The following is a 57,671-nucleotide window of genomic DNA, read 5'->3' as shown; positions in this document are numbered from 1 at the left end:
CGCGCTCCTTTCGGGCAGCGCGTCGGTGCTTGCCGTCGGCGGCATGGAGTCGATGACCAACGCCCCATATCTGTTGCCGAAGGCGCGTGGCGGCTTCCGCTTGGGGCATGGCGAGGTCAAGGATCACATGTTCATCGACGGTCTTGAGGACGCCTATTCCGGCCGGCTGATGGGCACCTATGCCGAAGACACGGCCGAACACTACCAGTTCTCGCGCACCGATCAGGACGCGTTTGCGCTTCGCTCGCTGGAGCGCGCCAATCGGGCAGCCGAGGATGGTTCCTTTGCCGAGGAAACGGTGGCAGTCAGCGGCGCCGGCAAGCGGCAGACCGCTAATCTTGATCGCGACGAGCAGCCGACCAAATCGGATCCGGCAAAGATCCCGAAGCTGAAAGCCGCTTTCCGGGATGGCGGCAGCGTGACGGCCGCCAATTCGTCGTCGATCTCCGACGGGGCTGCGGCGCTGATCTTGATGCGTGCAAGCGAGGCGGAAAAACGGGGGCTCACGCCCCTTGCCGTCGTCGCTGGCCATGCCGCGCATGCGCAGGAACCGGCCTGGTTTACCACCGCACCGATCGGCGCGATCGACAAACTGATGGCCAAGCTTGCCTGGGAGAAGGGCAGCGTCGGCCTTTACGAAATCAACGAGGCCTTCGCCGTGGTCGCGATGGCCGCAATCCGCGATCTCGGGCTTTCCGACGAGATCGTCAACATCAACGGCGGCGCCTGTGCGCTCGGCCACCCGATCGGCGCCTCTGGCGCCCGCATCATCGTGACGCTCCTGCACGCCATGCGCGCCAAGAACGTCAAGCGCGGTATCGCATCGCTCTGCATCGGTGGCGGCGAGGCGACAGCGGTCGGGCTGGAGCTGTTGCAATAAAGTTTGAGCGCTGCCGGTCGAACCGGCAGCGCTCATCGTCTCGCGGGTGGGCTACTGCTCGGCCCGCCATTTAATGCGCGTCGCGATCTTTCAGATTCGCTTGGCGCGCTTTAAGGTCTTGTTTTCACGCATGTCGTTATCGCAAAACCGCGGCACACTTTTGCGCGCCATGCTTTAGCCCATGCGCTCGGAGGCGTAAGAGCCGGGGCTCGCCGGGAAGACGACGACGCGATTGCCGTTGATGAAACAACGGTGGTGGATATGGGCGTGAACGGCGCGCGCCAGCACCTGGCTTTCCACGTCGCGGCCGATCGACACGTAATCCTCGGCGCTCTGGGCATGGGTGATGCGGGCGATGTCCTGCTCGATGATCGGACCCTCGTCGAGATCCTCGGTGACGTAATGCGCCGTGGCGCCGATCAGCTTAACGCCGCGCTCATAGGCCTGCTTGTAAGGGTTGGCGCCCTTGAACGATGGCAGGAAGGAGTGGTGGATGTTGATGATCCGGCCCGACATCTTCTTGCAGAGCTGGTCGGACAGAACCTGCATGTAGCGGGCGAGCACGACGAGATCGGCATCCGTCTGCTCGACGATCTCCAGCATGCGGGCTTCCGCCTGCGGCTTGTTGTCCTTGGTCACCTTGATGTGGTGGAAGGGGATGTCGTGGTTGACGACCACCTTCTGGTAATCGAAGTGGTTGGAGATGACAGCGACGATATCGATCGGCAGCGCCCCGATCTTCCAGCGATAGAGCAGGTCGTTGAGGCAATGGCCGAAACGCGACACCATCAGCACCACCTTCATGCGCTCTTCGCTGTCGCGGATCTCGCAGGTCATGTCGAAGCGCTTGACGACAGGCGCGAAGCCTTCCCTCAATTCTTCGATCTTTGCGCCTTCCTGGCTGATGAAGGTCAGCCGCATGAAGAACAGGCCGGTCTGCAGATCGTCGAACTGCGAACTGTCGGTGATGTAACAGCCTTTTTCAGCGAGATAACCGGTGATGGCAGCAACGATGCCGCGGGTGGACTTGCAGGTGACGGTCAGCACATAGCTTTTCATCGGTATCTGTCTCTCGCTCCAGAGGTTTTTCCGGCCCCCCTTATACGGCCAGTCACCGCGAAAACTAGCGCGACCTTTGACCGCCTGTCGATCCATTCGCGACATCGGCTGGACGGAACCGGCCAGACGGCGACGGAGCGGCTTGGCAACGGGGGCTCAGACGGCTAACGCGGGGTGCAGTCAGGATGGGCGCGGGCAAAGGCGTCGATCTCGGCGCAGCGCTGATCGATGGCGACGAGTTTCGGGCATGCGGAAAGATCGACGTCCCAGCGGCGGGCGTTGTAGACCTGCGGCACCAGGCAGAAATCCGCCATCCCGGGCGTATCGCCGTGGCAGAAGTTGCCCGTGGCTGGGTGGTCAAGCAGGCGCTCGAAGGCAACCAGCCCCTCGCCGATGAATTTGCGCATCCAGTCGCGGCGCGCCGTCTCGCCATCCGCGGCATTGGCCATGACGTAGGTCACGACGCCGAGGTTGCAGACGGGATGAATGTCCATGGCGATGGCATAGGACAACGCACGCACGCGCTGCCGTCCGGCAGCGTCATCGGGAAGGAAGCCAGTCTTTTCCCGTGTTTCCGCCAGATACTCGATGATGGCGAGCGATTGCGTGAAACGCTCGCCATCGATGTCGAGCACGGGCAGCAACCCTTGTGGATTGCGGTCGAGGTGTTCCGCCTGGCGATGGGCCTTAGCCAGCAGGTCCACCGGCACCGAACGATAGGGCTCTGCGAGGCAGTTGAGCGCAATGCGAACCCGGTAGCTCGCCGAGGACCGCCAATAGTCAAAAAGTACGGTCTCGTTCACGCCCTGCCCCTCGTCCCGCTCAATGCCTGGCCTTCAAGCCTTTTCGTAAGGCCCGACCGACTGTTCGATCGCCCCGAAGATCGAGTGGCCGGCCTTGTCCTTCATTTCGATGCGCACGGTATCGCCGAAGCGCAGGAAATGCGTCTTCGGCGCGCCGCCGACGATCGTCTCGATCATCCGCAGCTCGGCAATGCAAGAGTAGCCGGAGCCGCCTTCGGAGACCGACTTTCCGGGGCCGCCATCAAGCTTGTTGGAGACCGTACCCGAACCGATGATCGTGCCTGCAGCAAGCGGCCTGGTCTTGGCCGCGTGCGCAATCAGCTGGCCGAAATCGAAGGTCATGTCGACACCGGCATCGGCCCGACCGAACGGCTTGCCGTTGAGATCGACATGAAGCGGCAGATGCAGCTTGCCGCCGTCCCAGGCATCGCCCAGTTCGTCCGGGGTTACTGCGACCGGCGAGAAGGCCGACGATGGCTTCGACTGGTAGAAGCCGAAACCCTTGGCGAGTTCGGCCGGGATGAGGCCACGCAGCGACACGTCATTGACGAGCATCACCAGGCGGATGGCGGCGCGCGCCTCCTCGATCGAAGCGCCCATCGCCACGTCGTCGACGACGACGGCGATCTCGCCTTCCATGTCGACGCCCCAGCTTTCATCCGCCATCAGGATCGGATCGCGCGGCGCGATGAAGCTGTCGGAGCCGCCCTGGTAGATCAGCGGATCGGTCCAGAAACTCGCCGGCATCTCGGCATTGCGGGCCTTTCGCACCAGCTCGACGTGATTGACGTAGGCAGAACCGTCGGCCCACTGATAGGCACGCGGCAGCGGCGAAAGCGCATCGTGTTCGTGGAAGCGGATCGTCGGCTGCGCGCCGGTCTCGATGCCTTCGGCAACGCGTTCGAGCCGTGGGCCTGTGTGTTCCCAGTCGTCGAGTGCAGCCTGCAGCGTGCGGGCGATATGCCCGACCTCGGAGCAGCGGGTGAGATCGCGGGAGACGACCGCGAGTTTTCCATCACGCGAGCCATCCTTGAGTGTCGCCAGTTTCATGCAATCCTCCCTCTACGCAGACGATTCGTCCGCAAGTTCCACAACAAGGCCGTCAGACGCGATCGTCAAGGCACCAGCCCAGCTTTTGCGCGTGGCCGCGGTCCAATCCGCCTCGCCGATCGAAGGGTCATCGGCCGGAATGAGATGGTGCAGCACCAGCCGTCCGACGCCAGCGGCCGCAGCGATTTGACCGGCCTCCTCGGCAAAGCTGTGGCTTGCCAGCAGATGTTCCTTCAGCCGCGCGCCGTTGCCGGTGCGCGCCACCAGTCGGTCGACCCCTTCGGCCAGCATTGCCTCATGCACGAGGATGTCGGCACCAGCAGCAAAATCGGCGAGCGGTGGGAAGTAGGCGGTGTCGGCCGAAAACACCACGCTCGCGCCCGCATGGTCGAACCGCAGCGCGAAACAATCGGTGACCGGCGGATGATCGACGCGCAGCGCCGACACGGTCAGGCCGCCTTCGGTCCATACGGCGCCCTCGCCAAACTCGATGATGTCGACAAGGTCGCGCAGATCGGGTCGGCCCTCGTCGACGATGCGGATATCGATGTCGAATTTCATCGCCTGCAGGAAACCGTGCCAATAGTCGCGCGTTCCCGGCGGGCCGAAAATGCGCACGGTGGTCGCAAGACCGGCGGTCCAGGCGGTGTGGATCAGCGGCCCGAGCTCAAGCACGTGATCGGAATGCAGATGGGTGATGAAAACAACATCCAGCACCTTGAGATTGACGCCGGCATCGGTGAGGCCGCGGGTAACACCGAGGCCGCAGTCGACGACGATGGTGCGGCCACCGATCTCAAGCAATGACGAGGTCGGCGAAGGGCCGCCCGGACGGATCGCCGGACCACCCTTGCTGCCGATGAGGACCAGTCGTGTCCTCAAGACCAATCGCCTTCCGGCGTGCCGTTGAAGCGCTTTTTAAGGTCGGTCCAGCAATCGATATAGTTGTCCTGCAACGTCTCCAGTTCGGCGGCGAAGCGGGTCAGCTGCTGCGGGAAGCGGGTCTCGAACATGAAGGCCATCGTATGGTCGAGCTTGACCGGTTTCAACTCGCTATTTGTCGCTTTCTCGTAGCCGGTGGCATCCGGCCCATGGGCCAGCATCATGTTGTGCAGGCTCATGCCACCGGGCACGAAGCCTTCTTCCTTGGCATCGTAGCGGCCATAGATCAGGCCCATGAACTCGCTCATGATGTTGCGGTGGTACCAGGGCGGACGGAAGGAATGTTCGGCCACCAGCCAGCGCGGCGGGAAAATGACGAAGTCGATGTTTGCCGTTCCCTCTTCGCCCGAGGGCGCCGTCAGCACCGTGAAGATCGACGGATCGGGGTGGTCGAACAGGATCGCGCCGACAGGCGAGAACGTCCTCAGATCGTATTTGTAGGGCGCATAATTACCGTGCCAGGCGATGACGTCGAGCGGCGAATGGCCGATCTCTGTCACGTGGAAAGCGCCGCACCACTTCACATGCACGCGGCAGGGCATTTCCTTTTCTTCGTAGGCCGCGACCGGCGTCTTGAAGTCGCGTGGATTGGCAAGGCAATTTGCGCCGATCGGCCCACGGTCTGGCAATGTGAACTTGGCGCCGTAGTTCTCGCAGAGATAGCCGCGCCAGACCTTTTCCTCGCCAAGGCGGGTCACCTTGAACATCGTACCGCGCGGCACAAGGCAGATTTCCGAGGGTTCGACATCCATCTTGCCGAGCTCGGTGAACACCTGGATGGCGCCGCATTCCGGCACGATCAGAAGCTCGCCGTCAGCATTGAAGAAATAGTCGTCGACCATGTCGGCGTTTAAGGCGTAGGCGTGCGCGGCCATGCCGCCCTGCGTCAGCGCGTCGCCCGCCGTCGTCATGGTCCGGATGCCTTCAAGGAAGTTGAGCTTCTCCGAAGGCTCCGGCAACGGCCCCCAGCGCAATTGCCCGAGCGCCAGCGAATGATCGGCCACATGCGGCGCGGTCTTCCAGTGCGGATAGTCGATCTTCTGGAACCGCCCGGTGTGGCGCACGCTCGGGCGAATGCGGTAGAGCCAGGAGCGCTCGTTGGTGCCGCGTGGCGCGGTAAAGGGCGAGCCGGAGAGCTGCTCGGCATAGAGACCGTAGGCGCATTTCTGCGGGCTGTTCTGGCCCTGCGGCAGGGCGCCGGGCAAGCTTTCTGTCTCGAAGTCGTTGCCGAAACCCGGCATGTAATCGAGCGTTTGACCCGCCGCCGACCCGGCGCCCGCCTGCTTCTGTGCCTTGTCCAACATCACCTGAACCTCCTCCTCTGGCGCCTGCCCCGCCGACGATCACGGTTGATCTCGGAAGACCACGGCACGTTCAATGCGTGTGCGCGCCAGTCCCAATCCTGATGGACGGCGGCGCGCTACCGACCTATTAGTTGCAATCGTAACTATCGATTTTGTAACTATCAAGGATGCCACAGATGGCGGCCGATGGCTTCGAGCTCAATGCGTTCCTGCCTTACAGACTGAACCGCGCGGCCGAGTTCGTTGCCGTGCGCTTCGCCGCCGAATACAAGGCACGCTACCAGCTGACGCGGCCCGAGTGGCGAACGCTGGCAGCGCTTGGAAGCTCCGCCCGCGCCATGACGGCAACGGATGTCGGCACCCACTCGGCCATGCACAAGACCAAGGTCAGCCGCGCCGTCTCTGGCCTGGAGGAGCGGCGCTGGCTGAAGCGCAGCGCGAACCAGGACGACCGCCGGCTGGAACATCTGGAACTGACCAAGGCCGGCCGGACCGCCTACCGCGAATTGACAGACCTCGCGAGCGCCTATCAGGCGCAACTCAATGACCTGATCGGGGCCAGTGGCCTGAAGGCGCTAAGCACTGGCCTTGAAGCGATCGAGCGGGCGATTGACGCGGCAGAGAAGCGCTCTTCCCGCAGCTGAACCTTACGCCAACCTCAGCCGGTATCAGCCTTTCATGCGTTCCGGAATCGGTACGCCCTGAAAGCTTTTGAGGGTATCGAGCACGATCGACGTCTTGACGTGCTGAACGCTGTCATGCGGCAAGAGCACATCGTTGACGAAGCGCGAAAGGCCGGCAAGATCGGGTGTCACTACCCGCAGGTGATAGTCCATCTCCCCGGTCAGCGCGTAAGCTTCCAGAACCTCCGGCAGGCTGGAGATCAGCTTGCCGAAACGCTTGGCGTTGTCGCGGTTGTGGGTGGCGAGCGTCACCGAAATCACCACCATCAGGTCGAGCCCGAGCTTCTGCCGGTCGATCTGCGCCTGATAGCCGGTAATGAACCCCTCGGCTTCCAGGCGGGTGCGGCGCCGCGAGCATTGCGAGGGCGAAAGGGCGATGCGCTCCGACAGCTCGTTGTTGGTGAGATGCCCGTCGCGCTGCAGTTCGCTGAGGATCTTGAGATCGAACCCGTCAAGCTGCTCCATTCATGCATCCTTATACAGCATTTCGCACGTTTCGTGCGGCATCCTGCCCAAAACACGCAAGAATACAAGCATCATGCATCGGATTTGCGTCATACTCCAGCAAAGTTTGGAGGCCAGAGCGATCTGGAGAACTTAAATAGAGGAGACTTCCGATGGGCCCGTTCCCACATGATGCTCCGCCCGCAACGATCACGGCGGAAAACCCGGCCGGCACGGATGGCTTCGAATTTGTCGAATTCGCCCACCCGGAGCCGGAGAAGCTCGCAGAGCTCTTTACCCGCATGGGCTACAGCCCTGTCGCGAGGCATAGAACCAAGAACATCACCGTCTGGCGACAGGGCGACATCAACTACATCCTGAATGCCGAGCCGGGTTCGCATGCCATGCGCTTCGTCGACGAGCACGGCCCCTGCGCCCCGTCGATGGCCTGGCGCGTCGTCGATGCCAGGCATGCCTTCGACCACGCGATTTCCAAGGGTGCCGTCCCCTACGAAGGCACCGACAAGTGTCTCGATGTGCCGGCGATCGTCGGCATCGGCGGATCTCTGCTCTATTTCGTCGAGACCTACGGCGCCAAGGGTTCGGCCTATGAGGCGGAATTCGATTGGACCGGCGAGCGCAATCCGAAGCCGGAGGGCGTCGGCTTCTATTATCTCGACCATCTGACGCACAACGTCTATCGCGGCAACATGGACAAGTGGTGGGCCTTCTACCGCGAGCTGTTCAACTTCACCCAGATCCATTTCTTCGACATTGACGGCCGCATCACCGGCCTCGTCAGCCGCGCGATCACCTCGCCCTGCGGCAAGATCCGCATTCCCTTGAACGAGTCCAAGGACGATACCAGCCAGATCGAGGAATATCTGCGCAAGTACAAGGGCGAAGGCATCCAGCACATTGCCGTTGGTACGGATGGCATCTACGACGCCACCGACAAGCTGGCGGCCAATGACCTGAAGTTCATGCCAGGTCCGCCGGAAACCTATTACGACATGTCACACGCGCGTGTGCATGGCCACGACGAACCAATCGAGCGGATGAAGAAGCACGGTATCCTGATCGACGGAGAAGGCGTGGTGAACGGTGGCATGACCAAGATCCTGCTGCAGATCTTCTCCAAGACGGTCATCGGACCGATCTTCTTCGAGTTCATCCAGCGCAAGGGTGACGAAGGGTTCGGCGAGGGCAATTTCCGCGCCCTGTTCGAATCGATCGAGGCAGACCAAATCCGTCGCGGCGAACTTGGGCCGCAGGCCGCCGAGTAGCCCGGACAGCGCCTGCGTTGTCTTGCAGTGGCGCTTTTCTCAATCCGATAAAAGCCTCTCGCCCGCTGGCGAGGGGCTTTTTGGTATAGGCCTCGTCACGGCCCTCAGTTCGTGGCGTCGTTGACCACACGCCAGTTCGGTCGACCGAGCTCATGCGGCCATTCATGCACGTCCCGGTCATTGAAATAGACGACCTCGGCCAGGTTTGGGAAATCCGGGTCGGGTTGTGTGGCCGTGTCGATCCAGGACTGTATGTAGGGTTTGCCGCCCTGCCAACCGAGCTCGGCGACCCAGATCGGCTTGTTGTATTTGGCGACAAGATCGTAGCCGGGTTTCAGCGCCTGCTTGAAGGTCTGCGGACCGCCATGCTCGATCGCGTCGTACGGTTCGAGACCGAACACCGAAAGTCCGACGAGATCGACATAGTCGTCACCCGGATAATATTCGCCGAGGTTCGGCAAACCCTTGGGCGACCACATCAGCTGCGCGTTGGGGACGCGCTTGCGCACGATATCCATCGCGTGTCGGTAGGCCTTGACGTAGTCCTGCGGCACCCATCCGGCCCAGGAGAACCGTCCGGAGGTGTCTTCCATCTCCTGCCCCCAACGCACGATGACAGGGCTCTTCAACTCTGCCAGCATGGCGGCGATCGCTTCCATGTTGGCGTCGTAGTCGCCCGCGAGCGTGCGGTCGCGCAGCTGAGTGGGCGTCAGCTTCCAGTCGAGAGACCAGGACCAGGGCTCGATGGTGACCAGGAGCTTGCGCTTGCGCTGAAGCGCGTAGGCGTCAGCCATGCGCAGCGATTCCAGATCCACGTCTTCCCATGGCAGGAACAGATGCTCCGTCGAAACATCGGCCTGGTCGCCGAAATCGCCGTGCGGATCGTAGGCGCCGAACCGCGTTCCGCCAGGGTGAATGACGGGGCGCTTGTCGGCCATTGTCTGCGTCTGACCTGCACTGCCATTGGCGGCAAGATCGGCCTTCTCCTGTGCCAACGCGGATACGAGACCTGCGCCGGACCCCAGATGAAGGGCGAGCGCTGTGCAGAGGGCGAATGCCAATTTGCGTTTCATGTCATCCTCCTGTGGGGTTGCGACCGCTCTTCTTGACCAGGAATTGGTCCTTCAGGCGCAACGCCTTTTCCGTGATTGCGTCGGAAGCGACGAGCTTCCTGTATTCGTCGCCGGGCTTCGGCTTGGCATGCTTGAAGACGTACCACTCGCCATTCGGTACGCGTCGCTGGTAGATCGTGTCGCCGATCTTGCTGTGCCCGAAGCAGGTGCGCGCAGGACCGGACCCGTCGGCTGCCGTCCACCTTGCCTGCATGCACATCATGCCGAGGTCACTGACATACCAGCTGCCTTCCGCAAACGAGCGCTTGCCCTTGTCGTCGACGAAGGCGACGAGCTTCCTGTCATGCGCGTTAAAGCGAGCGCCGCCCGTCGGCCATTGCCAGGTCTTGTTCCGGTAGATGGAATAGACCTCGTAGGCGCTGAGCGGGATCGGCTTGATCTCCATCTTCGCCCTGGCCGGTTGCGCGCCCGTATAGGCCGCGAAGGCTGCGAGAGGCAGCAGAAGCGGCAGAAGCAATACATTCATGGACCGTTTCATCACTTTTTCTCCTCGCTTGAGGGGCATTTGCGGTGAAGGGCCTGAGGCAAGCTGCATTTACAGCGATGCCTGAAGCCGCCCAACCTTGGCTGTAACCCTCGTCTCCGTCACCTCCGGCACGCCGGAGCCTTTCCCCAGCCCGTCTGTTGCGGCTGGCGAAAACCCTTTCCATTTCAAACGAAACCGCACGACCCTGAGGTCAGAGCCGCCCTGCCCGGCACCGGCGACCGAAAACTTCGCTTCGGTCAGCCCGACAAAGCCAAGCCCCTGAGAAAGCGCTTCTGTGGCCTCTGCGCCATGGCGCACAGCCGACTGCCCCGACAGAACCGAGATAACCACGAGGCAGCCGCCGGTCAGCGCCGTCATCGCCGTGCGCGGAACGAGGGCAAGGCGGTTTTCCCGCGCATGCTGGATATGGATGGTGGCGGCGAGCCCGGCATAGATGAGGGCATTGATGCCGGTAAAGATGTAGAAGCCACGCGCCGTCCCCGCGTCCGAGACCAGCCACAGCGCAAGGGCGGAGCCGAGCGACAACAGGAGGTAGGGCATCATCACGCGCAACGGCAAAGGTGCCGCGGGCCCCGTGCCCTTGGGCGTGATACGGAAATCGACGAACGAGCCACTGATGTGATCACGCACGGCCGCCACGCAGCCAAGCAGCGACCACGGCCAACGGGCAAAGAGAAACAGCATGCCTTCCCAGCTGAGCACCCGCGCATCGTAGGGCCGGAACGTGCCGGTCGAGCGCCAGAAATAGGCGAGCCCGACCAGAACCAGCGACAATGGCGCAAAATGCCGCACGAAGTCGGGATAGGTGGCGGCGACGAAGCTGCGGCCCATGACCAATGCGATGATCGGCATGACGAACATCAGCGCCATGAACAGGGAAAACAGCGGATACCAGAGCTGCGAAAAGACGAACTGGAACTTCAGCCGCATCGGCAATCGTGGCACGTAGACCGGCGAATACTTGAACAGGATCGTCACCAGGCTGCGCGACCACTGGAACTCCTGGATGACGAGATCGGCAAAGGTTGCCGGTCCATCCCCATGGGCGATCGCCTGCAGCGCATGCACACCCTTCCAGCCGCCGGCATTCATCAATAGGGTGGTCGAATGGTCCTCCGCAAGCTCGGGCCCCAGGCCGCCGACCTCTCTCAACGCCGCGGTGCGCACCGCATAGTGCGAGCCGATGCAAAGCGGCGCCCAGCCGTTGTTGTAGCCCGCCTGCAGCGAGCCGTGCAGGCTCGCTTCGGCGTGCAGACGGCCTCGCGCCGACCAGCTGCGCTTCGCATTGGCGTCGCAGATGCTCGGCGCCGAGACATAACCGACCTTCGGATCGCTGAACGGCCGCAGAACCTCGACGAGATAGGTCGGTTCGGGCACGTGATCGGCATCGAACTGGGCGACGAAATCGTAGCGGTCGTAGCCGTAGTGATCGTAGAAGTAGGCGAGGTTTCCTTCCTTGCAGCGGGTGCGCCGCGGCCAGGTGGCGCGATGATAGTCAGCCACGCCCTTGCGCGTCGAAAGGAACACGCCCTGCCGCGCGCACCAGTCGATCGTCTCGGGCGACGGATCTTCGTCTGCCAGCCACACGTCGTAGTCGCAGCCGATCTGGTCGAGCATTGCCAGCAGCGTCTTTCGAACGACGGCGAAAGGCTCCGACGGCGCCTTGGTCACCACCATGGCGATACGGCCCCGCGGAACGGCCTGGCCGCTCCTTCCCGCCACCTTGGCGCCTGCGAAAATGAAGATGAAATAGGCGGGCAGCAACGTGATCCAGCCGACCACGATCGTAATCATGACGTAGGATGGCCAATGGGTGACATGGGTGGGGTCGAGCCACCAGGCCCAGAAGTACAGGAACGCCGCAACCCAGGCTGCGATGCCGAAAGCGTTCGCAACCCGCATGCGTTTGGAAAAGAGCGCAACGAGCGGCACCGGTGCATCCCCTGTTGGCGCGCCTGTCGACGCGTCGGTCCCGGCGAATTCGGCAGATGAGAACCTGCTCGTCATGACCGCACCTCCAGCCCGAAACCGGGAGCGGCCGTTTTGATGATGGTTTCGATATCGGACAGCTGCGGCCGGAAGCCGAGCGTCTGGCGTGCCCAGGTGGTGTCGGCATAAAGCACCGGCGGATCACCGTCCCGACGCGCCAGGAGCTGGACCGGAACCCGCCTGCGGGTGACCTGGTGAATGGCGTCGATCACCTGCCGGACGGATGTGCCGCGGCCCGAACCGAGGTTGGCCTTGAGCGGGTCGCCGCCGTTGCGCAGATAATCGACGGCGGCAACATGCGCCTCAGCCAGGTCCACGACGTGAATGTAGTCGCGGATGCAGGTGCCGTCCGGCGTCGCATAGTCGTCGCCGAAGACGTCGAGCCTGTCGACACGACCGGCCGCGGCCATCAATGCCCGCGGGATCAGGTGGGTCTCCGGGTCATGCCGCTCGGTCAGCTGCCCTTCAGGGTCGGCGCCTGCGGCATTGAAATAACGCAGGGCGACGGACCGGAACCCGTAGGCCCGGGCATAATCGCCAAGCATCAGCTCGATCATCAGTTTTGTGCGCCCGTAAGGATTGACCGGCAGCTGGACCGTGTCCTCGGTGATCGGCAAGCGCGGCGGCACGCCATAGGTCGCACAGGTGCTGGAAAAGACGATGCGGTTCAGCCCCGCCTGACGGCAGGCCTCCAGCAAGGAAACGCTGCCGGCGACATTGTTGCGGTAGTATTTTCCGGGATTCTCGACCGATTCCCCGACATAGGCGGAGGCGGCAAAATGGATCAGACACTCGGGCCTGAAGGTCTGGATCGCCTCGACGATCCGTACCGTGTCTTCAAGCCCTCCCTCGACCAACGGTCCCCAGCGGACATTGGTGCGATGCCCCGTCGACAGGTTGTCGAAGACAACGGGCAGGATGCCGGCCTCAGCGAGGCGCTTGCAGGTATGGCTGCCTATGAAGCCGGCTCCGCCGGTGACAAGAACGACGCGCGACATATCATACCGCCTCTCCCGCCACGGCGAGATCTGATGTGCCCAGGCGGCGATCAAAATAGGCAATGGCGCGGTGAAGCCCTTCGCGGAGCGCGATCTTCGGTTCCCAGCCGAGCTCTGCCATCGCCTGGGAAATATCCGGTCGGCGCTGACGCGGATCGTCGACGGCCGCTGCACGATGGACGATGGACGAGCGCGAGCCGGTCATCGAGCGGACCATCTCGGCAAGTTCGAGAACCGTGAACTCGCCCGGGTTTCCGAGGTTGATCGGACCGATGCAATTGTCGTCCGAGATCGACAGCCGGATGAAGCCCTCGATGAGATCGTCGACATAACAGAAGGAGCGCGTCTGCTGGCCGTCGCCATAGATCGTGAGGTCCTTGCCAAGCAGCGCCTGGACCACGAAATTCGAGATCACACGTCCGTCGTCGGGGCGCATGCGCGGCCCATAGGTGTTGAAGATCCGCGCAACCTTCGTCTTCACCCCATAGGTGCGGTGATAGTCGAAGAACAAGGTTTCCGCCGATCGTTTGCCCTCATCGTAGCAGGCCCGCGGCCCGATGGGGTTGACGTTGCCGAAGTAGCTTTCGCGCTGCGGGCTGTGCAGCGGATCGCCGTAGACCTCCGACGTGGAGGACTGCACGACCGTGGCTCCGGTGGCCCGGGCGTTCTCCAGGACGTTCATGGCGCCGAGCACATTGGTCATCAACGTTCCCACCGGGTCGGCCTGGTAATCCGGCGGCGACGCTGGCGAGGCGAAGTTGAAGATGACGTCGACATCGAAAAGGAAGGGCTTGCGAACGTCGTGTTCCACAATGTGGAAGCGGCTTATCTCGCTGAGGTGGGAAAGGTTCTCCCGACGCCCGGTCGAGAAATTGTCGAGGCAGACGACGCTGTGCCCCAGAGAAAGAAGTCTTTCGCAAAGATGTGACCCGAGAAATCCGCCGCCTCCGGTCACCAGTATTCGTTTGGGTATGCCTGCAACTTTCTTGAGAAAATCCTGTCTATCGACGACCGACAGCTCACCGCGACCGACCTTACGCATTACACACCTCCAATTATTATACACACCATTGCATCTGGTGATTGGAGACGAGCCATGAATGAAAGCTACAATAAGGAATTATTCTTTATCAAGAATTCAAAACACAACCCGACACTATAAATGAAAAAATAGAAGAACCACGAATTCTTCCGGAACATTTACCATATGAGTAAATTAGCAAATTATTAATCAATAGTCAATGATAATATAGAATAATAAAAATAAGATGCCTAAAATCATCAAGTTATAATAGTATATCTGCATAAAATTGATACAAATACGCACAAACGACCATAGCTATAGCCGAGAGTTAAGACGTATAGTTAACTTCACCAGAGCAGGCCGACTGATTCCACCATAGAAAGGCAGTTATTTCCTGGGCCGGCTATCCCGCTTCGGCTCTCTATACGTCCATGCTTTCGCTGCCTGTCGGCGGGACACCACGTCCGCAGCACGACGACCTTGTTAGCGGCCACGGCAATACCTGCCGCGCCCGCCCGGATCGCCACACCAAACTTCAAAATAACGCCAGAGCATTCGAGCAAACACAGAATCTCAGTCCACATCGCTGACATTCGCCAAGAGACGAAGAGCGATGGAAGCCTCAGTTCCGATGCCTTACGGCGTCAATTTTTCCAGCGCGAAGAAAACGGTCCTGCCGCATGTTCGGAATCCGCGTCGGTGGTGAAATAGCGCGATGCCGCTTCGGTGCGGTTGCGCACGTTCATCTTCTTGTAGATGTTGCGGACGTGAACTTTCACGGTGTTTTCCGACAATCCAAGACGATCGGCGATGATCTTGTTCTGGGTCCCCATGCAGATCAGGTCTAGGATCTGCACTTCGCGCGTCGTCAACCCACCCAGACTGGCTTCCCGGCGCCGCTTTGCGGCATTGGCATAGACAGCCGCATCGGATACCTCCGCCTGCCGGCCATAATGCTTGGTCGAGGCAAAGGGATCCACCGACAGCCGTCGCAACAGCGCAGCGGGGAAATGTTCGCCCCCCTTCATCAGCAGATCGATCGCCGCGAGGCAGACATCGAGGTGCAGATTGAGAGGAAGAACGCCATGGATCAGCCGCTCTTCGACGAAGCCGGCGATCGACGGATCGAGCTCTTCGGCATTGTCCACCACCAACCCGATCGAGGCCTTGGGATGGAACTCGTGGATTGTCCGCAGAATGGTCGGAAACGTTTTGGGGGACATGCGGTAGAGCATGATCAGACTTACATCGACGAGGTTGCCGTCGAGCAAATTGTCGGGGTCGGAAAGACTGACGACGTCATGTCCAGGAAACCGCGAGCCGACCGCCTGCATGAGGCACTCGGCGAACAGGTCGATCTTGGCAAGCATGACAATCTTTTTCTTTTGCGACAAAGCTTTGTTGTTATCTTCAAAATCGCCCACGTTGGAGCCTTCAGGATGCATTACGCCCTCCTTGGGTTTTCCCATTTATATTTATGGGTGCGCCAGCCTGACTCGGAGTTACGCCCATCTCAGCAAATTTATTCATAACCAGTGAAATAACGCGAACTCACCCCACAGATGGAAAATTCGCACTAACTAATGTATCGCAAAGAGAAGAGGGGTGGAACAGCCCAAAAGGATTAGAAGTCCACCGGATTCGCCCTTAAATCGTTCTAAATCGAACCATCTTTGGGTCTTTTCTTAATCAAATGTATAGCAAACGCATATTCGAACGGCTGAGGCGGCCCTAATCCCAGGCTAATCAGCCGCTCCCTCTGTTGCATTTCCTTCCGCCACCTAAGCCCCGAACACACTCTCCAGGGCCGCGACAGGCGCCAGAAACAGTGCTCCGCCAGACGGCGCTTGCAGAGAATACCTAATAATACTTCCTAATAGCTATCCTCTGGGATGAGCATCCCACTTCGCGTGGTGCCTGGCAAGACCCGGCTCCACTCTGGGACGCAGACTTCGGGTCAGCGCCAACGCCTGTCAAAGGCACAAATTCATAAAACTTAACAAAACCTTATACCGCGCAGAATCCCGCGAAACCGTGCGATATTCGCCCAGAAAAGGGCCTAATAGCTCCAATTGATGTCTATCGTCTCATCGCATTCGGAGCCACACTCCAGCCATCGCACTTGAGTTTCGTGCGATCCGAGCCAGGGAACTGTGTGTGCGTTCTGGTTCGCGGCCCGTGTGAATGCGTAAGCGTATAAACGCGTAAACCAGTATTAAAAACAACGACATTATCACACGTAATGATTGAGTGCGGGAATTAAACCGCCAAAAAGATATACTTAAAATAACACTGAAATATATCGAAACCCGACAGATGAATATCCCGCGGGAGCATCATCTGAACTTCAAAAAAGAGCCAGCCCCGTTGAAAACCCCATAAAAGATGTAGGGGTTTCGGTGCTGGCTCCTTCTCAGGAGGAGAACCACATGTCCGCACTGCTCGACGATAGCATCAAGGCCGATGATGATCTGAAAGTCGGCGCTCTCGCCGATGGGCTGGCAACCAGTGCCGCCAATGACCTTGACGTAGACGATGGCTCAACGAGTAACGTTGGCATCGGCAACGGCAACCACTCCACCGACAATTCGCAGGACAACGACACCAAGACAGACGTGGACGTTGATGTCGACACCGACATCAAGACCGAAGCCAACGAAAACGGCGACAACCGCAACAATTACACCGACAGCTCGACCGACTACGATTACGACTACGATTACAAGGACAACAGCAAAGTCGAGACCGACATCGACCAGAAGAACAATGGTGACAACCGCGACAATTCCTACGAATGGGATTACGACAGCAAGGTTACCACCAAGACCGACATCGACACGGATATCGATACCGACATCAAGACCGAAGCCAATGAAAACGGCGACAACCGCAACAACTATTCGTCATCCGACAACGACATCATCAACAAATCGGACGACGACTTTGCGACGCTGAAGGACATCAAGGACTTCGACAATCTCGGTATCGCCGGTGGCGATCTCGCCTTCAATATCGGTGACGACTTCTCGTTCAACCTGAACGTCGACCACATCCTCAATAACTCGCTCGAAGGCGCCGGCAACGACACCGGCTTCAGCGTGGTCCAGGCCAACAATCTTGCCGATCAGGATCAGGCCTACGACTTCAGAATGAACAACAGCGATGCCAACAACGACCTGCGCGCCGATGGTGGGCATTCGGATGGCGGCGACGGCCTGAACTTCGACACCAAGTCCGATTGGGACCTCAAGGCCGGCGACGGTATCAACGGCAGCACGACGTCGGACTCGTCTGCGATCCTGGCAAATTCCGGCTTCCATCAGGAAATCGTCCAGGGCGCGAACCTCGTCAGCAACTCTGTCGACTCCAGCGTCATTGGCGGCAACTCGCATACCACCGATGTCGGCCACGACACCGACGGCTGATCGATCCATTTCACAAGAGAAGACTGCACCGGCCCTCAGTGGCCGGTGCAGTCGCGGAAACTTGATTTCGGATCGGTTCGTTTCTTTTACCGGGGCATGTCTGCCTAGGCCCGCCGAAGTCTCCCTTTGATGCGGAAAAAGGGAAGGATCGGGACGATGCATACGGAAAAAGTCACTGAAATCATCGCACGTTTCATCGGCATGTTCGAAGCGGATATCGATGAAGCGCGGTTGAGACAGAAGCAGCTCGACGGTGGCGATCTCAAAGAAGGTCTCCAGCAGCTCGAAGACGGCGAAACAAGGCCCACCGACTTCGCCTCGTCGTTCCAGTTGATCGATTACGATCCTGAAGTGCTCTACCGGGCACCCTCCCATGATATTGCCGATGTGGATCTCTTCGGACGCATCCGCGGCTTCGGCGACCATTTTGCCGAGGCCGTCGCCCAGTATGGCGACATTGTTCCGGGAAAGCTGTTCGGCAACTTCGGCCAACCCGACGGCGCCCCCGTCGAAGACAAGCTGGTTGTCCACGACGGACCGGGCTCGGTCATCGCCCATGTCGTCCAGGCGAATATGGTGCGCGACGACGACGTGCTGAACATGACCGATACGACGGAAGCTGCGCGCGACACGACCTACGTCACCTACAAGCTCGCCGAATTCAGTGAGCAAGCCACGGATGCCACCCCCTTCGCGCACTACACCCGCGTCGATACCTATGAGGGCCTGTCGAAAATCGCCGACGATGTGTCGAGCTATGCCGTAGCAAACCGGTCACCGGAGCCACCGGCATCAGGCAGCGACCCGGAAACCAGCGCCGATCCCGGTACGACCGTTGCGCTCGCGGACCAACCCACCGACACCGATCCGCTCGATGACGCGATCAATCTTCCCGTAACGGTGTCTCCGGACGAGTTGCCGGTGGATGACAATGGCAATTTTGCCTTGGCCGCCGACAGCATCGAGGGTGTTTACGTCAACGGCTGCCTTGTCGACGAAGCGCCGGTTCTTGCCGACTTCATGCCCGATCGTGGACTGGCGCAGCCGGTCGCGGATCCCGAAGGCACCGACGGCCCGCTCCAGGAGGAAGAGGACAAGAGCGAAAACTCCGTTTACGTCGAAACCGGCGCCAACATCGTCGCCAACATCGTCAGCATCGTCGAGACCGGTATCATTGCCCCGGTGACCGCGGTGATGGGTGGCTACCACCAGATCGACGTCATCTCCCAATCCTATGTCTATGCCGACGACGACAAGCTGGACAAGGTTCTGCGCGACAACTCCGCCGAATCCGCCTCGCGCTCGGTCGCGATGAACATCGCCAATTTCGGCCGCGAGGAATATCATTCCGGGTCATCCGACCGGGACGACGATGCCGCACAGTCCTCGATCTTTCCGAATTCCTGGCGCGTCAGCATGGTCGATGGCGACGTGTCCTTCGTCCATTGGGTTGAGCAATACAACTTCCTCAATGACAACGACACGGTGACCGTCACCACCAGCGGCGTCCAGACGACGGCGCTGACCGGCGGCAATGTGGTGGTCAACCTCGCATCCTTCCTCGGTGTCGGCGATCAATATGATCTGGTGATCGTCGGCGGCAGAATCCTGGACATGAACATGATCACCCAGGTCGCCGTGTTCTATGACAACGACGACGTCAAAGGCATCACAGCCGGCAACGGCATGACCGTCGACCAGAGCGGAAACCTGATCTGGAACCAGGCATCGATCCAGAACATCGGGACCAACGACCGCTTCGAGGCGATGCCCGACTATATCCAGAAAGCCGTCGACAACATCAACGATCGCGAAAACGAACTGCCGTCCGGCTTTTCGCGCGACTTCAACTTCCAAGGCTATGAAGGCCTGAACATTCTATACATCACCGGCAATCTTTATGACGTCAACGTCATCAAGCAGGTCAGCGTTCTCGGCGACGCCGACTCTGTCAGCTATGTCGCCAACAAGATCCTGGACAACAACCCGGACGCCGAAGTCACGATCCACACCGGCGGCAACGCTGTCGTCAACACCGCTCAGATCATCGATTACGACAGCTTCGGCCAGACCACCTATGTCGGCGGCCAGGTCTATTCCGATGCCATCCTGATCCAGGCCGGCATTGTCGATGACGACAGCTGCTCATCGGACGTGACGCCCAAGGGCGACCGACTTGCCAATGAAGTCATCGCCTTCATCGGCGACGACGACACGCCATCGCATCAAACCGACACGGTCATCAATACCGGCAACGACATGTCCTGGTCCAACGGCCAATGGAATGACGTCATGCACACGGTATTGGCCTAACAAAAAAATGACGGGGAGAAGGCATGAACGATCTTTCGAAATGGCGTGGCGGTGCAGGCAGAACGCCTGCGCAAAGCGAGCCGGTTCTGGAAGCGGTCGATGAGCTTGAAGCCGCATTGACCGACAAATGCATTGCCGCGATCAACGAGGCCGTCGAAGGCCTGCGAAAAGTCGGGCTCGATATCCGCACGACACGGGACGACGACGCACCGAAACAGGAAATGGTTTCCGCGCCCCTGAAACGCGCCGAAACGCCCGTCGCCCATGACGATTCCGATGCCGAATTGCTTGCCGTTACCCATTCGCTGGCAAACCCCATCCGCCATACCGAAAAGAAACAGGCCGGCTATCATTTCGGCCCGCGGCGCGAAGGTGCCTTGTGGCAGGGCCGCGAAAGCGCGCCGCTGCAGGAAGTCGAGCCCAAAGTGGTGCCGGTAGAAGCACCCATCGTCGAGGTGCCGCTCGCAGAGGCTGCACCGGCAAGGGTCTCGCCGGCTGAAGCGCCAGAACCCAAACCGCTCGAAGGGCAGGCGAGCCCTGTTCAACCGGAAATCACCGCGCGTCGTGGCAACGACAGCGACCCGGCCGATGAATTGAAGAGCCGACCGGGTCGCCCTCTGCCGCAGACGATCGACAACGATCCCGGGCCCCTGAAGGAGAACGACCGCCGCCCGACCGCGCGCGATGGCGGCGGCAACAACGGCGTTCCCACCGATGGCAATGGTGGTGGCGGTGGCGGTGGCGGTGGCGGCGACAAGCACACGTTCCACAAGCGCATGGGGCCTGTCAATTTTGCCGCGAGCCTGCGCAACGGCATGGCCATCGTCCGGCGCAACATGATGATCGTCATCGCCTTCACCATCGCGATCAATGTGCTGGTCCTCGCCATTCCGATCTATCTGTTCCAGATCTCGGACCGGGTGCTGACCAGCCGCTCGCAGGATACGCTGGTGATGCTGACGATCGCCGTGCTCGGCGCCATCGTCCTGCAAGTGATCCTCGATTCCATCCGCCGCTTCATCCTGATGCGCACGGCCGTCGAAATGGAGGTCCAGCTCGGCGCGCCCATCTTGAGTGCCGCCGCACGAGCATCGTTGCACGGCAACGGTCGCGACTATCAGGTGCTGAGCGACCTTCAGCAGCTGCGCTCCTTCATCGTCTCCGGCACCCTGATCTCGTTCCTCGATGCGCCGCTGATGCCGTTCTTCGTCGTGGTGGTCTACATCATCCAGCCGCAGCTCGGGCTGATCGTCATCATGTGCTGCGTCGTGTTGTTCGTCATCGCCTACCTCAATCAGAAGGCGACGTCGCAGCCATTCAGCGAAGCCAATGCCTTCCTCAGCCGCGCCAATTTCCACCTGGATTCGATGGCGCGCAATTCGCAGATCATCAACGCACTCGCGATGATCCCGGAAGCCGTGAAGATGTGGGGCCGCGAAACCGCCGGTTCCTTGAAGTCACAGGTCTACGCCCAGGACCGTAGCATCGTCTTTACCGGCGCCTCGAAGGCGGTGCGGATGTTCACCCAGGTCGCCCTGCTCGGCTGGGGCGCGCATCTGTCGATGGATGGGCACCTCACCGGCGGCATGGTCATTGCCGCGTCGATCATCGCGGGACGTGCGCTTGCGCCGGTCGAAGGGGCGATCGAGGGCTGGAACCAGCTCAACCATTCGCGTGCCGCCTACGGCCGGATCAAACAGCTGTTGGTCAATTCGCCGCTGAATTTCCCGCGACTGCGCCTGCCGAAGCCCGAAGGCCGGCTCGATGTCGAACGCATCCTGTTCGTGCCGCCGCCGCAGAAGCGGGTGATCCTCAACGGCATTTCCTTCTCGCTCAACAAGGGCGAATCGCTCGCCGTCATCGGCAATTCCGGCTCCGGCAAGACGACGCTCGGCAAGATGCTCGTCGGCTCGATCGTTCCGACGTCCGGTAATGTCCGTCTCGATCTCATGGACCTGAGAAACTGGGACCAGCGGCAGTTCGGCGAAAGCATCGGCTATCTGCCGCAGGACGTGCAGCTCTTTCCGGGCACCATCAAGGCCAACATCTCGCGCATGCGCGACGACGTCGAAGACAGCGCGATCTTCGAGGCGGCCGTGCTTGCCGACGTGCACGAACTGATCGCCTCGTTCCCGCAGGGCTACGAGACGATCGTCGCCGCCGACGGCGCACCGCTTTCGGGCGGCCAGAAACAGCGCATCGCATTGGCGCGCGCCTTCTTCGGAAACCCGAAATTCGTCGTGCTGGACGAGCCCAATTCCAATCTCGACAGCAATGGCGAGGCGGCTCTTGCCCGGGCGCTGGTGCACGCCAAGAAACAGGGCATCACCACCGTCACCATCACCCAGCGCCCGGCGCTCTTGCAATGCGTCGACAAGATCATGGTGCTGAACGAAGGCACCGTTGCCATGTTCGGTGCGCGTGCCGACGTGCTTGCGGCCATCAGTGCGAAGCCGAAAGACGAGAAGTCCGCACCCCGTATCGCCGGAGAATGACCATGAGCCGCGAGAAAAAGAATGCCGCCGAAGAACATGCCGTCGAGTGGTATTCGGAGGTGCCGCGATCGATCAAGCTGCACAGCATGGCGGGCCTGGCGCTGATCCTTGCCTCGTTCGGCGGCTTCGGCTACTGGGCTTTCGCAGCCCCTCTGGCGGCGGCGATCATTGCCCAGGGAAGCTTCGTCGCCAACGGCAACAACAAGATCATCCAGCACCTCGAAGGCGGCATCATCGAGCAGATGCTGGTGGCCGAAGGCGACAAGGTCAAGACCGGCGACATCCTGGTCAAGCTCGACCAGACGCCGTCGCGGGCCAACGAGCGCGCGCTCAATCTGAAGCGGCTGCGTCTGGAGGCGGTGGTCGCGCGACTGCGCGCCGAAGCCATGGGCAGCCCGACGTTCAAGATCCCCGACATCGTCAAGAAAGAGTCGAGCGATCCCGATATCCACGCGATCATCGAGAGCCAGAACGTCAACTTCCACAGCAAGAAGATCAAGCTCGACGATCAGCTGAACCTCATCGACCAGAACATCAAGTCGCTGGAATTCCGCGCCAAAGGCTACGAGCGCCAGCAGGAATCGTTCAACAAGCAACTGGACATTCTCAACGAAGAGCGCGCCGCCAAGAGTAAGCTCGCCGAAAGCGGCCTGATCAAGAAATCGGAACTGATGGCGCTCGACCGCGCTGCCGCCGATGCCATGGGCGAGATCGGTCGGCTCGATGCCGAGGTCAAGGAAAGCCTGTCGCAGATCGACCGCTACCGCCAGGAGGCGGTGATCGCCGTCAACACCAACAAGCAGGCGGCCCTCGATGGGCTCGAAGCTGCCGAAGCCGACCTCGATGGGGTGCGCGAGCAGTTGCGTGAGGCAAGCGAAGTTCTCGGCCGCGCCACGATCCGATCGCCCGTCGACGGCACCGTGGTGCGCAGCTATTTCCACACAGCCGGGGGCGTCATCGCGACGGGCAAGCCGATCATGGAAATTCTGCCGGCCAACGTCCCGCTGATCATCGAGGCGCAGGTGCTGCGAACCTCCATCGATCAGTTGCGCGTGGGCGAGGACGCGACGATCCGCCTGTCGGCGCTCAACCGCCGCACGACGCCGGTGCTGAGCGGCAAGGTCTTTTACGTCTCTGCCGATTCCGTCGAAGAGGTAAGCGGCGGCCAGCAGCGAGATGTCTATATCGTTCGCGTAGAAGTTCCCGTCAGCGAGATCCACCGCATCCACGGTTTCCATCCGGTGCCGGGCATGCCGGCGGAAGTGCTGATCACCACGTCGGAGCGCACCTTCTTCGAATATCTGACCAAGCCGATTACCGACAGCATGTCGCGCGCATTCAAGGAAACCTGAGGCGAAGCGGGGAGGCTGCTTATGAAGTCCGCGCAAGACAGGACTGGCCAGCAGGTTTCGGGTTCTCACGGGCGAGCGGCACACGCCTTGAAGGCGCGTGTATTTCCGTCAAGATGGGCATCGTCGGTGATGGCGGTGTGCCACCGGAAGCGGATAGGGGAGACGTTTGATGGCAGCGATACACGAGGTGCTTTTGCTTGTCGGCCGCCTCAATTATGTCTGGACCAATACCGAAAGCCTGTTGATCTACGTCATCGCCCATCTGCTCAGTGTCGAAAAGGAGCAGGCGATCGTCGTCTTCCTGACCTTGAACACCACGCGCGCCCGCATCGATCTGACCGAACGCCTGGCCAAGCTGCCAGCCACCCCCGTCGAGACGCGCGACAGCGTTCTTTCGATCATGGACCGGCTGAAACAGCAGTCGAAAATGCGCAACAAGTACAACCACTGCATCTACTCCTTCGACGAGCAGGGCGAGATTTCCAGCACCCAGCTGATGCGCCTGGTCGAAGGCGACAAAGACATACGCTACGGCAAGGTCGAGCAGCTCGATGCCCGCGAGCTGGAGCGGCTCGAAGCCGCTATCCAGGAGATCACCGAGATCAGCAAAAGCCTGTGGGCGTTCATTCGCTCGCGGCCGAATTTCGACGAGCGTTCGATCTAGAGCATTTCCGGTTTAGACATGGAAACGCTCTAACAGCTTGTTTTTACGCATTTCCTGACGGAAAACCGCTTCGCACTTTTCCTGGAAATGCTCTAGAGGCGGAGGCGTGGCCTCTATCCTCCGCGGACGGCACGATGCATTCGGATGATGTCATTAGTACAGCCGGGCTATGATTTGACTAGTACCTAAGGTCGTTTTGAAAACAAACGGGCCGGAGATATGCTTTAAGAATTGTATTTTTTAGTTGCGTACCGAGGGCGTTATGAAAATAGATATTTTTGAGACTTTAGAAGAATTTGAGAAAATTCGCGAAGATTGGGACCGGATCTATTTCGAAGATCCAGAAGCCCATCTGTTTCTTTCCTGGCAATGGCTGCAGAAGTATCTGTCGCACCGTCATCGCTGGTTTGTTCTGGCGCTGAAGCAGGACGGCGACGCCCATTACTGCGCTTTCCTGCCATTGAAGGTATCGACCTACCAGGACGAAAAGACCAAGCTATTCTGTGACGAAATCCGGATGGCGGGCAACTACGGTGCCGATTACACCGGCTTCCTGTGTCGGCCCGGCCTGGAGGACGCGGCGGCCGATGCCTTCTCCGCCTATATCGGCAGGGAGAACTGGACGACCCTCACGTTCGACTATTTCTACACCGCCTCCTCGCGACTCGATCGTCTTCTGGCGGCCTTTCCGCAAACCGAGTTCTCGCAGACCAGCAACGAACGCAGCAATTCCGACAATATCGACAATACCATCTGCCCCTATGTGACCCTGCCGGAAAGCTGGGAGGCGTATCTCGCAACGCATATGAGCGCCCAGACCCGTCAGAAACTCAGACGCTTCATGCGCATGGTCGAGGCGTCGCCCGACTACCGCATTACCCACGCGACGAGTGAGACGATCGAACGTGATCTCGACACGCTGTTCCGGCTGTGGCGCATCAAGTGGGCGGAGCGCAAGGGCAGCAAAGTCGACCGCCTGATCACCTTGACCCGGGAGATGCTGCTCGATGCTTTCAATCAAGGTGCGCTCGACGTTCCGGTTCTCTGGTATCAGGACCGGCCGCTCGGCGTGATTGCCAATCTGCTCGATCGGCAGAAGAAGACGGTTCTGTTCTACATCACTGGTCGCGACGAGGAATGGACCACCCCTTCTCCGGGGCTTTTGCTGCACGGCTTCGCCATTCGCGACGCCATTGCCGAGGGATACCGGATCTACGACTTCCTGCGCGGCAATGAGGCCTATAAGTATTCCTTCGGTGTCGAGGAACGCCGCATTCGCAGCATGCTTGTCAGAACGCTATCCGGCCGCAATCTGCGCAACTGCCTCAACCCGCGCAGCATCGAACATGTCTACGAGCGCGCCGTTGAGCTACACAAGCAGGGGCATCTGGATCGGGCAGAACCCGGTTACCGGCAGGTCATCCACACAATGCCGACACACACCCGCGCCCGCTATGGCCTCGCCCAGCTTTTCGACGACAAGGGCGAGCACGACGAGGCCGAGTATCTCTACAAGGGGCTGCTGGCGACAATGCCGGGCGCCGGCAAGATCCAGCACCGGCTCGGAGACAGCCAGATGGCGCAGGGACACTACGGCGAAGCGGCCGAGACCTTCGAAGCTCTGCTCGCCCGCCATCCGCTGCTGAGCCTCGTACGCTACAAGCTCGGCGTCGCACTCTGCGCGACCGGCCGTGGTGAAGAAGCGCTCAGCGTTTTCACGAGCTTCGAAGATATCCTCTCCGACGATCCGGATCATATGCGCTGCAAGCTGAAAGCGCATGACGCTGTCATACGCCTGAGGGCGGCTCTACAAGGCCAACAGGACGAGGTTCCCGAGCCGGCGCAAACCCCGGTGTCGAACGCATCGCCGCCGAGGGTTCTCGTGTCACCAAAACGAACGCTCGATGCATCGGTGCGGCTCCCGACGGCACCGCCCTTGCTTGAGCCATCGCTGCCAGCCGGCATCTCGGCGCATCTGCAGGCCCGGCCGAGCAAGCCGGGAGAAACGGGGTCACGGATCAAGCATTGAAGGCGTGGAAACAGGAGGCGTCGCCCCTCACTCGGCGGTTTCGGTCCAATCGAGGGCCTTCAGTTCCTCGCGAAATGCGAAGCGGATGATGTGGCGTTCGATCACGTCCTTGCACTCCGCCAGCGCCTCGGCATCAGGCGATTCCGCGACGAACGACAGCAGGTGTCCGCAGGCGGTCATGCGCGCGGTGCTCACTCCTATCGCCGCAACCGAATCCGTTTCGGTAAATTCGACCGACGTCTTGTGCGCGAAATGCTTGGACATCTGCTGCAGGTATTGCGAGGCGCGGTCGGTGGTAAAACCGCTCGTGGCTTTCAACATGGTCTTCTCCGATCTGCATGGGATCGATGGGCGGGCAAAGGCACGACAAGGGGCGGCATGATCGCTCCTGCCGCCCCTCGTGAAAAGTTCAAGCCTATTTCTTGCTCAGCGCTTGCGTGAGCTGATCGACGATATCCTGTTCGGACTTCAGACCCGAGCTCGTCAGGTAGAGCTTGGCAGAATCGAGATAGACGACCCGCTCGTTCTTCCAGGCCTTGGTCTGGCGTACCAGCTCGTTGTCAAGCAGGGCTGCTGCCGGCTGGCCTTCCTGGCCGATCGCCGCGTCGCGGTCGACGACGAAGATCCAGTCAGGATTGGTCTCGAGGATGTATTCGTAGGAAACGGCCTGACCGTGGGTCGCGACCTCGAGCTTCGGATCCGCCGGTTCGATGCCGAAGATGTCATGGATTTCGCCAAAGCGCGAACCCTTGCCATAGGCGCTGATCTTGCCGCCGGTCGTCAGCAGAATGAGGCCGGTGCCGGCGCCCCTGGCAACGCCCTGCAGCTTTGCGATCGACACGTCGAGCTTCTCCGAAGCGGCCTTGATTTCAGCCTCCTTGCTGAAGATGAGGCCAAGAATGGCGGCATTCATCTTGACGCTACCGATCAGGTCCTTGTCATCGTTGGTCAGGTCGATGGTCGGCGCAAGCTTGGCAAGCTCGGCATACTTCGACTGCGACCGGCCGCCGACGATGATCAGATCGGGTTCGGCAGCATTGACCGCCTCATAGTCCGGCTCAAACAGCGTACCGACCTTCGGGTAGGTGTCGGACTTGTATTTTTCGAGCGACGGCGGAATGGCAGAACCGGGAACGCCGGCCACAGGCACGCCAAGCAGATCCAGCGTCTCAAGCATACCAAAATCATAAACCAGCACCGTCTTCGGGTTCTTTTCGACATCCGTCGTGCCGCTGCTGTGCTCGATTTTCAACGTTTCAGCGCTGGCGGCAGGCGCGAATGTCAAGACAGCCGCGACGGCGGCGTAGCGAAGAGCATTAGAAAATAGCGATATATTCATGACTTATTTCCTCATGTTTTAAGTCGTCCTAGCGCGATTTTCCAAAGAGGGCAACAAGCCCGTTTTCTGTCTTGCGAAAGCCGTGAGCCGGCATGCGACCCACTGACAGGTGCGCTTGGCACGACGAAACTTGACTAACCATCTCATATATATGAAGGAAGCTCAGCTCCAGTCCGCCGCTTGGCGGTGCCGAGAATGATGCAAGCGAAACCGATCTCAAGTTGCTCGGAGGCGACGGAAGGATGAATGGCAACAAGCCGGCAACGAATGTGCCATTCACCGAAGCACCGGCGCACGTAAAGACCGATCGATGAAGTCACTCCTGATTGCCGTCCCCGTCATCCTGTTGCTTGCCGTCGTCAGTGTCCTGACCGGTGTCGGCAGCCTTGCCTCCGGGCTTGAAGCTGACGGACGCGGCTGGTTGCTGATCGTCGAGAGCCGGGTGCCACGCACGCTTGCGCTGATGCTCGCTGGAACCGGGCTCGCCGTCGCCGGCACCATCATGCAGATGCTCGCCCGCAACCGCTTCGTGGAACCGTCGACAGCAGGCACCGCCGAATCCGCCGCACTCGGCATGCTGATGACGATGATCTTCGCGCCGACGCTGCCGGTCGCCGGCAAGATGGCCGTCGCCGCCCTCACCGCGCTCGCCGGCACGGCGCTGTTCTTAAAAATCCTGCGCCAGATCCCGCTGCGCTCGACGCTGATGGTGCCGCTGGTCGGCATCATGCTCGGTGGCGTCATCAGCGCCGTCACCACCTTCGTCGCCTATCGCTACGACATGATGCAGTCCATGGGGACGTGGATGTCAGGCGATTTCTCCGGCGTGCTGCGCGGCCGTTACGAGCTCTTGTGGATCGCCTTTGCCCTGACGCTGATCGCCTATGTCACCGCCGCCCGCTTCACCGTCATCGGCATGGGAGAGGACATCGCCCGCAATGTCGGCCTCGACTACAACAAGGTAATTACGCTCGGTCTTTGCATCGTTTCCATGGTCACGGCCACCGTCGTCGCGACTGTCGGCATGGTGCCCTTCCTTGGGTTGATCGTGCCGAATGTCATCAGCCTCGTCGTCGGCGACAATCTCAAGCGCACCCTGCCGCTGATCGCCGCCACCGGTGCAGGGCTGGTGCTCGCCTGCGACATCGTCGGTCGCATGATCATCGCCCCCTACGAGATCCCGGTCGGAACCGTCATGGGCGTCATCGGCAGCGTGGTCTTTCTCTATCTGCTGCTTTCGAGGCGCGCCCATGCAGGCTGACATCAAAAGGGTAACGCCCGCCGGCACGCTCCTCGTAGCGGCAGTGCTCGCGCTCCTGTCGATGCTGGCCTTCATGACGCTTGGCGCCAAAGGAAGCTGGGCGTTCATCCTCTCCTTCCGCGGCACCAAGCTTGCCGGCATGATCCTCGTCGCCTATGCGATCGCCGTCTCCACCATCCTGTTCCAGACGATCTCCGGCAATCGTATCCTGACACCATCGATCATCGGCTTCGATGCGATGTATGCGCTGTTGCAGACCGTCATGGTGTTCGCGCTCGGCGCGGCCGGCGCCAACGCCGTCGACCCCCGGCTTCAATTCGTCATCGAGACGGTGGCGATGGTCGGCTTTTCCGTGCTGTTGTTTCGGGCGCTGTTTTCCGGCGCCACCCGCAACCTGCATCTGCTCATGCTGGTCGGCATCATCCTCGGCGGTCTGTTCCGCAGCCTCTCCTCCTTCCTGCAGCGGATCCTTGATCCCAACGAGTTCGTGGTGCTGCAGGACCGGCTGTTTGCCAGCTTCAACACCGTCAACGCCGATCTTCTCGGCATTTCCGCTGTCGCCGTCGCCGCAGTCACCTTCGTTCTCTGGCGGCTGTTCCCGACCTTCGACGTGCTGTCGCTTGGCCGCGAAAGCGCCATTGGGCTCGGTGTCGACCATCACCGCACCGTCACCATCCTGCTGGTGCTCATCGCCGTCCTGGTCTCGGTCTCGACCGCGCTGGTCGGACCGGTGACGTTCTTCGGTCTTCTGGTCGCAAGCCTTGCCTGGCAGATCACCCCGACGGCGAGCCATCGTTTCGTGCTGCCGATTGCCGTGTGCCTTGCCATCATCACGCTCGTCGGCGGCCAAGTGATCCTCGAGCGGCTGTTCGCGTTCAACACCGCACTCAGCATCGTCATCGAATTCGTCGGTGGTCTGGTTTTCATCTTCCTGCTTGTTCGAGGCTCCGCCCGATGATCGAAATTCGCGACGTCACCAAATCCTACGGCAGCAACGCAGTCGTCGACCGGGTCTCGACGACGCTTCCGGCAGGGGGCCTGACCTCGATCATCGGTCCGAACGGAGCCGGAAAGTCGACGCTGCTGTCGATCGTCAGCCGCCTGATGCCGATGGATGGGGGACAGGTTCTGGTCGACGGCCTCGATGTCAGCCGCACGGCCGGCGACGTGCTTGCCCGCCGCCTATCGATCATGCGCCAGGATAATCACATCACCGCGCGTCTTTCCGTGTGCGACCTTGTCGCCTTCGGCCGCTATCCCTATTCGAAGGGTCGCATGACGGCGGCCGACGTCGAGCATATCGAACGCTCGATCGCCTATGTTGGGCTCAAGGCCTTCGAGCACCGGTTCCTCGATGAATTGTCCGGCGGTCAGCGCCAGCGCGCCTTCATCGCCATGGTGCTCTGCCAGGATACCGACTACATGCTGTTCGACGAGCCGCTGAACAACCTCGACATGAAACACGCGGTCGAGACGATGAAGCTACTGCGGCGGTTGGCCGACGATTTCGGAAAGACGGTCGTCGTCGTGCTGCACGACATCAACTTCGCGTCGGCCTATTCCGACCGCATCGTCGCCATGCGTAACGGCAGGCTCGCCTTCGAGGGCACGCCGAAGGACATGATTGAGCCGTCGCGCCTGCAGGCGATCTTCGACGTCGACTGCCGCGTGCACGCCGTCGGCGACACGCGGCTCGTCAACTACTTCGAATAGGCCGCACCCTTCAGTGGGAAGAGCCGGACAGGATCGGATTTCCGCTGCGGGCCGCATCGGCGATCTTGTCCTCGTCGGTCACCGATGACAGGCGCTTCAACCGGCGGCCCAGACGGGCGCTGACGTCGTCCATCACCGTGAACATCACCGGCACGAAGACGAGGCTCAGCATCGTCGATGTGATCAGTCCACCGATGACGGCGATCGCCATCGGGGCGCGGAAGGCCGCATCGGCACCCACGCCGATCGCCGCCGGAACCATGCCGGCAACCATGGCGATCGTCGTCATGATGATCGGCCGCGCGCGGGTCCTGCCCGCCGTCAGCAATGCCGTTCGCCGGTCCGCCCCTTCGTTGCGGCAGACGATCGCGTGGTCGACCAGCAGGATCGAGTTCTTGCAGACGATGCCCATCAGCATCAGGATGCCGATCGTCGAGGACAGATCCAGTGCTGCACCGAAGAGAATGAGCGCCAGCGCGGCACCGCCGATCGACAAGGGCAGGGCAATCAGGATGGTCACCGGCTGCAGAAAGTCCTTGAACAAGAGGACAAGCACCGCCGCGACCATCAGGATACCGGCCAGCAAGGCGAGTGCGAAGTTGCGGAACATTTCCGACATGTATTCGGCTTCGCCGTAATTCGCCTGCGAAACGCCTGATGGCATCTTGGTCATCGCCGGCAAGGCAGAGACCGCCTCGAATGCCGTGCCGAGCGTGATGCCGTTCAGATTGGCCTCGACCGCCATCAGGCGCTTGCGGTTGAGGCGCTCGACGCTGCCCTCCTCCGCGCCGAAGGAAATATCAGTCACGGATGTCAGCGGCACCAGCTTGCCGGAATTGGTCCCGACTCGCAGGTTTCGCAAGGTGTCGAAATCCGCCCGTGCCGTCTCGTCGAGCATCACCCGGATCGGCACCTGCCGGTTGCCCAGATTGAACCGTGCGGAATTGCTCTCGCTGTCGCCCATGGTGGCAATACGCGCCACCGTGCCGATCGAGGTCACTGAGACGCCAAGCCGGGCAGCTTCGTCGAGGCGAGGCTTGACCAGGAGTTCGGGTGATAGCAACGGCTCGGTCGACTGGACATTGACGAGGCCTGGCGTCGCCCGCATCTCGCTTTCGAGCTGACGTACAGCCTGGCTCAACGCACCAGCGTCATCGCTGGTCAGGTAGATCGACAGATCCTTGGCGCCCTGGTCGGATGCGAAGGTCGCCTGAATATCCGGCGTCTCGACAAGCAGCGGCCGCAAGGAAAGCTCGAACGCCTTGCGCCCGAGTTCGCGCTCCTTGCGTGGGCGAAGCTTGATCAGCAGATCGACCTTGTTGAGATCGTCGGCGGTCGCAAACACGCTGTCGACCTCCGGTCGTTCCTTGATCTTGCGCGTCAGTTCGTCCGCGACACGCGCAGTTTCCTCAAGCCGTGTGCCCGGCGGCAGGGTGACCTTCAAGGTCGAGAGGTTGCTGTCGCTCGTCGGCAGGAAGCCAGTCGGCAACATGGTCAGGAGCCCGATCGACCCGATGAAAATCACGGCAACGATGGAAAGTGCCGTCTTGCGATGATCGAGCGTCCAGCCGAGAACCCGGACATAGGCATCGCCGATGCGGGAACGCTTGACCTCATGGCCATGCCCTGGCTTCGGGCGAAGCAGATAGGCAGCCATCAGCGGCGTCAGCAGGCGGGCGACCAGGAGCGAGAACAGAACGGCGATGGCGACCGTCAGGCCGAATTGTTTGAAGTATTGCCCGACGGCGCCGCCGATGAAGCTGACGGGCGCAAACACCGCAACGATCGTCAGCGTCGTCGCAACGATCGCAAGCCCGATCGCGTCGGCAGCATCGATCGCGGCAAGGAACGGCCGTTTGCCCATATCCACATGCCGCTCGATGTTCTCGATTTCGACGATGGCATCATCGACAAGAATACCGATGACCAGCGTAAGCGCCAGCAGGCTGATACTGTTGAGGGTAAAGCCGAGCAGATCCATGGCCATAAAAGTTGGCAGGATCGATAGCGGCATGGCGAGCGCCGAGATCAATGTCGCCCGCCAATTGCGCAGGAACGCGAAGACGACGATGATCGTGAGTCCCGCCCCTTCGAGCAGCGCCGTCACTGCCGCGTCGTAGCTTGCCTTGGTATATTCGACCAGCGAGATCTGTTCCTTGATCTCAACACCCGGCGTGTGCGCCTGGATTTCAGCCAGCCGCGCGGCAACGCGATCGGCAACCACCGTATCGCTCGCGCCCTTGCTGCGCGATACCGAGAAGCTGACGACCGGCTCACCGTCGAGCCGGGCAAAATTGCGTGGTTCCGACGAGGTATCCTCGATCGTCGCCACATCCGAAAGCTGAACCCAACGACCGCCGGAAATCGGTATCGACAGACGCGAAAGCTCCTCGACGGACGTGGCGCTGCCGACAGTGCGGATCGACTGCTCGCGTCCACCGATCTCGCCGCGCCCGCTCGGGACATTGGTGTTGAGTTCGCGCATCGCCGTGTTGACCTGGTCGGCCGTCACGCCGAGCGCCAGCAGCCGTGCCGGATCGAGCGAGACGCGAACTTCACGGTTGACGCCGCCGAGACGCTGAACCTTCTGGACGCCCGGAAGCGTCAGAAGCTCGCTGTTCAGGGTGTCGTCGACAAACCACGACAGCTCGACCGCAGACATGTTGGGCGCGCGCACGGTGTAGTAGATGATGGCGCTGCCGTCGACATCGACGCGCGACACCACCGGCTCCAGGATCGACTGCGGCAGATCGGAGCGGATCTGGGCAACCGCTTCGCGCACGTCGTTTGCGGCGCGATCCGGGTCGGTCCCGATCTTGAACTCGACCGTGGTGGTCGAGACACCGTTGGTAACCGTCGAGCGAATGTGATTGACGCCGACGAGGCCCGCGGCAACGCCCTCGACGCGCCGCGTGACCTGCGTTTCCATTTCGGCAGGCTGGGCACTTGGCTGTGTGACCGCCACCGTGACAACGGGAAACGACACGCTCGGGTTGGCGTTGACGGGCAGACGCAGGAACGAGGCGACGCCGACAAGGGTCAAGACGACGAACAGGACGAGCGTCGGAACGGGCTTTCGGATCGCCCAGGCGGATATGTTGCTGGTCATTTCTGCGCGCCTGTCTGGGTGGGATCAATGTCCTTGGTGGCGACAGCCTCGCCTTCGCGAAGAGAAACCCCGGCCTTGGCGACAACGCGCTCGCCGGCGTCCAGACCCGATACGATCTCCACCTTGCCGTTCTGGCGCATTCCGGCCTGGACCGTCTTGCGCTTCACCTTGCCGTCCTCGACGATGAACACCGAAGGCATGCCGTCCGGTGTGCCGTAGAGCAGCGCCGAATCGTCGACCATGATGGCTGGACGTTCGGCCACGACGATTTCCGCACGCCCGAACGTTCCGGCATAGGGTGGCTTGTCGGTCTTCAGTGTTATCTTGGCCGTGCCGAGCCGTGTCTCGCTATCGATCTTCGGATTGATCATCCGCACATGGCCGCCGATCGCGTCCGTGCGGCCGGAAAGCTTGACCTTTACCTTCTGGCCGACGGCAAGCAACGGCAGCTCGCTTTCCGGTATTTCGGCAGCAAGCTCGATCTCGCCGTCGCGGATCAGCCGCATCAGCGGCTCCGTTCCGGCGAGCGCACCAGCGCGGGCAAGCCGCTCGGAAACGATACCGGCGGCCGGTGCAACGATCACGGCCCGCTCGAGCTTGCGACGTGCCTCCGCCAGGAGCGCCTGGGCCTGAGCGTCATCAGCGCGCGCGACCTTCACCGCCTCCCGGGCAATCGCCACGGCCGAGACCCGCTCTTCGAGGAATGTTTCCGCCTTCAGATGGCGCAGCTGGCGGGCGCGCTCGAGCTTCTTTTCCTCCTGCCGCACGGTCTCCTCCTGCTGGGCAACCGCCGCACTGGCGCGCGCCACCCGACCCTCCGCCTCACGCAGCAGGTTTTCCAGCATCTCCGTTTCGAGCCGGGCGAGAACCTGACCGGCAGCCACCCGATCGCCGACCTCGACCTCGACTTTGGCGATCCGCTGCTCGGTCAATGTCGTGCCGACAGCGATTTCTTCGCGGGCGACGAAGATGCCGGCAAAGGAGCGCAGCCACGTCTGCGGCTGCCTGTCGGCCACAAGCGTCGAAACGGTGCGGCTTGCGGCCGGAACATCGGCGCTGACCGATGCGGCCGCCTCGTTGGCGCGAACCTGACCCGCAGTGGCAGCAAGCGAGAGGACGACGACGGTGGCTGCATTCAGAACTGGGGAACGTCTCATTCTGGTTGGCTTTCGCTGGCGGAGCCGGACGTCACAACCACTTTGGCAGCAAGAGCAACGTCGACGGTCCCTGATTATGGCGCTCAGAGGAAAATTATTTATTCGATTAGTCAATCTAATAATTTCACCCAATGAACGCGTCAATAGTAAGGCGATCTCATACAATCATTGCGGGAGCATGGCGTCAGTCAGCGACAAGGCACTTCTCTTGACATCGTATGCGCCCGCACCGCATACCAGATCGATTAGTCAATCAAAGAAAATGGACCGTTGGGGAGGAGCACGATGCGCAAGATCGACCCGGAGAAACATGCCGCAAGGCGGCAAGTCATCCTCGATGCTGCCATCGTCTGTTTCGCCCGCAAGGGGTTTCATGGCACTTCGACTGCGGAAATCTGCGCCGAGGCGGGCATGAGCCCGGGCAATCTTTTTCATTACTTTCCGACCAAGCACGCCATCATCGCCGCGATCGTGGAGGTTGAACGTCAAGAAACGGCGGAGTTTTTCCGCGAGCTCCATGAAGCGAGCGATCTTTTTGCAGCACTTCTGGGTTTCATGGACATTGTGCTCGGATTAGCGGCTGATCCCGTCTATTCCAGCCTAGCGCTGGAAATCGCCGCCGAGGCCATGCGCGACGAACGGATCGGCGAACTGGTTGCCGCCAACGACGCGGATCTGCGCGCCGCCCTTTCCGCCCTGCTTGAAGCCGCATCCGCGCGCGGACAGATCGACGCCGCGATCGCTCCAGAAGCGGGTGCTCGATGGATCGCAGCGATCATCGACGGCATTTTCGGCCGGATCGCTGTCGACCCCGGTTTCAAGCCGGCCGAGGAAGGCCCGATGCTGCACCTGTTGCTGACGCGCTTTCTCAACCCGACCGGGGACGCCGGAGGCACTTCAAGCCGCCCCGCGAAAGTAGAATAGCGTCCTGTTTTCTGAAGCATTTCCTGACGGAAAACAGCATCGCTCATCGGGCGAAAATGCTCGAAGCGGTCCATTGCGGCACGATGGTTGGTAACGCGCATAGTGGTCGTTTTCCGGCTCTATCCTTGCTCGCCACGCACCGAGGACAGTCTCTCCGCCGAACCGAGGCGATTTCCAAGCCCGCGATCATCACCCGCACCGCGTCCATGCCGCGGGCGCGTGACCAGTCCGAACCGGCCGTTGGCCCCGGCGCATGCGGATGAACACGCCAGGACCATCATTTCTTAGACTAGGCTGAGCACGTCTCCGACCGGGCGCCGAGGCTTTGCCGGCCAGTTGCCTTCAGCCGCCTGGCCAACGGCCAGCAGCATCACGGGGATCTCCCGCGACCCGAGAGAAAATTCCCGCGCGACCCCGTCCGCGTCGAAGCCCCCCATCGGGCAGGAGGCAAGGCCAAAAGCCTGCGCCGCAAACATCAGCGTCGCACCGGCGAATGTGGCGGTGCGGAAAGCTTCGTCCCGCTGGCGACCAGGATGCTGTCCATAGGCCTGCCTGACGGCCTCCTCCCATCCGGCCACCATCCTCTCCGGCATGAACCCGGCTTCCACGGCAGGGCGCAATCGCTCGGCCACATCGGCGTGGTCGGGCAGCGCCCCGGCGATGATGAATGTCACCGCCGCGTCGGTAATCTTCGGCTGATCGCTGGCGACCGCGCGCAGCCGCGCCTTGGCTTGCGACGTGTGAACAGCGATGAAGCGCCAGTTCTGCAAATTGTAGGCGGTCGGCGCATGGGTCGCCAGGCGGACCAGTTCCTGGATCTGTTCGACTGGAACGACTTTCGATGGGTCGAATGCATTCGTCGAAACACGGCTTTCGATCAGGTCGAGGAAGTGCATGGTCATGGCTTGATCTCCTTTTGTCGCCAGCGAAGGCAGATGACGTTGACGTCCACCATCTGCTCCGGATCAGGCATCGGCCTCACCGCCGAATGCCGTGAGATCAAGCTATCCCCTTCACTTGAAGACGATAATATGCAATATCGGCAGCATATTATTCACCAATAGTGAACAATGATGGATCGATTGACTGCACTCAACGTGTTCCGCCACGTCGCTGAACTGCAAAGTTTTGCCGAAGCTGGCCGACGCCTCGGCCTGTCGCCGGCGGCGATCAGCAAGAACATCGCCGAGCTCGAACGGCACCTCTCCTGCCGCCTGATCCATCGCACGACGCGGCGAATGGCGCTGACGGAGGAAGGGCGGCTCTACTATCGCCAGGTAGCACAGGTGCTTGACGATCTCGATGAGGCGGACCGGTCGCTGTTTCCGATGCAGGCAACGCCGAGCGGCGTTTTGCGGGTCAGCGCCCCGACCACGGTGACGCTAAAATTGCTGTCGCCGGCCATCCCGCGCTTTCTCGCGCAGTATCCGCAGCTGACGCTTGAGCTCGACCTTGACGATCGCCGCGTGGACCTTGTCAAGGAAGGCTACGATCTCGCCATCCGTGGATCCGACAGGCTCGAGGATTCAAGCCTGATCGCACGCAAGCTCACCAGTCTCGAGCATGTACTCTGTGGTTCGCCCGCTTATTTTCAAGGAGCCGGCATACCCACGCGTCCAGCCGACCTGGCGCGTCACAACTGCATCCAGTTCAGCCTGTCGAGCCATTCCGATTTCTGGGAGTTTTCGCGCGGTTCGGAGCGGATCGGCGTTTCGATCGATGGTCGTTACAAGGTCGGCTCGAGCCTCGCGGTGCGCGATGCGTTGCTTGCAGGCTTCGGCCTGAGCGTCATCCCACGGGTCTATGTCGAGGACGACTTGTTGTCCGGCGCGCTTGTCCCCGTCCTGACCGAATGGTCATTGCCGTTGACGGAAGTGTATGCGGTTTACGGTTCGCGTGTTCACCTTGCTTTGAAGGTGCGTGTTTTTCTGGACTTTGTTTCGCGCGCGCTTGGTGGTCAGTGACCCGGGTGGGTTCAGACGCCAAAGAGCCGGCCGACGTTTTGGTCTGGTGGGTTTTTTGTTGATTTCGTCGCGGGGGCCTAAAATCGCTGAGGCTTGCAAAACCGACAAGATTTTTTGGGGAGCTTTGAGGCGAAGAGCGTTTTGGGAACTGCTCACCAACTCTCACTTTGGGATGGAGCATGTCTCCGGCATGTTCGGGGAATAGTTCGCACGATAGCTGTTGAGGCACCCTCCTCATCCGGATGCGGCGGCGGCCGCGATCGCCTCGTTGTGTTTGGCCAGGGCCTGCTGCGCCGCTGCGGCGACATCCGTTCCCCTGTCGCCCGCGACCTGGACTGTCGGGAACGCCGGTTTGATGCCGTTCTCGTGAAAGGCCTTGTTGATCATCATCAGCGCGCGGCGCTTGAGCATGAACTGCTCTCCCGGAACGGTCGTAAACTTCATTCGCAGGATCAGGCCTGAATCACCGAGGCTGTCGATGCCCTGCATTTTGAGTGGCTCGATGGTGATTGCGGCGAATTCCGGATCGACGAGCAGTTCCTGTCCGATCTTCTTGATGATCTTGCGCGCCTTGTCCACGTCGGTGTCAAAGCCGACGGTGACGGTGAGCTTCTCGATGACCCAGTCGCGGCTGAGATTCTGGACAGCACCAAGCTCGCTGAATGGAACGATGTAGATCGCACCCCGATGATGACGCAGCTTCACCGACCTCAGGCTGAACGATTCGACAGTCCCCTTGTAGCTGCCGCTTTGGATGTACTCACCGACCCGGAACGCGTCATCGAGCAGATAAAACATGCCGCTGATAATGTCCTTCACCACGGTCTGCGCGCCGAAACCGATGGCCACGCCGACGACCCCCGCACCTGCGATCAATGGCGCGATCTCGACGCCGAGCGATGACAGGGCCATCATGATGGCGACCGCCACGAATAGGATCATGAGGACGTTCTTGAGGATCGGCAGAAGCGTCCTGATCCGGGCGCGCCTGCGCTCGCGTTCACTGCCGACTTCGTGGGCCGATTCTGTCTCACCGAGCTTCCGGTCGATCAGCACCTTGACAATGTTCCAGACAAGGTCAATTGCGAGCAGGATAATGCCGGCGCTCAGCGCTCCGCGCATCAGCCTCAACGCTGCCGAGTCCTGTGCGGTGATCCCTGTCAACTCGATGTCCAGGACATCCGCCAACAGGACGATCGCCCCGACGATGAGCACTGCGCGAACGCCACGTTCGACCATTACCGAGATTACGCCCGGTCTGTTTTGACCTTCCGCATCGGCAAGACCGCCCTGCAGGAGATTGTCGACGGAAGCGCGCACGAGGGCGATCGCGCCTGGAAGTGCGGCGGCAACGACTGCGATCCAGAATGGCTTCATGGCACCCGCCACCCAGAGAAGCCAGAGCGTGACTAAATAGACAGTCCAGAACCAGTTGCGGGCGCGAACGCCGATCCAGCCGAAGCGACCCGGCTGCGTCGAGGAGAGATGCACCGTTGGGCGGTTCCACACGGCCTCGATGCCGAGGAAGAGAAGGACGATCCCCAGCGTATATGCCGCCACTTGCCGCGGCGGGTCAGCAAATCCAAGCGTGGCCAGAAGGTGAACAGTGACGGAGCCAAAAGCATACCAACCCACCATGTAGCCCAGCCGTTTCGTCCAATGCGTCGCCGCCTGATCGGAAACCGGCACGACGCGGAACCGTTCCGCATTTGCGAAACCACCGGATCCGGGCGGCGCAAGGAGAAAGTCGAACGCGACGCGCGCGAGCCGGAAGATCACCACTGCGAACAGGTAGCCGACAACGATTTCGCGGACCAGCGGCAACCAGTCGAAGGCAAGAAAGAAACCAAGGCTCCCCAGCGCAAACGCCACCACATAGCAGGTGCCCCACAGAAGTCTTGCCGAAATCGCCATGAGCTTGTCGCGCACGGTCAGGAACCGCAGCGAAGCGATCCAAGCACGCCAGCCCCGGCTAAGCCACCAGAAGCACCATTGCGCCGCCAATCCCGCGGCGACAAAGGCAAGCACCAGAAAGATGGGACGTGCGCTGTGACTGGCATCGACCTCGCCCTCGAGGACGGCTGCCGCGCGTGCGGCCTCAGAGGGAAACGCGCGCAAGCCTTCGAGAAGTCGGGTTGCGCGTGCGCGAAAGATCGTAACAAAGCCAGCATAGGAAACAGGTTCATTTGCAACGGCCGCAGGCGCCGCTGCGTCCGTCGTCGTTTTCGCGCTCAGCAACCAGGATCGCACCTGTGGATCATCCACGAGGTCAAGGAAGCGCTGAATTTTCTCAGCCTGCTCCGGATCTGGAGCCGGTCCCTGTGCGAAGCCTGGCGATGAGAACATGGCCAATGCAACAATCAATACAAACCCGACAAGCGCGTTGCGGACGAACGTGGACATTCGGCTGATAGGCAACGTTTCCATCTTCATTTCTCGATTCGCAGACATTGCTGATAAATTCCGCAGGCTATGGCAGCTGGCGGGGCGCACTGGCTGCGTCGTCAACACCACGGCAGGCCTGTCGCGCCGGAGGCCTTGCAGGCCTGATGCGTCAAGCTCGCTGACGCTGTCGCGCATATACGCTTGACACGGCGACAGGAGCAGTCCGACCGCGTTTGCTGCCACGCCCCTGGTGGTCACCCCGGGGATATGGCGACGACCGACAAAGATAACCTCAGCCCCACTCACGCAACGTCACAGTATAGCACGGCACAGAGTATCGGCGGCGGGTCGTACAAAGCCCCGAGCGATGGGACACGTCCAGGCTTCGCGAAGCGGGCCTGCCGATATCGCGACTGGAGAACACTCAGTCGGCGAAGAATTCCTGCCGCGTTAGCCTTCGTATGGCCAATTAGGCCCACAAGCGAACTCGACCATGAGACGATCGACGCTGGTACACATGCAGCCCCGTGCAAGCTCCAAAAGGAAACCCGATGGCGCGCTTTCATCATCGCCCGTCGGAAACTCGCCCTGCTGTCGCCAAGCGGCATCGAATATCCAGGCTTTGTCACGTCTGGTTCGGGCTAGTGCCCGCCGAGAACCAGCGTCTGCACCGGCAGCATCACCGCCTGCATGCGCAGGATCATCGCATGCACCAGGCCGACCGCATCGACCACATGCAGGTAGAACCAGCGCAGCGAGCTGATATCAGGCGATTCCAGCTCGTCATGGCTGTTGGTGTAGGCGTTGGCGATGCAGCTGCTGCCCGGCGGAATGCCCTCGAGGCCACCGGCAAAGAGCGGTTCCAGGAAAACGGTCAGCGTTCCAGGTCTTGCCAGTTGCGTGATATCGACCAGCTGGTCACTCGCCCTCAGCTGCCCGCCGGCAATCACGTCCTGTATCTCGGTCACCACCATCGGAATGATGGTGAAGGGTTTGCCGACGCAGGTGGCCTCGGCAATCATGCCCACCTTCAGTACCTGCGCCTCGATCTGGCCGAAACCGGCGATCAGCGCCACCTTGCCGGCCTCGCTCGGCACCAGAATGCCGGCCGGGCGCAGCATCGGATTGACCACTTCGCCGACGCGCAGCGTAAACTGGTGCAGCGTGCCGGAGGTGCCGGCGCGCACGATGGTCTTGTCCAGGTCAGCCTGGGCTTGCTTCAGCGCAGCCTCGGCACTGGCCCTCTGCGATGGCAGCAGCGACGTGATCTTCGTCTCCAGAGTGCGCTTGTTGGCAATAGCCGCATCGACTGCGCCCTTGCGGCCGTCGGCGGCCACCTGCAGCCGCTCGATCTCGCGCGGAGCCACGACATTGGCATTGCGGCGCATCAGTTCTGTCTGGGTTTCAAGCTGATCCTGCGCCTGGCGAAACGCGCCTTCCGCCTGCTGGATCAGCCCGTCTGCGGCGGCAAGCTCCGTCTGCGCCACCGTCGTCTCGGCATCCACCTCGGCGATCTGACGGCGTGCCAGCTCGGCGGCGGCTTCCTGCTCCGTGCTGTCAAGCCGGAACAGCGGCGCGCCTGCCTTGACGTCCTGATTGAGGCTGACAAAAATCTCGGCAACGCGCCCGCCCGTCTCGGGCAGGATTGCAACCGTTCGGAAGGCAGACGTGACGGTCTTCGTCGACGGATGGAAATAGAACACCAGCGTGATCAATGTCAGCGTCAGCATCACGCAGGCGGTGATGCCGTAGCGAAGCTCGTACCAGACGGAATAGAGCGTGATCTCGCGGCCGAACCTCCGGCCCTGGACATAACGGCGATAGAGATAGTCGGGAAGGATGGTCAGCATCGAGCAGAGCAGGAATTCGAACATGGATCATGCCCTTCCGTCGGTCGAGGTCGAAACGACGTTGGTTTGGACAACGGGGGTCGCCGGCTCGGCAACAACCGAATGAGCAGGCATGGCATGCCCATGGGCGTCCAGTTCCGGCTCCGGCTCGCGGCCCGACATTTTCTCCAGCGACCGCGCGATCGACTTCAACGGCGACCAGAAGTCGGGCAGATCAACCAGTGCCAAAAGCAGACCCGCGATCCAGAAGAGATGGTTGTGGGTGAACAGCGCGATCAGCGCCAGCACCGCCACGACCTCGAACTTCGCCTTGCTCCCTCCATGGGCCATCTGCTCCGGCAGAGCGTGAAGGCGCAGGTAGAAGGTGCCGATCATGAAGATCGCCAGCAGCAAGAAAACCAGGACGACATTGAAGAGGATATCGCTCTGTCCGGGAGCGGTGATGAACATCGGCAGATGCTCTATCGCTTTCGGATGCATCAACTCCGCCATCTCCGTCTCCCCACGCAGATCAGATTATAAACACTATTTCAGACATTGAGCATACAATTGACGCTTGTAAAGCAAAGTCTTTACTTGCCATATCACCGATCACGTTTGGCACAACCTGCCGGATCCGGCCAAGGCCGTCGAAAGCGGCGTTCTCACCCCCCTCGACTTTACCGGCGTTCCGGTCCCGAATGGAAGTATGTAACTGTTACGTACTTGCTGCCGGTTCGCTCTTCTGTTCCAGTGTGATCGCAATGGAGTGGTGGTGCCACCGTGTGTTAAGCTTTCCGGGCAGGCAGGAGCGTCACAGACGGTCCCCAAGGATCGTCTCCGGCAGGGTATCGCCGTGCCGGTCGCGAGACTATCGTCGGTACATCCGGCTTTGGGATGACTTGTGCCTCTAAACTGTCCGAGGAAGCCTGTAACGAGCTGATACTTGGCTGCTTTGAGCCTGAAGATTTTAGATGGTGTGGAAGAAGACGCGTCTCGACGTTCAGCGTCGCATGATCGTCAAGGAACTTCGCCAAGACTGCCCGGCGTACGACCATTACGAACGTAAAAGCCGGAAGACGAGTTGGTCGATCCGCGGGTATACTACGGTATCTTACTCTGCCTTCACCGACGCCGAGCCTATCCTCTCAATGTTCAAACGCGCAAGGGAGTGACGAAATGAGCGAAGCAAAAGGGTCGAACCCCAATGCCCCCGTGCCAAGTGCATCAGATTTGCGGAAGCAGCTGTTGGAGAAGCAACTGGCCGAGATGGATCGTGAAGACGCGATCAGGGCGCGGCAGCGGGAGGAGTATGCCAAGGTCACCGATGAATTCTTCAAGTCGCATGTCAGCGAAGAAGAGCGGGCAATCATCCGAAAGGTCGTCATGAGGGCGGTCGCCGACGGAAAGATGGAGGCGCTCGTCTACAGTTTTTCGTCGGATTTCTGCACCGACAGCGGTCGCGCGATCAACAACAGCCAACCGGATTGGCCTGAGACGCTGCAAGGCAAGGCAAAGGAATTGTACGACGGCTTCAAACTGAACCTGCAGCCGCAGGGCTACCGCTTGAAGGCGATGGTCATCAGTTTCCCGGGCGGCGTGCCTGGCGACATCGGCTTCATCCTGAACTGGGAACAGCCTATCGCCTAGCACCAACCACAACAGTGCTCCCTCTCTAGCAGGCAACGTTTACCAGCAGCGCAATGCAGACGCAGATTTCCGATCAAGCACGATCAGCCGCGGGGGCGCGAGAATGGACGAAGACAGAACTCGCAATGACGAGCGCGTCGAGGAGACGAAAAGCACGCTCCCCGCGATCGAGACGCGGATCACGGATTTTGTCAGGCTGGGGATCGTCGGGCTTTTCGCCTATTGGTCGCTCACGCTCGTTGCGCCCTTTGCCATCATTGCAGTCTGGGCGAGCATTCTCACCGTCGCACTCTTTCCCGCCTATGCACGGCTTCGCGCCATGCTCGGCGGTCGTGGTCGGCTTGCCGCACTTCTCATTACCCTGATCAACCTGGCCATCATCATCGGTCCGCTTGCTGCCATCCTCTTCGGCTCGGCGGAGGCAGCGCAGGCGCTTTTCACAAAATTCGAGGCGGGCGGTATCGTTGTGCCATCGCCGGCCGAAAGCGTCCGCGACTGGCCGCTGATCGGCGAACGGGTTTATGCAAATTGGATGCTTGCCTCGAACAATCTCGACGCCCTGATCAAGCAACTCGAGCCGTCCCTTCTGCAAATGAGCGGGACTGCAGTCGGGCTTTTGGCGAGCATCGGCGCCGGCCTGTTGAGCTTTGTGGTGGCGGTGCTTGTTTCAGGCTTCCTGTTCCGGCCCGGCCCCCGTATCGCCGAGACGGTAAAGACGTTTGCCGAGCGCATTGCCGGCCAAAGGGGCCTCGGGTTCGTCAAGATGACGACCTCTACCATCAGAAACGTAGCAAGAGGGGTCATCGGGGTCGCACTCATCCAGGCATTCCTGTGCGCCATCGTGCTGCGTCTATTCGATATACCGATGACCGGCCTGATTGCCTTTGCCGTCCTCATCCTCTGCATCGTCCAAGTCGGCCCGGCGCCCGTGCTTCTGCCACTCATCATCTGGGGCTGGTTCAAGCTCGAAGTTGGCCCAGCGCTCATCTTCACACTTCTGCTCGTGCCTATCGCATTGATCGACAACATCATGAAGCCGATTCTGGTGGCTCGTGGCCTGTCCACTCCGATGCTGGTTATCCTTATCGGCGTGCTTGGAGGCACGCTGTCCTACGGGCTTATAGGCCTGTTCCTCGGACCGATCGTGCTCAGCGTCTTTTATGATCTGCTGCTGGTCTGGCTACGGGCCGGAGGCGAAGCGCAACAGCAGGAGCCCAAGGCATAACCTTGGGCCTCCTCCAGCCGGAGCCCCTCCATGAAAAGGCTCATGACTGCACGTCGAATACCTCGGGCACGTAGTTGCGTGGAGAGGCGTCCTCGACAAATCCGTCGGGTCTCTTCTGCCGTTTGCCCAGGTCCGGCTCTTTGAACTTGACCTTCTCATAGGGGATAGACTTCAGAATGTGGCTGATACAATTGATGCGCGCGCGCTTCTTGTCGTCCGACGGAACGATCCACCAGGGTGCGTGCCGACTGTCCGTCATTCGGATCATCTCATCGTACGCCCGCGTGTAGTCCCACCAGCGTTGATAGGATTCGATATCCATCGGGCTTAGTTTCCATTGCCGCAACGGGTCTTCGATCCTGCGACGGAAACGTCGTTCCTGCTCTTCCTCGCTGACTGTTAGAAAATACTTGAGCAAAGTCACGCCGCTTTCGACGATCGCAGTCTCGAAACGCGAGGCGAGTTCGAGGAACCTGCGCGCCTGTTTCTCGGTGCAAAATCCCATCACACGTTCGACGCCCGGTCTGTTGTACCAACTACGATCCAGAATGAGAATCTCGCCGGCAGCAGGCAAAAGGGCAATGTAACGCTGCATATACATCTGGGTTTTCTCTCGATCCGTCGGCGCTGGCAACGCGACCACACGAAAGACGCGCGGACTGACGTGTTCGGTGAGACGCCGGATGGTGCCACCCTTGCCGGCGGCATCCCGCCCCTCGAAGATGATCACAATCCGCGCGCCCGATTTTACCACCCAGGCCTGCAGATGCGCGAGCTCGACCTGCAGGTGCGCCAGCTCCTTTTCGTAACGTGCCGTCTTCTGCTTCTTGCTTTCGCCATTCTTGTGCATGGCCTTGTCGATCTTCTTGTCCATTGTTCATTCCTCCTGATGTTGAGTTTGCAAGCCTGCCGTGCCGGTCGTCTCCTGTGGAATTATTCTCGATTGCTCTGTCTCAAAGGCGCGAAGAGCGTCGTCGAGGTCATCGAACACAAATGCCTTGCCGATCCGTTGGAGCACGCCGGCTCGTTCCAGCAGATCCCTGACTTCCGCGTGAAGCTCGGCGAGGACGAATGTCGTGCCCTGCCGCGCGAGATCATCGCGAACGCCGTCCAGCATGACGGCGGCAGTGCTGTCGATTTGAACGACAGCACTGGCGTCGAGCACGAACCAGCGGGTGTCCTCTGGCAGTTCGTCAACAATTGTTCGTATGCGCGACTGGACGTAGTCGGCATTGAAAAACAGCAGGCTGCCTTGAATCATGCAGACTGCAAAACCCGGCACGGGCCTGGCATCGGGCGTGCGGTGAAGCTTGTAGAAGCCATCACGTCCTTGACGTCTGCCAAGGAGCGCATCGCGTGGAAACATCATCTTGAGCAAAAGATAGGCCAAGGTGGCCGCGATGGCGATGACCACACCGTTCAGGACGCCCAGGCTGATGGCACCCCACATGGTGACAAGTGCGAAAACGAACTCCGCACGGCTTACGCGCCAGATCTGGCGCAGTTCCCGGACGTCGATCAGGCTGATGGCAGCGGCAGCCAGGATTGCACCGAGTGTCGGGGTTGGCAGTATGTTGAGCGCGCGACTGAGGTACAGCAATGTCACCAGAAGGGCGGTTGCCGATACAAGGCCGGCCAATTGTGATTTGCCGCCCACCGACAAATTGATGGCCGTTCGCGAGTCGGACATGCTGACTGGGAACGCACCGAACACCGCCGCTGCCACATTGGCGGCACCCAGCCCCACAAGTTCCCGGTTTGCATCCACGTGCTCCCCGGTGCGTGTTGAGAAGCTGCGTGCCGTCACGATGCCCGAGCCGAAGCTAACGAGAAAGATCGCCGCTGCACCGAGCAGAACCTCGCCCAAGGGAAACACCGAAATCGACGGCATTGAAAAATGTGGGACGGTCGAGGGAATATCACCGACCACCGCGACGCCCATGCCCTTGAGATCGAGCGCGGCCGACAGGGCCACCGAAACGACGATTGCGATGACGGGGCCGGGTACCGGAAGACGCAACGCCGCCGCTATCTGCAATAGAACGAACATTGTTCCCGCAAGCATGAGCGACGGCCAATGGATGTCCGCACTCTTTTGCAGGAGTTCGAGGAACGGCTGGAAAAGGCCATCGGCTTCGATGGAGACGCCTGTGAAACGGCCGATCTGACCGACAAGTATGGAAAGAGAAATGCCTGCGAAGAAGCCGACCAGAATTGGCCTGGACAGGAAAGTTGCAAGCACGCCGAGGCGTAAGAGACGCGCGGCGAGACAGCACCCGCCAACCGCCAGGGCCAACACAGCGGCGATAGCGGCACGATCATATGATGCGGCTGCCGGCATCGCGGCAATAACCGACGCCGTCGCGGCTGCAAGCACCGTCATGGTGCCGGCGTCAGGCCCGACGATCATTCGATGCGACGGCCCGAAGACGGCGTAAGCGACCGGGGCAGCGATGCTGGCATAAAGCCCGGTCTCGGGAGGCAGGCCGGCAATCGCCGGATAGGCAATGGCGCTGGGAAGCCCCACCGCCGCTATCGCCAACCCGGCCGAAATGTCGCTAGGGAGCCAAGCGGCGCGGAAGCCACCGAACCCTGAGAAGACCGGCACGTGAAAGCGATTGCTCATTGCGCACTCCCTCACAGGTCAAACGATATGCATTCGAGCTACTGCGACCTATCGAGCCCGCGGGATTTTGCCGACGCGTCAAACATATCGCCCAACGCGTGGGCGTGCTTGTAGCATCGTGTAGTATCGAGTGTTCCCGGACACATTCGTCATAGCGACCTCGCTAACCTACTGCTCAGCCACTGCTAAACCCGCCTGACGCAGGCCCTCGACGAATTTCGCCTGGTCGCTGGGACGGTAGACCCGCATGGCTATCTCACGGCGGATATCCCGCAGGAGTTCCGGCGCATTGGTGTGGAGCCATTTTAATTCCACGGCCGCTTCCTCGGCCTGCCCGGCCCGGCCAAGGATCGCGAGCAGGATCAGATGATAGATTGGATTCGCCTGCAAATTTGCGAGCCTCGCCCATCGTTCGGCCGCTCGATAGTCACCTGAAATGTACGAACAGACCGCCAAGGCCGTTTCGAAGTAACCGAGGGGACCCGGATTTCGCTCGACAGCTGCGCCGACCAACTTGCAGCCTTCCGGCCATTGACCCGATAGGGCAAGGCGGAAGCCATACTCACCGGCAAGCTCGGTATCGTTCGGATTGATGGTCATCGCGCGTGCACCGACCTTCAGTGCCGGTTCGATTTGCCCTCGGAAGAAAAGCCCGAGCATCTCTGCCTGCAGAGCGCGTACATTCTGCGGATCGAGTTCAACGGCCCGCGTGGCCGCCTCGACGGCACGACCGAGCGAGACCGGCGACGTCCGTTCGAAGCGGTAGCGAAAGCGAAGCTCGTCGATGTAGGTCAAGGAAAGAAGTGCCCACGCGGTCGCATAGTTCGGAAACCGCGCGACCGCCTTCTGCAAGCAACTCTGGACGGAGGCGTGCGTTTGTGGATCAAGGTCTGCCCGATAACCGTAATAGGCAAGCGTGCAGGCATAGGCCTCCCAATCCTGAGGCGGTGATTGGGCCTGGCCCGTCGCATCTGCCTGGAAAATGATTCCGTAAGGTTGGGCCAATGCCGTTGCCACCGACCGAGCGACCTCCGCTTCAATTGTCAGGAGGTTGCCGACATCAAGAGCCTCGTCGTAATTGCTTGCCCAGATGATTGACTGATCGGACCGCTGAACCAGCCGAACGCCCAATCTCAATTTGGTGTCGTCGAGCCGCACGGTGCCTTGCAAGGCGTAGGCAGGTGGCTTCGAACCAGGAGCGTTAGTGTCCGGCAGCTCGGATCCGCGCTGCGCCACGACCACGATCTCCTTGAATTTGGCAATCTGAGCGATAACCTCATCCGTCAGCCCGCGGGCGATTGTGGACGAGAGTTGACCATCGGACAGGTCTTCAAAAGGCTCGACCAACAGGCGCGGGATATCCGGTCGGATTTTGGATTGCGTCATTGCAGCACTTTCAGCCTCGACCGCCGGCAAGGCCGTCAGCCTCGGCACGATGGCAACGATCAATGTGATCAACGCAAATACGGCAACGCCGAAGGTCACCCAGCGTGAATCGAGCCACAGCAGTCGCCGCTCGGCGCCAGGCTCACCGCCGCTGTCCGACTTTGTCGGGATGCGTCGGGCAAATGTGGGGACATATCCGCCCTTCGGCATCGATATGACGACCGGGTCCTCACGACCAGCGACCAGATAATAGCGTTCGAGCGCGCGGCGCACCCGCCCGGCCTCGATGCGTACGGCTGGATCGGCTTGCGCATCGAACGAAGCCTCTCTCCCGAAAACCTCTGTGGCGATCGTGTACGCCTTAATTCGCCCGGACCTGCCTGCGATCGCCTCTTCAATGACGTAGCCCAGAAATTTGCGGGCGCGTTCGGGCGTGTCGAACTCGGCACTGGACCTTATTCGATCGAGTTGCGCCCGTATCTCATCCGCACTCGGAATAGTTTCGGCTTCATCAGCGGCAGCCGGTCTGATGGCAAGCGTCATCTCCTCCCCCTGTGTCAGGTTGGGCAGGCAACCGCTACGGCTTCTCGTATGCTCCGGTAATTTACGTGCCCCAGGAAACAATATCACAATACAAGGATGTACACACGTATCGGGTCACCGCTGCAATCGGAGGACCAGGATGGACAAGAGTTCTCGCGCAGTAGAAGATTTGCAGGGTTTGGCGGCAGTGACACGCCGCTTTCCGTCACGATCGCTGGAAATCAGGAGGCTGCTGCTCAGGGACGAGAGCTTTCGCGGGATCTGCGCCGACCTGGCGGCAGTCGAAGACGCCCTTGCGTGCGTTGACAGACTACCTCTCCATCTGCGTGACGAACGTCGAGCCGAGTTCGAAGGCATGATTGAAAGCCTGGCTTCAGAGATTGAGCAGAGCTTGCGATAGCTGCAAGGCCAAGCTGACCGGCCGACGGGAACGCGAGGACCGCAAATGACCAGCATCAGCGGCGGCATTACCGGCACCGGACCATATTGGACACAGCCCCAGCCCATCTACCAGATTGAGCTGCATCCCTCGCTGCTTCGAGAGATCGAAGGGCGCAATGATAGCGGTGCATTCAAGGGCTACCTGGTGCAAATCTTCGACGACGTATCGTCCCCGCCGTCAGGGATTCTGGAAATCGCTCTGAACCCCAACGCAAAATGCGCTTGCGCAATCTATGAGGCCAAACGCTTGAGCCGGCCGCTGTCACGCCGATCATCCAACGCAGCGACAAAGCCAATCTGGTTTGAGGCAAGGACCCCGCAGCAGGCCGCAAACATTTTCTACCAGGCGATAGTCGACCAGGCTCATGACATCTAGCTTCGCTCGGTTTGAATGAGGCCGCAGACGCGCTCCATCTCTTTGTTTCCAAGCATTTCCCGAGGGAACCCCGCTTCGCACGTCTCCTGAAAATGCGCGCTATGCTGCGCCCGCCGCCCGTGACGGCAAGACTGTCGGAGACGAGCTGGCCGACCTTGAGACTTTCCGGAACGAATGGTGTCGACGTCCGGACTGCTGCCCCAGATCGGCCAGATCTGCCGTGCAACCACACGACCTTCTAGCAATTGTAGACGCCGGTGGCACAACGTCGGGTCGTGCGCCGCGCGGCACCGGCCACGCTGACCGGGGTGAGCGGCCGGCCGACTTTGGCAACGGCATCCGAAGTGAAGGTTGGGATCGCCAGCATTGGCGCCTCCTTCGCCAGATCGCCGACACCAAGTAAGGCTGCCCAAACAAGACAGATGATTCCTGCGCGCTTAAGGAAGGTCATTTCTTGTCTCCTACCATGAAGTTCTCTGGCAATTCACCCAGGCTGTGTTTGAGGTCGTTCACATCGATTTTTTCGGCATTCGTCGCATTCTTGAAGCCGAAATCACCGGGCGCAACGGCATCCCCGGATTTCCAATCCCTGATCTGGACGCTGTACTCAGGTCCGCCCTTCACCTGCCCGGAGGTTATGACCAGCCGGCAGGGATAGGGTTGTGCCCCGTGAGCGATCCAGATCTGGAAATCGACATCGTCCTTGCGGAAGGCGAGAGAATCGCACTCCGTGCCATTGATGACACCGCTTCCCAGGTCCTTGGAATCATACACCCCCTCCATCAACGCGTCATATGCGCCGGTCAACAACAGGTCGGCGGCCGGCAAGGGCAAATCATACTTGTCCTTCAGCTCGTCGATCAGATGATCGACCGTGCCTGGAATTTCGACCTGCGTATATTTGTTGAGGTTCTTGCCCAGGAGGGTCAGCGTCTTTCCATCGAAGAGCGCCTCGCTATCGACAAAACCGCCCGAACGGGTCGTGTGTACCTTGTCGGGCCGACTGAGGGTCACCGTCCCCGAGCTTGCCAGTCCGAGTTTCTGATCGCTGTTGGTAACGACCTGGAAATTGGAATCATAGGCGAACGACAGGGCATTCTGAGACGCCAGGTAGTCGGTCATGGCCTTGAGCAGTTTCTTGGCTTCGGCCGAGTCGGTGATCCGGACGAGCTCGACGCGACGGTTGAGAGCCCGGCCGTTGGCGGTTTCATTGCTGGCGATCGGCCGGGCCTGCCCAACGCCTCCCGCCGTCAGCCTGGCAGCATCGATGCCGCGCTCGACGAGAGCCGCCTTGATGACTTCTGCACGCTCGGTGGACAGGCGCAGGTTGGTCTCCTCATTCCCGCTGGAATCGGTATGGCCGACAATTCTCAGGCCCCATTCGGGGAAATTCTTGAGCGCGGTTGCGATGTCATCAAGAAGACCGTCCGCTCCAGGTCGCAGTGTCGCATTCGATATGGCGAAGCGCAAACCGTGAACGTCGTACTGTTCTCTTGTCTGCAGAGCCTGTTCCATCGCTTCTCTGCTGTATTGCCTGGGTGGATCCTGCATGGTCTGAGCGAAGCTGGGGGCGGCCGCCAGAAGGGCAATCGTCAGGAGCATTGGTCTGACCATCCCGCGGTGCCACGACGTGACTCCACCGGCTGTGTGCCCGCTCCCTTTGTTTCCCTTGTGTTCGTGCATCTTTGTGGATGTGCTGAGCATCGAATGAATCCTTCTCCCAAACATGTGAATTTGACTATCGCGCACTGCTTGTTGTTTCGAACAACATTTACGTCTGACTGTAGATACCTCGTCGGATGTCTTGCGCCGACGCGAGCCGAGGCTGTGACTCGCGCAGCGAGAGCGGTTCGCATCCTTTTGCGAACTGCAGTTGGCAGATCTGCCTCATGCCGAAAGGAGTGGCTTACTTGCCTTTCAGCGCGTTGAACGTATCCACGTAGCCGCGTCCGACCGCGCGGACGCCGCGACCAATGTCGTCGTAAGCGTCGTCGGGAAGATTGGCGAAGGAAACGCGCACACTCCAGTTCGGCGCATCGAAGCCACCGCCATTGAGCAGTACGATCGAATGATCCTCCGCCAGCCGGTAGACCAGGTCGAGCGGGTGCACATTCGCCTTCAGCCAGGTCACCATCTCCTCGCCGACATATTTGCGCAGCCAGAACTCGAAATCGATCGTTCCATAGTAGCCGGCAAAATTTGCATTCGGCTGCAGGTCGAGCGGTAGTCCCTCAAGCAGCATGTTGACCCGATCATGACAGATCGCCATGCACGCCTTCTGGTAAGCCTTGTCGGTGTCCATCAGCTCGCTGATGGAGAACAGGGTCATCATCACCTGTTGCGGCAACGACAGCCCCGCGGTGTGATTGAGAGCGACGTCGCGGCTATCGGCAACGATACGGTCGATCATCTTCAGCTTGCGCGGCTCGAGCGTGATCGAGCGGTATCGATCGTCCAGCGCCTCCAGCTCCTTTGCCGGGAGCTTGGTCAAGAGATCGTCGAGAATGTTCTTCTCGTTGATGCCGATGACGCCGAGACGCCAGCCGGTGCAGCCGAAATACTTCGAATAGGAATAGACGCAGATGGTGTTGTAAGGCAGCTCGCACATCAGCGAGCGGAAATCCGGCACGAACGTCCCGTAGACGTCGTCGGTCAGAAGGATGAGGTCCGGCCGCTTGGTTTTGACAAGGTTGACCAGCTTTTTCATCGTCTGGGGATCGATTGCCATCGACGTCGGGTTGCCCGGATTGACGACGAAGAATGCCTTGATCTTCGGGTCCTCGAGCTTTTGGATCTCCTCGTCGGAATACTGGAAGCGGTGCTCCTGCGTCGCCCTGACATGGACGGCCTTGAACGCATAGTCCTCGAGTTCGGCAATCTCGATATAGGGCGTAAAAATCGGCGTTCCCATCGCGATCGTGTCACCCTTCTTGAGGATGCGATTGGCGATCAGCGACTTGAAGATGTAGCACATCGCCGCGGTGCCGCCTTCCACGGCGTAGAGATCGAATTTGCCGACCGGCGCATTCGCGCCCATCGCCCACATCAGGTAACGGTGCGCGATCTGCTCGGCATGCACCAGCATCCGGTCCGGGACGGGATAGTTGTCGCCAATGATGGAGTCCGTCAGTTCGAAAACGAAGGCGTCGGCATCGAAACCGAACATCTTGACGCCGTGCTCGACCATCCTCGACAGGAAGTCGGCGCCTGGGTCATCGGCATGCTTTGCCAGCCACGCGTCGAGGCGCGCGGCGATGCCCTTCATCTGGGGCATGCCGCCGAGGCCCGCAGCCGGGTTGTCCATGGTCCGCCGGCTTTCGGACAGAGCGAACTGACCGAAGAGGAAGAACCCCTCGCGCGGCGTGGTCGCGATCCAGTTCGGATTTCCGCGGCCGGCATTGAGCAGGGCATTCGTGGATTTCTGCGCGCTGCGCTTGGCAAGCTTCATGAGACCGTCCTTGATTTCGAACGGGCTCATCTTCTCGTATTCGCGATAGTCGATCTCTGGCATAACTCATTCCTCCCTGTGAACTGCAAGGTCCGCCGAAGCGGCCAAGTCGAAACAAAAGTGAACGAATGCACGATGATCGTGTGGCACGGCCGGCAGCCTGCTGCCGGCAGATGCTTCAGAACTTTATTCTGGCGCCGCCCAGAACAGCGAAGCTATCCTGAAGGTCGGCGGTCTCCTGGTCGAGGGAGTGGGTTCGTTTTTATCTTGCGTTTTGCAGACCTGGCAGCGACCTACTCTCCCGCGTCTTAAGACGAAGTACCATCGGCGCTGGGGCGTTTCACGGCCGTGTTCGGAATGGGAACGGGTGCAGCCACCCCGCCAGAACCACCAGGTCGGCAAAGCGCAAGATTTGCGTCTAGCGGACGCAAACCGAATTGAGAAGCTGGTGAGGTGGTGATGCCACCTCTTTGATTTGAACACGTCTTTATACGGTGCTTTGGTCACTTGTTCGGAGCGTCAGCTCCGCAAGGCCAAAGGCCGTCGCGCCTTTTTGGCGCGTTAGCTCATCATCTGGAATGATGAGCATGAGCAATGGGAACGATCAAGCCAATCGAACGATTAGTACTGGTAAGCTTCATGCGTTGCCGCACTTCCACACCCAGCCTATCAACGTGGTAGTCTTCCACGGTTCTCAAGGGAATACTCGTTTTCAGGTTGGTTTCCCGCTTAGATGCCTTCAGCGGTTATCCATTCCATATATAGCTACCCTGCTATGCCCTTGGCAGGACAACAGGTCCACCAGAGATATGTCCATCCCGGTCCTCTCGTACTAGGGACAGATCCTGTCAATATTCCTACACCCACGGCAGATAGGGACCGAACTGTCTCACGACGTTCTGAACCCAGCTCACGTACCGCTTTAATTGGCGAACAGCCAAACCCTTGGGACCTGCTCCAGCCCCAGGATGCGATGAGCCGACATCGAGGTGCCAAACAACCCCGTCGATATGGACTCTTGGGGGTCATCAGCCTGTTATCCCCGGCGTACCTTTTATCCGTTGAGCGATGGCCCTTCCACGCGGGACCACCGGATCACTATGACCGACTTTCGTCTCTGCTCGACTTGTCAGTCTCGCAGTCAGGCGGGCTTATGCCATTGCACTCGACGACCGATTTCCGACCGGTCTGAGCCCACCATCGCGCGCCTCCGTTACTCTTTCGGAGGCGACCGCCCCAGTCAAACTACCCACCATACACTGTCCCGGATCCGGATAACGGACCGCGGTTAGACATCCATGACGATAAGGGTGGTATTTCAAGGATGGCTCCACAAGAACTGGCGTCCCTGCTTCAAAGCCTACCACCTATCCTACACATGCCGACACGAATGCCAGTGTAAAGCTATAGTAAAGGTGCACGGGGTCTTTCCGTCTGACCGCAGGAACCCCGCATCTTCACGGGGAATTCAATTTCACTGAGTCTATGCTGGAGACAGCGGGGAAGTCGTTACGCCATTCGTGCAGGTCGGAACTTACCCGACAAGGAATTTCGCTACCTTAGGACCGTTATAGTTACGGCCGCCGTTTACTGGGGCTTCGATTCAGAGCTTGCACCCCTCCTCTTAACCTTCCAGCACCGGGCAGGCGTCAGACCCTATACGTCGTCTTGCGACTTCGCAGAGCCCTGTGTTTTTGATAAACAGTCGCTACCCCCTGGTCTGTGCCACCCTTTCTTACTTGCGTAAAAAAGGGTCACGCTTCTTCCGAAGTTACGCGTGCAATTTGCCGAGTTCCTTCAGCATAGTTCTCTCAAGCGCCTTGGTATACTCTACCTGACCACCTGTGTCGGTTTCGGGTACGGTCTATACGGTGGAGCTATTTCCTGGAACCGCGTCCCTGCACACCCAATCCAATAAGAGCGTACAAGTTAAGCAATCCGTCACTACCACCAGGCCCACGAATATTAACGTGGTTCCCATCGACTACGCGTGTCCGCCTCGTCTTAGGGGCCGGCTAACCCTGCTCAGATTAACTTTAAGCAGGAACCCTTGGTCTTTCGGCGAGAGGGTCTCTCACCCTCTTTATCGTTACTCATGTCAACATTCGCACTTCCGATACCTCCAGGACCCCTCACAGGTATCCCTTCACAGGCTTACGGAACGCTCCGCTACCACACGTCTTGCGACGTATCCTCAGCTTCGGTGCATGGCTTTAGCCCCGTTACATTTTCGGCGCAAAGACCCTTAATTAGACCAGTGAGCTGTTACGCTTTCTTTAAATGATGGCTGCTTCTAAGCCAACATCCTGGTTGTTTTGGGATCCTCACATCCTTTCCCACTTAGCCATGACTTGGGGACCTTAGCTGGAGGTCAGGGTTGTTGCCCTCTTCACGACGGACGTTAGCACCCGCCGTGTGTCTGCCGACTAGTACTCCTCGGTATTCGGAGTTTGGTTAGGATCAGTAAGACGGTGAGTCCCCATAGCCCATCCAGTGCTCTACCCCCGAGGGTATTCGGTCGACGCACTACCTAAATAGTTTTCGCGGAGAACCAGCTATTTCCGAGTTTGATTGGCCTTTCACCCCTAGCCACAAGTCATCCCAATCTATTGCAACAGATGCGGGTTCGGTCCTCCAGTTGGTGTTACCCAACCTTCAACCTGCTCATGGCTAGATCACTCGGTTTCGGGTCTAATGCGACGAACTGAACGCCCTATTCAGACTCGCTTTCGCTGCGCCTTCACCTATCGGCTTAAGCTTGCTCGTCACACTAAGTCGTTGACCCATTATACAAAAGGTACGCCGTCACCCTTGCGGGCTCCGACTGTTTGTAGGCATCCGGTTTCAGGTTCTATTTCACTCCCCTTGTCGGGGTGCTTTTCACCTTTCCCTCACGGTACTTGTTCGCTATCGGTCATGCACGAGTACTTAGGCTTGGAGAGTGGTCTCCCCATGTTCAGACAGGATTTCACGTGTCCCGCCTTACTCAAGGACACTGAGTGTTCTACGTGTAAGGGGCTATCACCCTCTACGGCCGACCTTTCCATGTCGTTCCACTTTATTCCTCAGTGCCACTGGCCTGGTCCGCGTTCGCTCGCCACTACTTGCGGAGTCTCGGTTGATGTCCTTTCCTGCAGGTACTTAGATGTTTCAGTTCCCTGCGTTCGCTTCTTACCCCTATGTATTCAGAGCAAGATACCTTTAAACAATACTTGGAAACCTAAGCCGTACCAAAGCACGACTTAAATTTTCCAAGTATTTAAGGTGGGTTTCCCCATTCGGAGATCCATGGATCAAAGCTTATTCGCAGCTCCCCACGGCTTATCGCAGCGTATCACGTCCTTCATCGCCTGTGCATGCCAAGGCATCCACCAAATGCCCTTCTTTCACTTGATCGTTCTCATTGCCAATGCTCATCGTCTTTGCTTGGTCTGGCAAACCTATCCTCCTCGCTTGCGCTCGAAGGGGTGCCAAACCTGACTATGCGGACACCTCTCAGTGTGCCGAAACAGTCAAAGTCCGGAGACCTTTCAGTCACCAGACCAGCTTTGCGCGATTACCTTTTACAATCGCGCTTTCTAACAATGCCATCGACGTGTTCGACAGGCCTGCTTTATTGGAACCACGCCGAGCGGTTCACTTGCAGCCTGTCTTAAGACCAGCTTCTCGAGATCTGTCCGGTGATGCGCGGTCAGGCAACACCAATCCAACATGAACACCAGAAGGGCACTCCAAAGAGCACCCAAACAACATCCATGTCTTGAGGACAAGGCTTCCTTCCTACCTCCAGCCCCTCTTCCATATCCGGTCGGCTAGACCTTCCATGGTTTCATAAGGACTGGGCTCGGACGTCTCCAACGATCTTTCGACCATCTTCAACACCTGGAAGCTTCCAGACATATCTTCTCTTCACAATGTAATCAGAACAGGCATCA

Annotated in this window: 44 protein-coding genes and 2 rRNA genes (1 of these 46 only partly in view); 18 read left to right on the top strand and 28 right to left on the bottom strand. The window is 60.0% G+C overall.

Annotated features, from left to right (window positions below):
* Window positions 1-880 carry the 3' portion of an acetyl-CoA C-acyltransferase gene (locus tag BLJAPNOD_RS05340; protein WP_077504881.1) on the top strand. 302 nt of this gene lie to the left of the window's left edge, so 880 of the gene's 1,182 nt are visible here — the last part of the coding sequence; its start codon lies off the left edge, out of view; its stop codon occupies window positions 878-880.
* A 174-nt stretch (window positions 881-1,054) separates the two neighbouring features.
* Here the strand turns inward: BLJAPNOD_RS05340 and purU are convergent, their stop codons facing one another.
* The 5 genes from purU to hmgA form a co-directional block, all read right to left on the bottom strand.
* Complete coding sequence (gene purU / locus BLJAPNOD_RS05335) at window positions 1,055-1,939, bottom strand: formyltetrahydrofolate deformylase (protein ID WP_077504882.1); 885 nt, start codon at window positions 1,937-1,939, stop codon at window positions 1,055-1,057.
* A 164-nt stretch (window positions 1,940-2,103) separates the two neighbouring features.
* On the bottom strand, window positions 2,104-2,742 hold the full coding sequence (gene maiA / locus BLJAPNOD_RS05330) for a maleylacetoacetate isomerase (protein ID WP_115419149.1): 639 nt from the start codon (window positions 2,740-2,742) through the stop codon (window positions 2,104-2,106).
* A 33-nt stretch (window positions 2,743-2,775) separates the two neighbouring features.
* On the bottom strand, window positions 2,776-3,792 hold the full coding sequence (locus tag BLJAPNOD_RS05325; protein WP_077504884.1) for a fumarylacetoacetate hydrolase family protein: 1,017 nt from the start codon (window positions 3,790-3,792) through the stop codon (window positions 2,776-2,778).
* Between the two features lie 12 nt (window positions 3,793-3,804).
* Window positions 3,805-4,674, bottom strand: coding sequence for an MBL fold metallo-hydrolase (locus tag BLJAPNOD_RS05320; protein WP_115421145.1), 870 nt, complete (start codon window positions 4,672-4,674; stop codon window positions 3,805-3,807).
* Window positions 4,671-6,038: a homogentisate 1,2-dioxygenase gene (gene hmgA / locus BLJAPNOD_RS05315; protein ID WP_115419148.1), complete on the bottom strand. Its 1,368-nt coding sequence runs from the start codon at window positions 6,036-6,038 to the stop codon at window positions 4,671-4,673. Before hmgA ends, BLJAPNOD_RS05320 begins: the two co-directional genes overlap by 4 nt.
* Window positions 6,039-6,214: 176 nt before the next feature.
* On the opposite strand from hmgA, the gene BLJAPNOD_RS05310 reads away from it, so the two are divergent.
* Window positions 6,215-6,682, top strand: a complete 468-nt coding sequence (locus BLJAPNOD_RS05310; RefSeq protein WP_115419147.1) for a MarR family transcriptional regulator — start codon at window positions 6,215-6,217, stop codon at window positions 6,680-6,682.
* Between the two features lie 24 nt (window positions 6,683-6,706).
* Here BLJAPNOD_RS05310 and BLJAPNOD_RS05305 read toward each other — a convergent pair whose 3' ends face one another.
* Entirely contained in the window at window positions 6,707-7,186 is a 480-nt protein-coding gene (locus BLJAPNOD_RS05305; RefSeq protein ID WP_077504887.1) for an Lrp/AsnC family transcriptional regulator, read from the bottom strand.
* 152 nt (window positions 7,187-7,338) lie between these two features.
* Between BLJAPNOD_RS05305 and hppD the strand changes: the two genes are divergently transcribed.
* Window positions 7,339-8,451 carry a 4-hydroxyphenylpyruvate dioxygenase gene (gene hppD / locus BLJAPNOD_RS05300; RefSeq protein WP_115419146.1) on the top strand — a complete coding sequence of 371 codons (1,113 nt, stop codon included), beginning with the start codon at window positions 7,339-7,341 and terminating at the stop codon, window positions 8,449-8,451.
* A gap of 104 nt (window positions 8,452-8,555) precedes the next feature.
* Here hppD and BLJAPNOD_RS05295 read toward each other — a convergent pair whose 3' ends face one another.
* From BLJAPNOD_RS05295 to BLJAPNOD_RS05270, 6 genes are all read right to left on the bottom strand, one after another.
* Window positions 8,556-9,524, bottom strand: a complete 969-nt coding sequence (locus tag BLJAPNOD_RS05295; protein WP_115419145.1) for a glycosyl hydrolase — start codon at window positions 9,522-9,524, stop codon at window positions 8,556-8,558.
* Window position 9,525: 1 nt separating this feature from the next.
* Entirely contained in the window at window positions 9,526-10,062 is a 537-nt protein-coding gene (locus BLJAPNOD_RS05290; protein ID WP_256372306.1) for a DUF995 domain-containing protein, read from the bottom strand.
* A 57-nt stretch (window positions 10,063-10,119) separates the two neighbouring features.
* Entirely contained in the window at window positions 10,120-12,078 is a 1,959-nt protein-coding gene (locus tag BLJAPNOD_RS05285; protein WP_115419144.1) for a glycosyltransferase family 2 protein, read from the bottom strand.
* Window positions 12,075-13,058, bottom strand: a complete 984-nt coding sequence (gene galE / locus BLJAPNOD_RS05280; RefSeq protein WP_115419143.1) for a UDP-glucose 4-epimerase GalE — start codon at window positions 13,056-13,058, stop codon at window positions 12,075-12,077. The genes BLJAPNOD_RS05285 and galE overlap by 4 nt, the downstream gene beginning before the upstream one ends.
* 1 nt (window position 13,059) lies before the next feature.
* Window positions 13,060-14,100, bottom strand: coding sequence for a UDP-glucuronic acid decarboxylase family protein (locus tag BLJAPNOD_RS05275; RefSeq protein ID WP_115419142.1), 1,041 nt, complete (start codon window positions 14,098-14,100; stop codon window positions 13,060-13,062).
* 626 nt (window positions 14,101-14,726) lie between these two features.
* Complete coding sequence (locus tag BLJAPNOD_RS05270) at window positions 14,727-15,527, bottom strand: response regulator transcription factor (protein ID WP_077504893.1); 801 nt, start codon at window positions 15,525-15,527, stop codon at window positions 14,727-14,729.
* 984 nt (window positions 15,528-16,511) lie between these two features.
* On the opposite strand from BLJAPNOD_RS05270, the gene BLJAPNOD_RS05265 reads away from it, so the two are divergent.
* The 6 genes from BLJAPNOD_RS05265 to BLJAPNOD_RS05235 all read left to right on the top strand — a co-directional run bounded on the left by BLJAPNOD_RS05265 (window position 16,512) and on the right by BLJAPNOD_RS05235 (window position 26,360).
* On the top strand, window positions 16,512-17,507 hold the full coding sequence (locus BLJAPNOD_RS05265; RefSeq protein WP_115419141.1) for a fibrinogen-binding protein: 996 nt from the start codon (window positions 16,512-16,514) through the stop codon (window positions 17,505-17,507).
* Between the two features lie 156 nt (window positions 17,508-17,663).
* Window positions 17,664-19,820 carry a hypothetical protein gene (locus tag BLJAPNOD_RS05260; RefSeq protein ID WP_115419140.1) on the top strand — a complete coding sequence of 719 codons (2,157 nt, stop codon included), beginning with the start codon at window positions 17,664-17,666 and terminating at the stop codon, window positions 19,818-19,820.
* Window positions 19,821-19,843: 23 nt separating this feature from the next.
* Complete coding sequence (locus BLJAPNOD_RS05255; protein ID WP_199565898.1) at window positions 19,844-22,315, top strand: type I secretion system permease/ATPase; 2,472 nt, start codon at window positions 19,844-19,846, stop codon at window positions 22,313-22,315.
* A gap of 2 nt (window positions 22,316-22,317) precedes the next feature.
* The gene (locus BLJAPNOD_RS05250) at window positions 22,318-23,667 is read left to right on the top strand and encodes an HlyD family type I secretion periplasmic adaptor subunit (RefSeq protein ID WP_077504896.1); all 1,350 of its coding nucleotides are present in this window, start codon (window positions 22,318-22,320) and stop codon (window positions 23,665-23,667) included.
* Between the two features lie 169 nt (window positions 23,668-23,836).
* Window positions 23,837-24,331 carry a hypothetical protein gene (locus BLJAPNOD_RS05245; RefSeq protein ID WP_077504897.1) on the top strand — a complete coding sequence of 165 codons (495 nt, stop codon included), beginning with the start codon at window positions 23,837-23,839 and terminating at the stop codon, window positions 24,329-24,331.
* A 262-nt stretch (window positions 24,332-24,593) separates the two neighbouring features.
* Window positions 24,594-26,360, top strand: coding sequence for a GNAT family N-acetyltransferase (locus BLJAPNOD_RS05235; RefSeq protein ID WP_115419138.1), 1,767 nt, complete (start codon window positions 24,594-24,596; stop codon window positions 26,358-26,360).
* 27 nt (window positions 26,361-26,387) lie between these two features.
* On the opposite strand, the gene BLJAPNOD_RS05230 is transcribed toward BLJAPNOD_RS05235, so the two are convergent.
* A complete protein-coding gene (locus BLJAPNOD_RS05230) occupies window positions 26,388-26,681 on the bottom strand; it encodes a DUF2218 domain-containing protein (RefSeq protein WP_115419137.1) in 294 nt (97 codons plus the stop codon).
* Between the two features lie 94 nt (window positions 26,682-26,775).
* Window positions 26,776-27,699: a siderophore ABC transporter substrate-binding protein gene (locus BLJAPNOD_RS05225; RefSeq protein WP_115419136.1), complete on the bottom strand. Its 924-nt coding sequence runs from the start codon at window positions 27,697-27,699 to the stop codon at window positions 26,776-26,778.
* Between the two features lie 310 nt (window positions 27,700-28,009).
* Between BLJAPNOD_RS05225 and BLJAPNOD_RS05220 the strand changes: the two genes are divergently transcribed.
* Genes BLJAPNOD_RS05220 through BLJAPNOD_RS05210 form a run of 3 tightly spaced genes read left to right on the top strand, consistent with a single transcriptional unit; the run spans window position 28,010 to window position 30,673 of the window.
* Window positions 28,010-28,960, top strand: coding sequence for an ABC transporter permease (locus BLJAPNOD_RS05220; RefSeq protein WP_115419135.1), 951 nt, complete (start codon window positions 28,010-28,012; stop codon window positions 28,958-28,960).
* Window positions 28,950-29,918: an iron chelate uptake ABC transporter family permease subunit gene (locus tag BLJAPNOD_RS05215; RefSeq protein ID WP_115419134.1), complete on the top strand. Its 969-nt coding sequence runs from the start codon at window positions 28,950-28,952 to the stop codon at window positions 29,916-29,918. Before BLJAPNOD_RS05220 ends, BLJAPNOD_RS05215 begins: the two co-directional genes overlap by 11 nt.
* The gene (locus BLJAPNOD_RS05210) at window positions 29,915-30,673 is read left to right on the top strand and encodes an ATP-binding cassette domain-containing protein (RefSeq protein WP_115419133.1); all 759 of its coding nucleotides are present in this window, start codon (window positions 29,915-29,917) and stop codon (window positions 30,671-30,673) included. Before BLJAPNOD_RS05215 ends, BLJAPNOD_RS05210 begins: the two co-directional genes overlap by 4 nt.
* Before the next feature lie 10 nt (window positions 30,674-30,683).
* Here the strand turns inward: BLJAPNOD_RS05210 and BLJAPNOD_RS05205 are convergent, their stop codons facing one another.
* Complete coding sequence (locus BLJAPNOD_RS05205) at window positions 30,684-33,782, bottom strand: efflux RND transporter permease subunit (protein ID WP_115419132.1); 3,099 nt, start codon at window positions 33,780-33,782, stop codon at window positions 30,684-30,686.
* Entirely contained in the window at window positions 33,779-34,939 is a 1,161-nt protein-coding gene (locus tag BLJAPNOD_RS05200) for an efflux RND transporter periplasmic adaptor subunit (RefSeq protein ID WP_115419131.1), read from the bottom strand. The genes BLJAPNOD_RS05205 and BLJAPNOD_RS05200 overlap by 4 nt, the downstream gene beginning before the upstream one ends.
* A 285-nt stretch (window positions 34,940-35,224) precedes the next feature.
* On the opposite strand from BLJAPNOD_RS05200, the gene BLJAPNOD_RS05195 reads away from it, so the two are divergent.
* Window positions 35,225-35,863: a TetR/AcrR family transcriptional regulator gene (locus tag BLJAPNOD_RS05195; RefSeq protein ID WP_115419130.1), complete on the top strand. Its 639-nt coding sequence runs from the start codon at window positions 35,225-35,227 to the stop codon at window positions 35,861-35,863.
* A gap of 284 nt (window positions 35,864-36,147) precedes the next feature.
* Here BLJAPNOD_RS05195 and BLJAPNOD_RS05190 read toward each other — a convergent pair whose 3' ends face one another.
* Window positions 36,148-36,765, bottom strand: a complete 618-nt coding sequence (locus BLJAPNOD_RS05190) for a nitroreductase family protein (protein WP_115419129.1) — start codon at window positions 36,763-36,765, stop codon at window positions 36,148-36,150.
* A 171-nt stretch (window positions 36,766-36,936) separates the two neighbouring features.
* On the opposite strand from BLJAPNOD_RS05190, the gene BLJAPNOD_RS05185 reads away from it, so the two are divergent.
* Window positions 36,937-37,827 carry a LysR family transcriptional regulator gene (locus BLJAPNOD_RS05185; RefSeq protein ID WP_115419128.1) on the top strand — a complete coding sequence of 297 codons (891 nt, stop codon included), beginning with the start codon at window positions 36,937-36,939 and terminating at the stop codon, window positions 37,825-37,827.
* A 234-nt stretch (window positions 37,828-38,061) separates the two neighbouring features.
* Here BLJAPNOD_RS05185 and BLJAPNOD_RS05180 read toward each other — a convergent pair whose 3' ends face one another.
* The 3 genes from BLJAPNOD_RS05180 to BLJAPNOD_RS05170 form a co-directional block, all read right to left on the bottom strand.
* Window positions 38,062-40,173 (bottom strand): mechanosensitive ion channel family protein, encoded by a 2,112-nt coding sequence (locus BLJAPNOD_RS05180; protein ID WP_244611001.1) that lies wholly within the window; start codon window positions 40,171-40,173, stop codon window positions 38,062-38,064.
* A gap of 680 nt (window positions 40,174-40,853) precedes the next feature.
* A complete protein-coding gene (locus BLJAPNOD_RS05175) occupies window positions 40,854-42,086 on the bottom strand; it encodes an HlyD family secretion protein (protein ID WP_115419126.1) in 1,233 nt (410 codons plus the stop codon).
* Window positions 42,087-42,089: 3 nt separating this feature from the next.
* Complete coding sequence (locus tag BLJAPNOD_RS05170; RefSeq protein WP_244610878.1) at window positions 42,090-42,554, bottom strand: hypothetical protein; 465 nt, start codon at window positions 42,552-42,554, stop codon at window positions 42,090-42,092.
* 666 nt (window positions 42,555-43,220) lie between these two features.
* On the opposite strand from BLJAPNOD_RS05170, the gene BLJAPNOD_RS05160 reads away from it, so the two are divergent.
* Both BLJAPNOD_RS05160 and BLJAPNOD_RS05155 read left to right on the top strand, forming a co-directional pair.
* Window positions 43,221-43,691: a hypothetical protein gene (locus BLJAPNOD_RS05160; protein ID WP_115419125.1), complete on the top strand. Its 471-nt coding sequence runs from the start codon at window positions 43,221-43,223 to the stop codon at window positions 43,689-43,691.
* Between the two features lie 103 nt (window positions 43,692-43,794).
* Window positions 43,795-44,916, top strand: coding sequence for an AI-2E family transporter (locus tag BLJAPNOD_RS05155; RefSeq protein ID WP_115419124.1), 1,122 nt, complete (start codon window positions 43,795-43,797; stop codon window positions 44,914-44,916).
* A 40-nt stretch (window positions 44,917-44,956) separates the two neighbouring features.
* On the opposite strand, the gene ppk2 is transcribed toward BLJAPNOD_RS05155, so the two are convergent.
* From ppk2 to BLJAPNOD_RS05140, 3 genes are all read right to left on the bottom strand, one after another.
* A complete protein-coding gene (ppk2, locus tag BLJAPNOD_RS05150; RefSeq protein ID WP_077502276.1) occupies window positions 44,957-45,790 on the bottom strand; it encodes a polyphosphate kinase 2 in 834 nt (277 codons plus the stop codon).
* Between the two features lie 3 nt (window positions 45,791-45,793).
* Window positions 45,794-47,542 carry a SulP family inorganic anion transporter gene (locus BLJAPNOD_RS05145; protein ID WP_115419123.1) on the bottom strand — a complete coding sequence of 583 codons (1,749 nt, stop codon included), beginning with the start codon at window positions 47,540-47,542 and terminating at the stop codon, window positions 45,794-45,796.
* Window positions 47,543-47,710: 168 nt separating this feature from the next.
* On the bottom strand, window positions 47,711-49,471 hold the full coding sequence (locus BLJAPNOD_RS05140; RefSeq protein WP_115419122.1) for a hypothetical protein: 1,761 nt from the start codon (window positions 49,469-49,471) through the stop codon (window positions 47,711-47,713).
* A 139-nt stretch (window positions 49,472-49,610) separates the two neighbouring features.
* On the opposite strand from BLJAPNOD_RS05140, the gene BLJAPNOD_RS05135 reads away from it, so the two are divergent.
* Both BLJAPNOD_RS05135 and BLJAPNOD_RS05130 read left to right on the top strand, forming a co-directional pair.
* Window positions 49,611-49,871 (top strand): hypothetical protein, encoded by a 261-nt coding sequence (locus BLJAPNOD_RS05135; RefSeq protein ID WP_115419121.1) that lies wholly within the window; start codon window positions 49,611-49,613, stop codon window positions 49,869-49,871.
* 45 nt (window positions 49,872-49,916) lie between these two features.
* Window positions 49,917-50,288, top strand: a complete 372-nt coding sequence (locus BLJAPNOD_RS05130) for a hypothetical protein (protein ID WP_034798318.1) — start codon at window positions 49,917-49,919, stop codon at window positions 50,286-50,288.
* A 238-nt stretch (window positions 50,289-50,526) separates the two neighbouring features.
* On the opposite strand, the gene BLJAPNOD_RS05125 is transcribed toward BLJAPNOD_RS05130, so the two are convergent.
* From BLJAPNOD_RS05125 to BLJAPNOD_RS05105, 5 genes are all read right to left on the bottom strand, one after another.
* Window positions 50,527-50,739 carry a hypothetical protein gene (locus BLJAPNOD_RS05125; RefSeq protein ID WP_115419120.1) on the bottom strand — a complete coding sequence of 71 codons (213 nt, stop codon included), beginning with the start codon at window positions 50,737-50,739 and terminating at the stop codon, window positions 50,527-50,529.
* The gene (locus BLJAPNOD_RS05120; protein WP_077502280.1) at window positions 50,736-51,992 is read right to left on the bottom strand and encodes a DUF2092 domain-containing protein; all 1,257 of its coding nucleotides are present in this window, start codon (window positions 51,990-51,992) and stop codon (window positions 50,736-50,738) included. The genes BLJAPNOD_RS05125 and BLJAPNOD_RS05120 overlap by 4 nt, the downstream gene beginning before the upstream one ends.
* Window positions 51,993-52,194: 202 nt before the next feature.
* Window positions 52,195-53,799: a bifunctional aspartate transaminase/aspartate 4-decarboxylase gene (locus BLJAPNOD_RS05115; RefSeq protein WP_115419119.1), complete on the bottom strand. Its 1,605-nt coding sequence runs from the start codon at window positions 53,797-53,799 to the stop codon at window positions 52,195-52,197.
* 217 nt (window positions 53,800-54,016) lie between these two features.
* Window positions 54,017-54,131 (bottom strand): 5S ribosomal RNA (gene rrf, locus BLJAPNOD_RS05110).
* A 205-nt stretch (window positions 54,132-54,336) separates the two neighbouring features.
* A 23S ribosomal RNA gene (locus BLJAPNOD_RS05105) occupies window positions 54,337-57,132 on the bottom strand.
* Between the last annotated feature and the right edge of the window lie 539 nt (window positions 57,133-57,671).

The organism is Ensifer sp. M14 (genome assembly GCF_003355565.1).
Taxonomy (GTDB): Bacteria; Pseudomonadota; Alphaproteobacteria; order Rhizobiales; family Rhizobiaceae; genus Ensifer.
This window is presented reverse-complemented; position numbering and strand designations above follow the sequence as displayed.

Excerpts from the sequence above, each read along its gene's own strand:
- purU (WP_077504882.1), bottom strand. The coding sequence starts at position 1,939 with ATGAAAAGCTATGTGCTGACCGTCACCTGCAAGTCCACCCGCGGCATC.
- BLJAPNOD_RS05325 (WP_077504884.1), bottom strand. The coding sequence starts at position 3,792 with ATGAAACTGGCGACACTCAAGGATGGCTCGCGTGATGGAAAACTCGCG.
- hmgA (WP_115419148.1), bottom strand. The coding sequence starts at position 6,038 with ATGTTGGACAAGGCACAGAAGCAGGCGGGCGCCGGGTCGGCGGCGGGT.
- BLJAPNOD_RS05310 (WP_115419147.1), top strand. The coding sequence starts at position 6,215 with ATGGCGGCCGATGGCTTCGAGCTCAATGCGTTCCTGCCTTACAGACTG.
- BLJAPNOD_RS05305 (WP_077504887.1), bottom strand. The coding sequence starts at position 7,186 with ATGGAGCAGCTTGACGGGTTCGATCTCAAGATCCTCAGCGAACTGCAG.
- hppD (WP_115419146.1), top strand. The coding sequence starts at position 7,339 with ATGGGCCCGTTCCCACATGATGCTCCGCCCGCAACGATCACGGCGGAA.
- BLJAPNOD_RS05295 (WP_115419145.1), bottom strand. The coding sequence starts at position 9,524 with ATGAAACGCAAATTGGCATTCGCCCTCTGCACAGCGCTCGCCCTTCAT.
- BLJAPNOD_RS05290 (WP_256372306.1), bottom strand. The coding sequence starts at position 10,062 with ATGAAACGGTCCATGAATGTATTGCTTCTGCCGCTTCTGCTGCCTCTC.
- BLJAPNOD_RS05285 (WP_115419144.1), bottom strand. The coding sequence starts at position 12,078 with ATGACGAGCAGGTTCTCATCTGCCGAATTCGCCGGGACCGACGCGTCG.
- galE (WP_115419143.1), bottom strand. The coding sequence starts at position 13,058 with ATGTCGCGCGTCGTTCTTGTCACCGGCGGAGCCGGCTTCATAGGCAGC.
- BLJAPNOD_RS05275 (WP_115419142.1), bottom strand. The coding sequence starts at position 14,100 with ATGCGTAAGGTCGGTCGCGGTGAGCTGTCGGTCGTCGATAGACAGGAT.
- BLJAPNOD_RS05270 (WP_077504893.1), bottom strand. The coding sequence starts at position 15,527 with ATGCATCCTGAAGGCTCCAACGTGGGCGATTTTGAAGATAACAACAAA.
- BLJAPNOD_RS05265 (WP_115419141.1), top strand. The coding sequence starts at position 16,512 with ATGTCCGCACTGCTCGACGATAGCATCAAGGCCGATGATGATCTGAAA.
- BLJAPNOD_RS05260 (WP_115419140.1), top strand. The coding sequence starts at position 17,664 with ATGCATACGGAAAAAGTCACTGAAATCATCGCACGTTTCATCGGCATG.
- BLJAPNOD_RS05255 (WP_199565898.1), top strand. The coding sequence starts at position 19,844 with ATGAACGATCTTTCGAAATGGCGTGGCGGTGCAGGCAGAACGCCTGCG.
- BLJAPNOD_RS05250 (WP_077504896.1), top strand. The coding sequence starts at position 22,318 with ATGAGCCGCGAGAAAAAGAATGCCGCCGAAGAACATGCCGTCGAGTGG.
- BLJAPNOD_RS05245 (WP_077504897.1), top strand. The coding sequence starts at position 23,837 with ATGGCAGCGATACACGAGGTGCTTTTGCTTGTCGGCCGCCTCAATTAT.
- BLJAPNOD_RS05235 (WP_115419138.1), top strand. The coding sequence starts at position 24,594 with ATGAAAATAGATATTTTTGAGACTTTAGAAGAATTTGAGAAAATTCGC.
- BLJAPNOD_RS05230 (WP_115419137.1), bottom strand. The coding sequence starts at position 26,681 with ATGTTGAAAGCCACGAGCGGTTTTACCACCGACCGCGCCTCGCAATAC.
- BLJAPNOD_RS05225 (WP_115419136.1), bottom strand. The coding sequence starts at position 27,699 with ATGAATATATCGCTATTTTCTAATGCTCTTCGCTACGCCGCCGTCGCG.
- BLJAPNOD_RS05220 (WP_115419135.1), top strand. The coding sequence starts at position 28,010 with ATGAAGTCACTCCTGATTGCCGTCCCCGTCATCCTGTTGCTTGCCGTC.
- BLJAPNOD_RS05215 (WP_115419134.1), top strand. The coding sequence starts at position 28,950 with ATGCAGGCTGACATCAAAAGGGTAACGCCCGCCGGCACGCTCCTCGTA.
- BLJAPNOD_RS05210 (WP_115419133.1), top strand. The coding sequence starts at position 29,915 with ATGATCGAAATTCGCGACGTCACCAAATCCTACGGCAGCAACGCAGTC.
- BLJAPNOD_RS05205 (WP_115419132.1), bottom strand. The coding sequence starts at position 33,782 with ATGACCAGCAACATATCCGCCTGGGCGATCCGAAAGCCCGTTCCGACG.
- BLJAPNOD_RS05200 (WP_115419131.1), bottom strand. The coding sequence starts at position 34,939 with ATGAGACGTTCCCCAGTTCTGAATGCAGCCACCGTCGTCGTCCTCTCG.
- BLJAPNOD_RS05195 (WP_115419130.1), top strand. The coding sequence starts at position 35,225 with ATGCGCAAGATCGACCCGGAGAAACATGCCGCAAGGCGGCAAGTCATC.
- BLJAPNOD_RS05190 (WP_115419129.1), bottom strand. The coding sequence starts at position 36,765 with ATGACCATGCACTTCCTCGACCTGATCGAAAGCCGTGTTTCGACGAAT.
- BLJAPNOD_RS05185 (WP_115419128.1), top strand. The coding sequence starts at position 36,937 with ATGGATCGATTGACTGCACTCAACGTGTTCCGCCACGTCGCTGAACTG.
- BLJAPNOD_RS05180 (WP_244611001.1), bottom strand. The coding sequence starts at position 40,173 with ATGTTCTCATCGCCAGGCTTCGCACAGGGACCGGCTCCAGATCCGGAG.
- BLJAPNOD_RS05175 (WP_115419126.1), bottom strand. The coding sequence starts at position 42,086 with ATGTTCGAATTCCTGCTCTGCTCGATGCTGACCATCCTTCCCGACTAT.
- BLJAPNOD_RS05170 (WP_244610878.1), bottom strand. The coding sequence starts at position 42,554 with ATGGCGGAGTTGATGCATCCGAAAGCGATAGAGCATCTGCCGATGTTC.
- BLJAPNOD_RS05160 (WP_115419125.1), top strand. The coding sequence starts at position 43,221 with ATGAGCGAAGCAAAAGGGTCGAACCCCAATGCCCCCGTGCCAAGTGCA.
- BLJAPNOD_RS05155 (WP_115419124.1), top strand. The coding sequence starts at position 43,795 with ATGGACGAAGACAGAACTCGCAATGACGAGCGCGTCGAGGAGACGAAA.
- ppk2 (WP_077502276.1), bottom strand. The coding sequence starts at position 45,790 with ATGGACAAGAAGATCGACAAGGCCATGCACAAGAATGGCGAAAGCAAG.
- BLJAPNOD_RS05145 (WP_115419123.1), bottom strand. The coding sequence starts at position 47,542 with ATGAGCAATCGCTTTCACGTGCCGGTCTTCTCAGGGTTCGGTGGCTTC.
- BLJAPNOD_RS05140 (WP_115419122.1), bottom strand. The coding sequence starts at position 49,471 with ATGACGCTTGCCATCAGACCGGCTGCCGCTGATGAAGCCGAAACTATT.
- BLJAPNOD_RS05135 (WP_115419121.1), top strand. The coding sequence starts at position 49,611 with ATGGACAAGAGTTCTCGCGCAGTAGAAGATTTGCAGGGTTTGGCGGCA.
- BLJAPNOD_RS05130 (WP_034798318.1), top strand. The coding sequence starts at position 49,917 with ATGACCAGCATCAGCGGCGGCATTACCGGCACCGGACCATATTGGACA.
- BLJAPNOD_RS05125 (WP_115419120.1), bottom strand. The coding sequence starts at position 50,739 with ATGACCTTCCTTAAGCGCGCAGGAATCATCTGTCTTGTTTGGGCAGCC.
- BLJAPNOD_RS05120 (WP_077502280.1), bottom strand. The coding sequence starts at position 51,992 with ATGCTCAGCACATCCACAAAGATGCACGAACACAAGGGAAACAAAGGG.
- BLJAPNOD_RS05115 (WP_115419119.1), bottom strand. The coding sequence starts at position 53,799 with ATGCCAGAGATCGACTATCGCGAATACGAGAAGATGAGCCCGTTCGAA.